Genomic DNA, 54,858 nt, shown 5'->3' with positions numbered 1-54,858 from the left:
AGCAGCCCGACCGCGCCCACCAGTTCCAGCACCCCGGTGACCGTGACCAGCAGGTCGGGCCGGGGCAGGGCGGGCGGCACCATCGCGATCATGTCCGCCCGGTAGGCGGGGGCGAAGTGCGCGATGCCGGTCACCACGAACATCAGCGCCAGCCCCACCCGCAGCGCGGGGTGCCAGCCGTCGAGCGCGGCCACGCCCAGCAGCCCGGCCAGCCGGGCGAGCGCGGTGCCGGCGACGAGTGCGATCAGCGGAGCCATCGGTACCTCCCAGGGAAACCAATCTTGTCGCCGACAAGATTGCCCCTCCGGGTGTCATCTTGTCAATGGCAAGTTAGGATTCCGGGATGACCGGCACGCGTGGCTACCATCACGGCGACCTGCGGCGCACCCTGCTCGCGGCAGCGGTGCAGGCGATCGAGGAATCCGGCGTCAGCGCGCTCAGCCTGCGTGACCTGGCCCGCCGGGCGGGCGTCTCGCACGCCGCGCCGGCACACCACTTCGGAGACAAGGCGGGGCTGCTCACCGCGTTCGCCGTCGAGGGCTTCGACCTGCTGGCCGACCGGTTGCACGGCGCCGGCGGCGACATGCTGGAGGCCGGTGTCGCGTACGTCGACTTCGCGGTCGGGCACCGCGCCCACTTCGAGGTGATGTTCCGCCCGGAGCTCTACCGGGCCGACGTCGCCGAGGTGCGGGCGGCCAACGACCGGGCCCGGGCGGCGCTCTACGCGGGGGTGGCGGCGCTGCCCGGCCGGCGGGCGCGGGGCGCCGACCCGGGGCAGGACGCGCTGGCCGCCTGGTCGATCGTGCACGGCTTCGCCACGCTGTGGCTCTCCGGCGCGCTGCCGGCCCGGATCGGCGACGACCCCCGGGAGGCGGCCCGGACGGTGATCGCCCGCCTCTTCGGCTAGGCGCGGGCAGACATTGACGAAGGTGACGGCCTTACTGTAAACAATGTGCACCGATGCCTCGCGGAGGTGCCCATGCGACGGTCCGTCCTGTTCGTGGTTGCCCTGCTCGTCCTGGTCACGGCGGCCCCACCGGCCGCCGCCGGCCCGGCCCCGGCCGGCGCCGCACCCCCGGCCGGCATGGCGACCCAGGCCGCAAGCCCGGTGCAGATCTACGGCGCGTGGCACTGCGGCAACGACTTCTGCACCTGGGGCACCGTCCGCGGCGTCGCCGAGTTCGACGCCCAGAACCACTGGCTGGTCGACCGGGGCGACGGCCGCCCCTCGGTCAACCTGGTCGTGCTCAGCTTCGTCAACCCGCTGGCGCTGCTGCGGCAGACCACCGACCAGGCCACCCTCGACGGCGTGCCGCGCGGGATGACCCCCGAGATCGTCAACTACTTCACCTCGCGGGGCATCCGGGTCATGCTCTCCATCGGCGGGATCACCTACACCGACGACTGGGACGCCGCGCTCGCCGAGAACCCGACGCTGTTCGGCCAGCGTGCCGCCGCGGTGGCCACCCGGCTCGGGGTCGGCATCGAGATCGACTACGAGCAGAACACCAACCCGAACCTGACCGCGCTCCAGGCGTTCATCGACGCCTACCGGGCCGTGCACCCGTACGACGCCAGCGGCACCCGGCCCCAGGCCCGGCTCACCATCGACGTGGCGGCCGGCGACCGCTGGCTGATCGCGCTGAACCGCAAGGCGACCGCCGACTGGCTGCGCACCGACCGGCCGGTGCTCGACTACGCCAACGCGATGGTGACCGCCCGGCCCGCCTCGGCGAGCAGCGCGCAGGCCAACTGGCAGGAGCACGTCGACGGCAAGCCGCAGTACAGCCCGCCGGTGCCGCCGCTGGCCCCGGCCAAGTTCACCGGCGGCATCTACATCGCCTACGGCGGCCGGGCGCTGCCCGAGTGCGTCGACTGGGCCGCGTCGGTCCAGCGGGCCACCGCTCCGTACGTCCAGACGGTCGCCCCGAACGGCGCGGGCGCGACCGCCGGCATGCTCGGCTTCATGTTCTGGGCCGCCGAGCGCCCCTCCACCCGGGGCATCGGCACGGTGCCGCCGTACACCTGCGAGGGCGGGGTCGGCGCCGGGGCCACCGCACTGGCCGTCCCGGTGCCGATGCCGCCGCTGCGCCAGAGCTGACCGGTACGGCGCCCGGCCGGGCGCCGTACCGATCGCGGTGGCGGCGGGCTCACCAACTGGTGGGCAGCGGCATCCCCTCGGTGTAGCCGGCGGTGCTCTGCACGCCGACCACGGCCCGCTCGTGGTACTCCGCGAGGTTCCGCGCCCCGGCGTAGGTGAAGGCGCTGCGGACCCCGGCGATGATCTCGTCGATCAGGTCCTCCACGCCCGGCCGGTTCGGGTCCAGGTACATCCGCGCCGAGGAGATGCCCTCCTCGAAGACCGCCTTGCGGGCCCGGTCGTACGCGCTGTCGTCGGCGGTGCGCGCGCTGACCGCCCGGGCCGAGGCCATCCCGAAGCTCTCCTTGTACCGCCGGCCGTCGGGCTCGGTGTAGAGGTCGCCGGGGGACTCGTAGGTGCCGGCGAACCAGGAGCCGATCATCACGTTCGACGCGCCCGCGGCCAGCGCGAGCGCCACGTCCCGCGGGTGCCGGACGCCGCCGTCGGCCCAGACGTGCCGGCCGAGGTCGCGGGCCGCCGCCGCGCAGTCGAGCACCGCGGAGAACTGCGGCCGGCCCACCCCGGTCATCATCCGGGTGGTGCACATGGCGCCCGGGCCCACGCCCACCTTGACGATGTCCGCGCCCGCCTCCACCAGGTCGCGTACGCCCTCGGCGGTGACCACGTTGCCGGCCGCCACCGGCACCGCCGGGTCCAGCTTGCGGACCGCCCGCAGCGCGGAGATCATCCGCTCCTGGTGCCCGTGCGCGGTGTCCACGACCAGCGTGTCCACCCCGGCTTCCAGCAGGGCCGCCGCCTTGCCGGTGACGTCCCCGTTGATGCCGATCGCCGCGGCGATCCGCAGCCGCCCCCGGTCGTCGACCGCCGGCTTGTAGAGCGTGGCGCGCAGCGCGCCCTGCCGGGTGAGCACCCCGACCAGCCGGCCCTCGGCGTCGACCACCGGGGCGAGCCGCCGCCGGCCCGCCGAGAGCCGGTCGAAGCCGGTCCGCGGGTCGGCGTCCGCCGGGACGGTGTGCAGTTCGGTCGACATCACGTGGCGCAGCTGGGCGAACCGGTCGACGCCCACGGTGTCCGCCTCGGTCACCACGCCCAGCGGCCGGCCCGCCGGGTCGACCACGATCACCGCCCCGTGCGCCCGCTTCGGCAGCAGGTGGATCGCGTCGCCCACGGTGTCGGTCGGGCCGAGGGTGATCGCGGTGTCGTGCACCAGGTGCCGCTGCTTGACCCAGGCGACGACGTTCGCCACCACCTCGATCGGGATGTCCTGCGGGATCACCGCGATGGCGCCGCGCCGGGCCACCGTCTCGGCCATCCGCCGGCCGCTCACCGCGGTCATGTTCGACACCACCAGCGGGATGGTGGTGCCCGTACCGTCGCCGGTGGCCAGGTCGACGTCGAGCCGCGAGCCCAGGTCGGAGCGGGCCGGCGCCATGAAGACGTCGTTGTAGGTCAGGTCGTGCGCGGGGACCGCGCCATGAAGGAACCGCACCCGGCCATCATCCGCGACCGGCGGCCCGCCCGCCCCCGGTGGTCACGGAAAACACTCGCCGGCCCGGTCAGCCGAGCAGCAGCGCGACGGCCAGCGCGGCCATCACGACGGCGATCACGCCGTCCAGCAGCCGCCAGGCGACGGTACGGGCGAGCAGCGGGGCCAGTCGCTGCGCCCCGACGCCCAGCGCGGTGAACCAGACCACGCTGGCCAGCGCGGCGCCGACGCCGAACACCCAACGGTGCGGGTGCTGTTGGGCGATCCCGCCGAGAAGCAGCACGGTGTCCAGGTAGACGTGCGGGTTCAGGTAGGTGAAGGCGGCGCAGGCGAGCAGGGTCGCCCGCAGGGTGGCCGGCGGTCGTTCGGTGGGCAGCAGCGCGCCGGGGCGCAGGGCGCGGCGGGCGGCGAGCGCCGCGTAGCAGAGCAGGAACACCGCGCCGCCCCAGCGGATCGCCGTCAGCAGCCCGGGCCGCCCGGTCACCAGCGTGCCCACCCCGGCGATGCCGGCCGCGATCAACAGCGCGTCCGAGGCGGCGCAGGTGAGGACCACGGGTACCACGTGCTCGCGGCGCAATCCCTGGCGCAGGACGAAGGCGTTCTGGGCGCCGATGGCGACGATCAGCGCGATGGACATGGAGAACCCGGCGACGGCGGAGGTGAGCACGTCACGACGCTAGAGCCGGCACGGATCATGAGTCCAACTAAACATTCTGACGCGGCTTAAGCTGAACTTATGACCGGACTCGACTCGGCCCAACTGCGTACGCTCGCCGCCGTGGTCGCCGAGGGCAGCTTCGAGGCGGCCGCCCGGCTGCTGCACATCACCCCGTCGGCGGTCAGCCAGCGGGTCAAGGCGCTGGAGGAGGCGGTCGGCCAGGTGCTGGTCCGCCGCACCCGGCCGTGCGCGGCGACCGAGGCGGGCCGGCCGCTGCTGCGGCTGGCCGGCCAGCTCGCGCTGCTGGAACGGGAGGCGCTGGCCGACGCGCGGGGCCCGCTGGCCGGCGGGGGGCGCACCCGGGTCGCCGTGGTGGTCAACGCGGACTCGCTGGCCACCTGGTTCCCGGCCGCGCTGGCCCGGCTGCCGCAGCGGGCGGGGCTCTTCTTCGACCTGCGTCAGGACGACCAGGACCACACCGCCGAACTGCTCCGGGACGGCTCGGTGACGGCGGCGGTCACCGCCCAGCGGGAGGCGGTGCAGGGCTGCCGGGTGATCCGGCTCGGGGCGATGCGCTACCGCGCCCTGGCCGCGCCGGAGTTCGCGGCCGCCCACTTCGCGGACGGGCTGACCCCGGCCGCGATGGCCACCGTGCCGCTCGTGGTCTTCGACCGCAAGGACCGGGTGCAGCACCGGTTCCTGCGCGCGGTGGCCGGGCGACCGCTGGAACCGCCGGTGCACTACGTGCCGTCGGTGCCCGCCTTCAGCGAGGCGATCCGGTTGGGGCTCGGCTGGAGCCTGGTCCCCGAGCAGATCGCCGACGCCGACCTGGCGGCCGGGCGCTGCGTCGACCTCGCGCCCGACCGGCACCTGGACATCCCGCTCTACTGGCAGCACTGGCGGCTGGAGTCGGACGTGTTGAATGCCCTCACCGCAGCGGTACGCGAGGTGGCCGCCGAGACGCTGCGCTGAGGCCTCTCCCGTCGCGACGGGAGGGGGTGCGCCGGCTCAGGCGATGGTGCAGATGGCCGCGCCCGCCGTGATCACCGCGCCGACCTCGGCGCTCAGGCCGCTGACCGTGCCGGCCTTGTGGGCGTGCAGCGGCTGCTCCATCTTCATCGCCTCCAGCACCACGACCAGGTCGCCCTCGGCCACGGTGTCGCCGTCGGCGACCGCGATCTTCACGATGGTGCCCTGCATCGGGGAGGTGAGCGCGTCGCCGCTGACCGTGGCACCGGCCTTCGCCCCGCCACCCCGGCGGGCCGGCTTGCGGGCGGCGGCGGGCGCGGCGGCGGCCGTACCCCCGCCGAGGCCGGCGGGCAACACCACCTCCAACCGCTTGCCGCCGACCTCGACCACGACGGTCTCCCGCTCGACCGGCGCCTCGGCGACGCCGGCGGCGGCGGTGAACGGCGGTACGGTGTTGTCGAACTCGGTCTCGATCCACCGGGTGTGCACGGTGAACGGCTCGGCGGTGAACGCCTCGTCCCGCACCACGAGCCGGTGGAACGGCAGCGCGGTGGCCATCCCCTCGACCGTCATCTCGTCCAGTGCCCGGCGGGCCCGCTCGATCGCCTCGGTGCGGGTCTCACCGGTGATGATGACCTTGGCCAGCAGCGAGTCGAAGTTGCCGCCGATCACGTCGCCCGCCGAGACTCCGGTGTCCACCCGCACGCCCGGGCCGGTGGGCAGGCGCAGCGCGGTGATCGTGCCGGGGGCGGGCAGGAAGTTGCGGCCCGGGTCCTCGCCGTTGATCCGGAACTCGATCGCGTGCCCGCGCGGGGTCGGGTCCGCGGTGAACCGCAGCTTCTCGCCGTCGGCGATCCGGAACTGCTCGCGGACCAGGTCGATGCCGGCGGTCTCCTCGGTGACCGGGTGCTCGACCTGGAGGCGGGTGTTCACCTCCAGGAAGGAGATGGTGCCGTCCGCGCCGACCAGGTATTCCACTGTGCCGGCGCCGTGGTAGCCGGCCTCCCGGCAGATCGCCTTGGCGCTGTCGTGGATCTGGGCGCGCTGCGCGTCGGTGAGGAACGGCGCGGGGGCCTCCTCGACCAGCTTCTGGTGCCGCCGCTGCAGCGAGCAGTCGCGGGTGCCCACCACGATCACGTTGCCGTGCTGGTCGGCCAGCACCTGCGCCTCGACATGCCGGGGCTTGTCCAGGTAGCGCTCGACGAAGCACTCCCCGCGGCCGAAGGCGGCCACCGCCTCGCGGGTGGCCGACTCGAACAGGTGCGGGATCTCCTCCATGGTGCGGGCCACCTTGAGCCCGCGCCCGCCGCCGCCGAAGGCGGCCTTGATGGCGACCGGCAGGCCGTGGTCGACCGCGAACGCGATCACCTCGTCGGCGCTGCCGACCGGGTCCGGGGTGCCGGGGACCAGGGGCGCGCCGGCACGCTGGGCGATGTGCCGGGCGGTGACCTTGTCACCGAGGTCGCGGATCGCCTGCGGCGTCGGGCCGATCCAGGTCAGCCCGGCGTCGATGACCGCCTGGGCGAAGTCGGCGTTCTCGGAGAGGAACCCGTAGCCCGGGTGCACCGCGTCGGCGTCGGCCTTGGCGGCGACCTCCAGCAGCTTGTCGATGCGCAGGTACGACTCGGCGGCGGTGTCCCCGCCGAGGGCGTACGCCTCGTCGGCGAGCGTGGCGTGCAGGGCGTCCCGGTCGGAGTCCGCGTAGACCGCGACGCTGCCCAGGCCGGCGTCCCGGCAGGCACGGATGACGCGGACGGCGATCTCGCCGCGGTTGGCGATGAGTACCTTGCGCACCTTGGTGACTCCTCCCGGAGGGTTACTGACCGGGAGTGTATCGGCCACTCTGACGGCCCTAACGATCGCTCAGTGTGGGATGCCGCACTGTCCGGAGGCGCCTTAGTCAAACTTGCTTATTACGCTTGACCGGTGTCTGCCACCCGAATGATGATCCTCGGCCTGGTCCGCTGGATGCAGCCGGTGCACGGCTACGACGTCCGCCGCGAGCTGCTCAGCTGGAACGCCGACAAGTGGGCCAACGTGCAACCGGGATCGATCTACCACGCCCTGCGCAAGCTGACCGAGGAGGGGCTGCTGCGCGAGGTGGCCACCGAGCAGGTCGGCGCCCGCCCGGCCCGCACCACCTACGAGGTCACCCCGAAGGGCGAGGAGGAGTTCGAGACGCTGCTGCGCGGGCTCTGGTGGCGGCTGGACGAGCCGCCCGACCCGTTCGCGGCCGCCTTCTCCTTCCTGCCGGCGATGCCTCGCGAGGAGGCGGCGGCGGCGCTGCGCAACCGGGCCAACCTGATGCGCGCCGGTGTCGAGTGGATGCGGACGTCGTTGAACTCTGACTGGATGCGCGAGACCAAGCCGGTGCACGTGGGCTGGATGTTCGAGCTCTGGACGGCCCGGTCGGAGGCGGAGATCGCCTGGTGCGAGCGGATCGCCGAACGGATCGAGTCGGGGGTGTCGTACCTGCCTGATGGGCTCGAACGGGCCGAGGGTTGGGACGGCTGGGAGGAGCGCCTGCCGCCACGACAGCCGGGAGTCGAATAATCAACGTTGACCATAGAAGCTATATCGCGTTAGCCTCTTCGCGGCACACGGGGGAGCGCGCCGTCCGGCGTCCGTCCCCATGGGACAGCCGGCCGGCCGCTGCCGGCCCGGACGACCAGGAGCAGAGATGATCGAGACCAGAGGGCTGCGGAAGTCGTTCCGCTCCCGTGCGGGTCGGGAGACCAAGACCGTCGACGCGGTGCGCGGGGTCAACCTGCAGGTCGCCGAGGGCGAGATCTTCGGCTTCCTCGGCCCGAACGGCGCCGGCAAGACGACCACCCTGCGGATGCTGGCCACGCTGATCGAGCCGGACGGCGGGGAGGCCAGCATCGCCGGGGCCGACCTGCGCAAGGATCCGGCCGAGGTGCGCCGCCGGATCGGCTACGTGGCCCAGGGCGGCAGCACCTGGGACGAGTCCACCGCCCGCGAGGAGCTGGTGCTGCACGCCCGGATGTACGGCATCGGCAAGGCCGAGGCGCACCGGCGGGCCGCCCGCGCCCTGGACGCCTTCCAGCTCACCGAGTTCGCCGACCGCAAGTGCAAGACCTACTCCGGCGGCCAGCGGCGGCGGGTGGAGATCGCGCTCGGCATCATCCACGAGCCGAAGATCGTCTTTCTGGACGAGCCGACCACCGGCCTCGACCCGCAGAGCCGGGCGCACATGTGGGACGAGATCCGGCGGCTGCGCACCGAGGGCATGACCGTCTTCATCACCACCCACTACCTGGACGAGGCCGACGCGCTCTGCGACCGGATCGCGATCATGGATCACGGCGAGGTGGTGGCCGAGGGCACGCCGGCCGACCTGAAGCGCGAGATCTCCGGCGACGTCGTGCTGCTCGGGCTGGACGTCGCGGCCACCCCGCAGGCCGCGCAGCTGCTCGACAGCGAGCCGTACGTCAACAAGCTGGAGACCGCCGACGAGGGCGGGCTGCGGCTCTACGTCGACGAGGGCGCCACCGCCATCCCGCAGATCCTGCGCCGGGTGGACGGCGCCGGCCTGGCGCTGAACTCCATCGAGCTGCACCGGCCCAGCCTCGACGACGTCTTCCTGACCAAGACCGGCCGCTCGCTGCGCGAGTCCTGACCCCCATCCGGAGAGACCTCATGAAACTCGCCCGTGACACCTGGCTGATCTTCCAGCGCCAGCTCCAGCTGCTGCTGCGCAACCCGGTCTGGGTCTTCGTCGGCGTCTTCCAGCCGGTGATGTACCTGCTGCTCTTCGCCCCGCTGCTGAAGCCGGCGCTGAACGCGCCCAGCCAGGCCGAGGCCTACAAGATCTTCGTACCCGGCCTGCTGGTGCTGCTGGCCATCTTCGGCGGCCTGTTCCAGGGCTTCGGCCTGATCGCCGAGCTGCGCGCCGGGGTCATCGAACGCTCCCGGGTCACCCCGGTCAGCCGGCTGGCCCTGCTGCTCGGCCGCTCGCTGCGCGACGTGGTCTCGCTGATCGTGCAGGCAGTGATCATCACCCTGCTCGCGCTCCTGTTCGACCTGCGGGTCTTCATCGGCGACCTGCTGCTGGCGTACCTCATGCTCGCCCTGATCGCGCTGATGACCTCGGCCGTCTCCTACGGCGTGGCGCTCAAGGTCAAGAGCGAGGACGCCCTCGCCCCGCTGATGAACACCGTGGCGCAGCCGGTGCTGCTGCTCTCCGGCATCCTGCTCCCGCTCACCTTCGCGCCCGGCTGGCTGCAGGGCATCGCCGACTGGAACCCGTTCTCCTGGGCGGTCGACGGCACCCGCGCGCTCTTCGCCGGCGATCTCGGCGATGACAAGGTCTGGCAGGGGCTGAGCATCATCGCGGTGCTGGCCGCGGCCGGTGTCTTCTGGGCCGCCCGCCAGTTCGCCCGGAGCGTCCGCTGACCAGAGAGTTGCCTCTCACCGAGGGTGGGGCGCCGGTCGAGCGCTTGTAGCGTAAGGCCGGTGCCCCATCTCACCCGTGACCGGATCACCTGGCTGACCTACGCCCAGCTGGGTCTGTGGGGCTTCTTCCTCTACGGGTTCGGCCCGGTCGTCCCGCTGCTCCGTGACGAGCAGGGCACCTCGGCCGCCGTCGCCGGCCTGCACAGCACCGGCATCGCGATCGGCGCGCTGACCGGCGGTGCGCTCTTCGCGCCGATCGCCCGGCGGTTCGGCCGGGGACCGGCCGTCTGGCTCGGCCTGGCCGGGGTGGCCGTCGGCGTCGTCGCCCTCGGCACCTTCCGTGCCCTGCCGGCCACGCTCACCGCGGTCGCCGTGATCGCCACCTTCGGCATGATGGTGATCAGCGGGGTCAACGTCGTGCTGACCGCCCGGCACGGCCCCGCCGCACCGGCCGCGCTCACCGAGGCCAACGCCGCCTGCGCCGGCATGGGCATCCTCGCCCCGCTGGTGATCGGCACCAGCGTCGACGCCGGGTGGGGGTGGCGACCGGTGATGGCCGTCGAGGTCGGGCTGATCGCGCTGGTCGCACTCGCCGCGCTGACCTTCCGCGTACGCCTGCCGGGCGGCGCGCCCGCCGCCCGCTCCACGGCCGCCGCCGGCCCGCACCGGCGACTGCCCCGCGCGTACTGGATCGCCTGGGTGCTGATGGCGGTCACCGGCTCGATCGAGGTGTGCCTGTCGCTCTGGACCGCCGACGTGCTCCGCTCGCACGCCGGCATGACCGCCGGTGCCGCCTCGGCCGCCGTGGCGGCGATTGTCTGCGGGATGTTCCTCGGCCGGCTGCTCGGCGGCCGGATCGCGCTGCGGTACCGGCCGGTGCCGCTGCTGCTCGCGGCGCTGGGCGTGTCGCTGGCCGGGTTCACCGTGTTCTGGGCGGCCCCGATCGGCTGGCTCGCGGTCACCGGTCTGGTCGTGCTCGGCCTCGGCAACGCCCTGCACTACCCGCTGGCCATCTCGATCGCGCTCGCCGTGGCCGGGCCGGCCGCCGACCGGGCTGCGGGCTGGGCGTCGTACTCGATGGGGATCGGCTTCGGGATCGCGCCGGTGGCACTCGGCCGGGTGGCCGACGGCGTGGGGCCGCACCTGGCGTTCCTGCTGCTGCCGGGCTTCATCGCGGCGGCCGCGCTGCTCGCCGTCCGCCTCGGTCGCGCGCTGCCCACCCCGCGTCCGGCCGAGGAGCCGACGCCCGCGGCGGCCGGCGCCTGACCCAAGCCAGCCACGGCGACCGGGGCCGCCGGTGGCCCGGCTCAGTGCACCCGGGCCAGGGTCAGGCCGTCGGCGACCGGCAGCATCACCGCGTCCACCCGGACATCGGCGAGCACCTCGTCGTTGAACGCGGCGATCGCCCGGTCGTCGGCGTTCTGCGGCGCGATCACCCGGCCGCCACGCAGCACGTTGTCCACCGCGATCACGCCGCCCGGGCGCATCCGCGGCACCAGCTCCGTCCAGTAGATCGGGTAGCCGGTCTTGTCGGCGTCGATGAAGGCGAAGTCGAGGTACCGCTCGTGGGGCAACTCGTGCAGCCCGTCCGCGGCCGGCCCGATGCGCAGCTCGATCCGGTCCGCCACGCCCGCCCGCGCCCAGTACCGCCGGGCGATGCCGGTGTACTCCTCCGAGATGTCGAAGCAGGTCAGCCGCCCGCCCTCGGGCAGCCCACGGGCGATGGCCAGCGACGAGAGCCCGGTGAACGTGCCGACCTCCACCGCCTGCCGCACCCCGAGCAGCCGGGTGAGGAAGGTCAGGAAGGCGGCCTGCTCCGGTGCCACCTGCATCGGGGCGTGCTCCGGCAGCGCCGCCCGGGTCTCCTCGGCCAGGTCACGCATGATCTCGTCCGGCGGGGAGCCGTGCGCGACCAGGTAGGCGTGCAGCTCCTCGGTGAGCGGGATCGACTTGGTGGTCATGACCGGACGCTAACCGAGCGGTTCGACGGTCTGGTTGCCGGGCGCGACCTTCGTCCACAGATCGGTGATCTGGAGATCGAGCTCGGCGAGCAGGCGGCGCAGCAGCGGCAGGCTGAGCCCGACGACGGTGCCCGGGTCGCCCTCGATCCGTTCCACGAACGGCCCGCCCAACCCGTCGATGGTGAACGCGCCGGCCACCGCCAGCGGTTCACCCGTCGCCACGTACGTCGCGATCTCGTCGTCGCTGACGTCCGCGAAGTGCACGGTGGTGGAGGCCACCGCCTCCGCCCGGCGCCCGGCGACGATGTCGACGAGGCAGTGCCCGCTGTGCAGCACTCCGCTGCGCCCGCGCATCCGCTCCCACCGCCGGGTGGCGTCCGCCGCGTCCGCCGGCTTGCCGAGGATCTCGCCGTCGAAGCCGAGCACCGAGTCGCAACCGAGCACCAGGGTCCGCTGGTCGTCGGTCGGCCGCAGCCGGGTGAGCACCGCCTGCGCCTTCATCCGGGCCAGTTCCAGGCACAGATCCTCGGCCCGGTCGGCGACGACGAGGGATTCGTCGACCCCGCTGACCAGCACATCCGGCTCGATGCCGGCGGCCTGGAGGCTCTTGCGACGGGCGGGGCTCGCCGAGGCGAGCACGAGGCGAGGTGGCGTGGAGTCTGGCACGTCGCCGACGTTACCGGCCACTCCTCCGCTGTGGGGTCTCAGAGGACCAGATGCGGTAGAGCGGCACCTCTGGTCAGATGCGGCGCGGGCGAAACCGTGGCTGCTCGCCCGCGAGGTGGCCTTCCCTGGTGCCGACGTACGTCCGCCTCCCACTCCGCCTGGTCCATGTCCAGGTCGGGTGGGAACCACTTGTGCGAGCCGTCGCTGTAGTGGAACCTCTCGTCACCGGGCCTGAGCCAGCTCATCGCACCCATCCCAGAAAGCGCTGGTGCCGGCTGCCGGCCGGCAGCCAGGTCGGATCCCCGACGGCCCAGGCCAGGTAAAAGGCCATGTGGAGGGCCAGCGATACCGGCGTGTTGGCGTACTCGGCGCTCAACTCTCACTTTCGGGTGGGGCAGGTCCAGAGCGGCGGCATCGGCCCGTGTGGGTCTGGTGAGAACCTGTCTGGTGCGCCCTGTGGAGCTGATGTCGCAGACGATTCAGGCCACGTCTCAACCCTGTATCGCGGGCCCCGGCCTGAGCTCGGGGAAGCGTTCTTCCCAGGCCCGCCGCACGCCCGGTGGCAACCAGATGAGTGGCCAGAGCCTCACCAGTGTGTCCCGATCGAGATGGCGATGCAGGTCGTCAGGGCTCGCGGCCTCGTTGAGAACGGTGCGATACAGGTCGATGATGCGTCCCGACTGCGTCAGGTCGTAGGCCGCGTTGCCCGACCATTTCATGTGTCGCGGTAGGCGCACCACGCCGGTGGTCGGGCCGCGCAGCATATCCAGGTGTTCAGCCACCACAACAGGCTTGGAGCGGGTTCGCCCCGGGCGTGCGTTGCCGCCGGTCATCACGGACTTCCTGACGTCGATACTCGAGCCAGTGTCGCCGTTCACGCCGTAACCGTCCACACCGACCACCGGCTAGGTTCGCTCGCCTCCCCTGGACCAGTACCGGCGCAGGTGCGTCGGCCACGACTGCATCGAAGTCAGCGGCTTACCCGAGGCGGCGGATCCTCGCCGCGCTGGCGGCGTCGGGCGATCACTACCCACCCCGCGCCGGCCGCCAAGATCACGCCCAGCGTCACCAGCCCGCGCGCGGTCGCCTTGCCGTTCCCGTCGTCGGGCTGAGCTGCGGCCGTCGTGCCTGGGGCGGAGCCGGCGGGTGCGCTCGCCGTCGCCGACTCAAAACCCAGCGGCGGTACGTCTGCCGTCAGCGCCGCCACCAGGTCGATCACTCCGTACCCGTACTCGTCGTCGCGCCCCGGCGGGCCCTTGTCGACAGCGGTAGCCGTAAGCCGATGCGCCACCTCGGACGCGGGCAGGTACGGGTACTTGGACCGGATCAGAGCCGCCGCCCCCGCCACGATGGCAGTCGAGTCAGAGGTGCCGGTACCCTTCCGATACTTGCCGTCGATGCTCGTGCTGTAAATATCTACCGCCGGCGCGACCACATCAAGGTCAGGGCCAGTGACGGAAATGGCGGCGTGTGAGCCATCTTGGCCGATGCCGCCGACTGCGATTACCCCGGGCTCGCTTGCTGGGTAAGCCATTGACTTGTCGGAAGGGACGTTGCCGGCTCCCGCAACTACCACTATATTCGCCGACAGTGCCGCCCGTACCGCTTCCGTAAGGCGCGGACTGGAGCCGCCGCCGCTAGATACGCTTATTACGTCGGCCCCATTTGAGATAGCGAATTCGATAGCGAGGGCTAGATCGTCTGCGTCCCCAAGGTTGTTGGGAGACGATGACATTATTGGCAAGATTTTGGCCTCGGGGGCGATGCCAAGTGCGCCGGACTGTCCGGATCGGCCGTGTGCGGCGATCAGACCTGCCATGCCGGTGCCGTGCCCGTTGCCGTCGGCTCGCCCGTCACCGCTACCTCCTGGAACAATATCCTTTCCGGGTAAGAGATTATTGCGCAAGTCGGGATGTGCGTCTACACCTGTGTCTGGCACCGCGACCGTAACGCCTTCCCCCCGTGAAATCCGATGAACTTCACTTATCTTTAGGTATCGCAGATGCCACTGATCGCTCCGAACCCGATCAGAGCCGGCAGGCGCTGGCGTCACATGAACACGATTGGCTAGAGCCGCTGTTGGCACAAGTGCGGCAATCGAAGACAGCAGTGCAAGCATTACGTGAATCGGGCGGAAGTTCACCGGGTAAAGCCGATTGCTGGGCCTGGGTCAATCGGACCTTCCTCGTCAGGTGGCCGGACGATCGGAGTCACCCCCCGATCCGTCTCCCATGGGTGATCGGGGTCCCAGCGGCGTAGCTCCTCGCTGCTCCGGCCGGCCTGCCCAAGTCGACCGGGCAATCCGTTTGCACCGCCGATATTGGGGCTGGGAGCTGGCGGACTGCCGCCGATCGGTGGGAGGCCATGCATCGCCTGGAAAGCTCGACCGCCGCCAGGACGAGACCCTGCGCCGCCGGCCGGTGCCGTGCCAGCCCCGCCTCCTCCGATGACGCCACCAATCGGGTTGACCCGCCGTGGCTGAGAGGCACCTACGCCTGGCTGACCAAGTCCCAGGCCAGGCGTCCCGCCAATCAATCCACCTGGAGGCATCGGCCGAGGCGCAGCGGGCGGTGTCACGTGAGGTTGGATGCGGGCGGTCCCAGGTGGCGTCTGGCCCGGCCCTATTTGACCCGGCTGGCTGCCCAGTGGCCGTGACGTGCTCGGCCGGCTACCTCCTGTGGGCAGCGACGGGGGGACGATGTTTGGCGCTGGACTGGGAGATGTAACTGGGGCTATGCCTTGTAGCCCGGTATTGGTTGGCGTGGCCGCCAAGCCGGTTCCTGCTCCTCCCAATACCGGCCCAACGTTTGGCGGCTTGGGCGTCGGGACTGGCCCTGCAGCGGCAGCGGGTCGTCTGCTGCTCGAAGCCGCGGGGATCGATGCAGCGATGGGGACAGGGGCGATTGGTGGGATCAGTGGCGGGGTCCCGCTGCCGTAGACGTCTGAGGTCGCAGGATCGATGCCCGGTCGGGGAGGGCGTACCGCAGGAGGCTTCTGGAGCATTACCTGGGCGTGTTGGAGTTCGCCGCTGAGGCCGTACATGATGCCGCGCGCCTGGACGTTGAGCCGTTCCAGGTCGGCGTCCGTCACCGGCTGGTCCGGCACCCGGCTGCCCATGGCCGCCTTCGGGTCGGCGGCCGTCGCCTCGTATGCCTGCTTCTGCTGGAGCTTGACCGCGTACTCCTGGTGGAGCTTTTCGAGCTTGGCCCGGCTGCTGCCGATGGCCTGGGTGGCGGCGGAGAGCGCGGTGTAGTTGGTGGCGGCGGCGTCGTGCGTGCGCCGCACCTTGTCGATCAGCTCGTCAAGCTCGCGCAGGTAGGCGCGGGCGGCCTCGTTGGTCTCCGGCGGCCACGCCTCGGCCAGGCCGCGCCGGTATTCCTGGAGCCGGCTCAGGTGGGTCTGCGCCAGGTCGCAGACCTTGCGCCAGCCGGCGACCTGCTTCCAGTGGTTGGTGGTGTCGTGGTCCTGCAGGCAGGCCCACATGCTCGACACGTCCATCAGGCGCCAGTCGGTGAGGCCGGACGTCCGGCCGTTGCCCCGTTCGATCACGGCAGCACCACCGGCCCGCCCTCGGGCCCGCTCGGATCTCGCAGCGCCGGCGCCGGAGCGGTTGACCCGGTCGGGCCCGGGGCGGCGAGCGCCCGCTCGACGTCGACCACCCGGGCGGAGGAGAAGGCGTCGGAGCCGGCGTACTGCCCCGCCACGGTGCCGGCGGCGGCGGCGAGGTGCCCGGTGGCGGCCCCCACGCCCCACACCATGTCGGCGGTGGCCTGCTGGGTCTCGTGGTGCGCGCGCAGGAAGTCGACCAGCTCGATGAAGGCGTCCGCCGGGTTGGGCAGCTTCGCCGTCATGTCCTCGGCGATGTACGACAGGTGCGGTGCGTAGTTGCGCTCCACCTCGGCCTGGAGCTTGTCGGCGAACTCGCGCATCTTGCGGATGTCGGCCTCGATGCCGCCGTAGCCGCGGAGCCAGGACGCTGGACGGTCCTCCTCGGGGATCATCGGCCCCTCCCTACCTGTTACGGCGCGGTTTCCCTGAGTGAGGTTAATGGCTGCGCGACGGCGGCGGCAGCCCCAACGCCGTCGACATCGGTCACCTGGCGGCCGGGGCACCGCGATCCAGCTGCGGTGATCCGTACCCGGAAAAGTCAGCGGGGCAGGCCGGAGGCGCGCCACCCGCCGGGGCCGGCGACCGGGGCCGCGCCGGCCGGGCGCGCGCTGCGCGCCCAGGCCGAGACGGCGGCCGGCGCGGGGGCGGCGGCCGGCCGGGACCGCACGGCGATCGCGCCCACCAGGGCGGCCAGCTCCTCGGCGGTCGGCACGCCGCGGACGACCCGGAACAGCGGCTCTTCGGCAGACATGCCGTCAGCGTACGCGTCCAGAAGTTGACCTACGCCGCACAGTGGCGTGCCGCCGGTGTGACTGTCGTGGCAGCCGGGTACCGTCTCTGCGATGTCGAACGCGCTTCCCCAACTCGTCGCTGACCGATACCGGCTGATATCGCCGCTCGGTCAGGGCGGCATGGGTCGGGTGTGGAAGGCGCGCGACGAGGTGCTGCACCGGGACGTGGCGATCAAGGAACTGGTCCCGCCGCCCAGCCTCACCGACGACGAACGCCGCGAGATGCGGGAGCGCTCGCTGCGCGAGGCGCGGGCCATCGCCCGGCTCAACCACATCAACGTCGTCCGCATCTTCGACGTGCTGCGCACCGACGGCGACCCGTGGATCGTCATGGAGTACGTGCCGTCGAAGTCCCTGCAGGACACTCTCGCCGAGGACGGTCCGGTGCCGCCCGCCCGCGCGGTGGAGATCGGGCTCGGCGTGCTCGGCGCGCTGAAGGCGGCGCACAAGGCCGGCGTGATGCACCGGGACGTGAAGCCGGGCAACGTGCTGCTCGGCAACGACGGCCGGGTGGTGTTGACCGATTTCGGCCTCGCCACCATCCCCGGCGACCCGAACGTCACCCGCACCGGCATGGTGCTCGGGTCGCCCGCCTACATCGCGCCGGAACGGGCCCGCGACGGCACCGCCGGGCCGGAGGCCGACCTCTGGTCGCTGGGCGCCACCCTCTACGCCGCGGTGGAGGGCAAGTCGCCGTACGCCCGGCCGTCGGCGATCGCCACGCTGGCCGCGCTCGCCACCGAGCCGATGCCGCCGCCGAAGAACGCCGGGCCGCTCAAGCCGGTGCTCAACGGCCTGCTGCGCAAGGACCCGAACGACCGGATCACCGCGGAGGTCGCCGAGCGGCTGCTGCGCCGGGCCGGCGGCAGGCGGTCGCGGACGATCCCGCTGCTCGACGGCGTACGCCGGCCGGGGCCGAACGGCCCGCGTGAGCCGCGCCCGCCCCTGGTCCCCGCGCCGCGGCCGGCGGAGCGCCGCGACCAGCCGGTCAGCCCGCCAGCGCCCCGGGCGCCGCAGGCGGCCGCCGCGACCGCGGCCGGTGCTGCCGCCGAGGACGCCACCGCGAAGGTCCCGCCCGCCTCGGACGTCGCCCCCACGGCGAAGGTCGAACCGCCGACCAGCGTGGACGCCGGCCCCACCACGAAGGTGGACCCGCCGGCCGCCGGTGGCGCGCCGGCCGACACACGCAAGCCGGTGAACCCGACCTCCGTCATGCCCGCCCCGGTGAGCCCGCCGTCCGGGCGCGCGCCGGTGCTGCCGGCCGACGGTACGAAGCCGGACCACACCCGGCGCAACGTGCTGATCGGCGTCGTGGTGGCGCTGCTCCTGCTCGGGCTCGTGGTGATCGTCCCGCTGGTGAGCAACGGCGACGGGAAGAACGGCAGCGACCCCCCGCAGGCTGGCCCGACCAGCGCGCCCGCCACCTCGCAGGCGCCGCAGACGTCGGCGCCCGCCGCGCCCCCGCCGACCAGCGCCGCCCCCAGTGCGACCCCGTCCGCGTCGGCGTCGGCCGGCCTGGTCCTGCCCGCGGGTTGGAGGCTGCACAGGGATCCGGCCGGTTTCACGTTGCCGCTGCCCGAGGGCTGGACCCGCAGCAAGCCCGATGGCAACACGGTGGTGTTCCAGGAGCCGGGCGGGGTCCGGGAGCTGCTCGTCCAGTGGACCAGCACGCCGAAGTCGGACGCGTACGCCGACTGGAAGCGGATCGAGCCGGCCCGCAAGAACGTCGTCAACGACTACGAGTACATCGACATCGTGCGGTGTGACTTCTGGAAGACCTGCGCGGACTGGGATTGGCGGGAAACCCGGGACAACACCCGGATCCGGGTGCGTAACCGTGGCTTCGTCACGGCCAGCAACCGCGGCTACGCCCTCCGTTGGGAGGTCGCCGACAAGGACTGGCAGGCCAACCTGCCCAACTTCGAGCTGATCGCGAAGGGCTTCGTGCCCGACCGCCGGGACTGATCCGCGTAACTTCCGTCCGGCGCCGCATCGAGCAGGTCATCGTAGGTGGATGGACGACGGGGAACGCGAGCAGGCGCTGCTCACCGCCCTGACCACCGAGCATTTCGTGCTCCAGACCTCGCGTAGCGCGACGGTCACCGAGTCGGTGGGCCGGGCGACCGTCTTCCTGTCCATGCTCTCCGCCGCGCTGATCGGGTTCGGTTTCGTCGCCAGCAACACCGCGCTCGTCCGGCCGTACCTCGGGGCGGTGCTGCCGGCGCTGGTGGTCACCGGACTGCTGACGTTCCTGCGGCTGGTGCAGAACATGGTGGAGAACGAGCTGGACCTGGCCCGGATCCAGCGCATCCGGGCGTACTACCACCGCCGGTTGGCCGGCGAGCACGACTTCTTCGCCGACGCGGTGCAGGGCGAGGGCATCATGCGGGCGACCTGGGCGGCGGTCGGTAACGCGCCGCGGCGGGCGCAGCTGTTGTTGACCACGGCGGCGATGGTCGGCGCGGTGAACGCGCTGCTGGTGGGGCTCGCGGTGACGCTGCTGGTCGGGCTCGCGGGGCCGTCGCCCGGGTTGGCGATCGGCGTCGGTGCCGCGCTGGCTCTGCTGGCCTTCGCCGCCCAGGTCGCCTACATCAACCGCGCGTCGATCTCCCAGCCTCGGTAGGGGTCACCAATTGATCGGCATGACCTGCCGATCTCCCGGGTACCTCAACCGGCACGACGGAAGGAGGTACGACATGGGTTACCGACGGAAGAACGCCCGGCCCCGGGTGGCGCTGTGGATGCTCGTCGCGCTCGGCGACATCGTCCTGGTCCTGTTCAGCGCCGGGCTGCCGGTGCTGGTCGCGCTGCTCAGCGTCGTGACCGTCGCCGTCGCCGGAGTGGCTGTCTGGCGGCTGTCGCGGCGCGGCGCCCTCGCCCGTGAGGACGCCCCGGTGCCGGTGCCGGTGCTGGGCCGGCGACGGGTCTGACTCCGGACGGGTGGCGTGGCGGCAGCCGGACCGGTTGTCGACCGTACGGTCACAGCCGATCCCGCTGCCGCCAACTGCCTTCCCGGGCGGATCAGGTGTTGTTGGCCAGCGCGATCAGCCGGGTCCGGTCACCGTTCCAGTAGTTGCGGTCGACGTTGCCGGCGATGCCGGCGACGCTGCCGGTGCTGGTGTACTGCCAGAAGCTCCAGAACGGCGCGCCGGGCGGCAGGGTGCCGGGCGAGCTGGCCCACCGGGCGATCCACAGCGGGTGGTTGCCCCACGGCCCGCTCCAGCTGCCGGTGCAGGTGTTCCAGAAGCTGGTGGTGGTGTAGATGACCGCGTAGCGGCCGGTGCGGGATCGGTAGGTGTTGAGGAAGTCCTGCACCCAGTTCCGCATGCCCGTGGTGCTCAGGCCGTAGCAGTAGCCGCCGGAGTACGGGTTGGCCTCGAGGTCCAGGGCGGCGGGGAGGGTACGGCTGTCGGCCGACCAGGCGCCGCCGTTGGAGGCCAGGTAGTTCGCCTGGACCGCGCCGGAGGAGATGTTCGGCCGGGCGAAGTGGTACGCCCCGCGGATGACACCGGCGTTGTAGGCGGCCACGTAGTTCGTGTTGAACCTCGGGTCCTTGTAGCTGGTGCCCTCGGTGGCCTTGATGAAGGCGAACTGGATGCCCGCGTTGCGGACGCTGGTCCAGTTGATCGCTCCCTGGTAGTGGGACACGTCGATGCCGGGGACGGTGGCGGCCTGCGCGGGGGCCGCGGTGGCCACGAGCCCGGCCGCCGCGGTGGCGAGCACGGTGAGGCCGGCGGCGAGCAGTCGGCGCAGCGGTGATCTGGTACGGGTCATGGATGCCTCCAAGGACGCCGATGGGATTGACGCCTATCTTTGGAGGTAAGTGCCCTCGATCGCAAGAGGCATTAAAGAAATCTACATAGATGTTAGACGTTGGATGGCTGTGGGCCGCATCCGGTGGGCCCAACGTGTTCGGATCGACACGATCGGTATCGGTGGATCGGTGGGCGGCCACCGTCCGAGCGGTGCCGGTAGGCTCGCGCCCCATGGTGTCGATCGACGGGTTGACCGGGCTCTGGGACCGCCTCTTCGGGGCGCAGCCGGATCCACCGCCGCTGCTGGTGCTGATCACCGCCGCCGTCGCCCTGGTGGTGGTCGCCACCCGGTTGCCCTGGCGGATCGCCCGCAACGCGGTCACCATCGCGCACGAGGGCGGCCACGCGCTGGCCGCCCTGCTCACCGGCCGCAAGCTGCGCGGCATCCGGCTGCACTCGGACACCTCGGGGCTGACCCTCTCGGCCGGCCGGCCCACCGGCCCCGGGATGATCCTCACCCTGCTCGCCGGCTACGTCGCCCCGCCGCTGGTGGGCCTGGCCGGGGCGTGGCTGCTCGGCGGCAACCGGATCACCCTGCTGCTCTGGGTCGCCGTGGCGCTGCTGCTCGCCATGCTGGTCATGATCCGCAACGTGTTCGGGGTGCTGTCGCTGCTGGTCACCGGCGGGATCGTGCTCGCCGTCTCGTGGTACGCAGAGCCGCAGGTGCAGGCCGCCTTCGCGTACACCGGGGTGTGGTTCCTGCTGCTCGGCGGCGTCCGCCCGGTGCTGGAACTGCAACGGCTGCGCGGCCGGGGCCGGATGCCGGAGTCCGACGCCGACCAACTGGCCGGGATCACCCCGCTGCCGGCGTTCTTCTGGGTGACCGTCTTCGCGCTGGTCAACCTGGCCACCCTGGCCGCCGGCGCGCTCCTGCTGGCCGGCCCGATCCTCACCGACGCCGGGCTCACATGGTGAGCATCGACAGCGACGGCGAGAACGCAGGATGACGGAGCTGACCGAGCGGCACCGGGCCGCGTACGACCGGATCGCGGCGGAGTTCGAGGCGCGGAACCGGGAGGTGCCGGCGACCTACCGGGCGCTGGTCGACGACTTCCGGGCCCGGGTCGACGGGCCGGTGCTCGACCTGGGCTGCGGGCCGGGGCGGGACCTCGCCTTCCTGGCGGAGCGGGGGCTCACCGGCATCGGGTTGGACCTGTCGGCCGGGATGCTGGCGCGGGCGCGCGCCCGGGCCGGCGCCCCGCTGGTGCAGGGCGACCTGCTCCGGCTGCCGTTCCGGCCGGCCACCCTGGGTGCCGTCTGGTGCTCGGCGGCGCTGCTGCACCTGCCCAAGGCCGACGCGCCGGCCGCGCTGGCCGGCGTCCGGCGGGTGCTGCGACCGGGCGGCCCGCTGCTGCTCAGCCTCAAGGAGGGCGACGGGGAACGCTGGGAACGCTGGCCCGGCGAGGAAGCCGACCGCTTCTTCGCCCGCTATCGCCGTCCGGAGGTCGAGGCGTTGCTCACCGGCGCGGGCCTGACCCCGCTGCGCTGGGCGGGAGACAGCTCACCGGCCGGCCAGCCGTGGCTGGCCTGCCTGGCCATCACCGCCGGCTAACCCGGGCCGGCGCACCAGGCAGAATGGGGCCGTGCGGTATGTGATCATCGGAGCGGGCGCGGTCGGCGGCACCATCGGCGTACGGCTGGCGGCGGCCGGCCACGAGGTCACCCTGGTGGCCCGCGGCGCGCATCTGGACGCGATCCGGCAGCGGGGTCTCACCCTGCGCCAACCGGAGCGCGAGCAGACCGCCCGGCTGCCCGCCGTGGCCGGTCCCGACGACCGGCCGCTGCCCGCCGACACCGTGCTGGTGCTGACGGTCAAGTCGCAGGACACCGCGGGCGCGCTGGCCGCCTGGGCGGACGCGCCGGTGGTCGGCGGCGGTACGGCGGGGGAGCGGCTGCCGCTGTTCACCGCGCAGAACGGGGTGGCCAACGAGCCGGCGGCGCTGCGGCTCTTCGCCGACGTGCACCCGGTCTGCGTCTGGCTGCCCTCCACCCACCTGGAGCCGGGCGTGGTGGTGGCCAACGGTCACCCCCACCCGGGGATGCTGCACCTGGGTCGTTACCCCGCCGGCTCCGACGCGGTCGACCGGGCCGTCGCCGCCGACCTGACCGGTGCCGGCTTCGTCGCCCCGGTCCGCGACGACGTGATGCGCTGGAAGTACGGCAAGCTGCTGGTCAACCTCGGCAACGGCCTCCAGGCGCTGCTCGGCCGGGACATCCCCGACGACCTGGCCGCCCGGGCCCGCGCCGAGGGCGAGGCGGCGCTCGCCGCGGCCGGCATCGCGCACACCGCCCGGGCGGAGGAGGCGGCCGAGCGGGGCGACCTGGTCCAGCACCGGCCGGTCGGCGGGGAGGCGCGGGCCGGCGGCTCCACCTGGCAGAGCCTGGCCCGGGGCGCCGGCTCGGCCGAGGCCGACCACATCAACGGCGAGATCGTCCTGCTCGGCCGGCTGCACGGCGTACCGACGCCGGTGAACGCGGCGGTGCAGGTCGCGGTGCGCCGCGCGGTGCGGGAGCGGATCCCGGCCGGCGGGTTCCCCCTCGCCGAGCTGACCAAGTTGGTCGGCTGAGCCGGCAACCGGTGGCACCGGTTCGTGCGTGTCCCCTGCGACCGCCACGGGGGAGGTAACCAGGTGCCGGACGTCGACGGGTTCGACGAGTTCTACCGCGGCAGCCGGCAACGGCTGCTCGGCTTCGTCTACGTGCTCACCGGCGATCTCGCCGAGGCGCAGGACGCGGTTCAGGAGGCGTACATCCGGGCCTGGCAGCGCTGGTCGACGGTGAGCCGGTACGACGAACCGGAGGCGTGGGTGCGGGTGGTGGCGAGCCGGATCGCGGTCAGCCGGTGGCGCAGCCTGCGCAGCCGGGCCCGGGCCTACCTGCGGCACGGCGCCACCGAGAGCGTCCCCGGGCCGGACACCGACACCGTCGAGGTGGTCGCCGCGCTGCGCCGGCTGCCCGAGGAGCAGCGCACCGCGATCGCGCTCTACTACCTGCTCGGCATGCCGGTCGCCGAGGTGGCCCGGGAGACGGCCGCCCCGGTCGGCACGGTCAAGGCCCGACTCTCCCGGGGGCGGGCCGCGCTCGCCGGGCTGCTTGCCGTCTCTGATCTGGAGGAGGCCGCCGATGCGTGACGATCTGCTGGTCGTCGAAGAGCTGCGCCGTCAGCTGCGGGACGTCCGCTGGCCGGAGCCGGAGGAGATCCGGGCCCGGGCGCGCCGGCGCAGCCGGCGCACCGCGGTGCTGGCGGCGACCGCCGTGCTCGCCGTGATGTCGGGCTCCGCGTACGTGACGGCCGGGCGGCCGGCACCGCCGCCGCCCGTGGTCGCCGCCACCCCCAGCCCGCCGGCGGCCGTCGCGCTGGCCGAGGTCCCGCAGGAGGCGCTGCTCACCCCCGGGGACGTGCCGCTGAAGACCGGCACCCGACTCGGTGAGGCCGGCCTGCGGGAGCCGGTGCGGGTCGACCCGGTGCTGGAGTCCTGCGGCCGTGAGCGGGGGATGCCGTCGACCGCGCCCACGTCCCGCTATTCGCGCTCGCAGACCCTGCTGCGGCCGGCGGCCGACCCGACGAGGCGGTACCCGGTGCTCACCCAGGACGTCTACCGGGTCGAACCGAGCCAGAGCCCGCTGGTCTTCGGCCTCGTCAAGCTGCTGCTGCACGCCTGTGCCGAGTGGCAGTCCAGCGGATCCGCCGTGCTGGACGGCCGGCTGGTGCCGACCGTGAACACGCACCGGTGGGAGATGTCGGTCAGCGACTTCGCCGGCGACGAGTCCGTGATGGTGCGCCACGTGTCGCTGGCGCCCCGTGACCGTGCGGGCGGGAAGCCGGTGCCCGCGAACCCGCCGGTCGAGGTCACCATGGTGGTGCGCGTCGGTGACCTGGTCAGCGTGGTCGCGACCGGCCCGGACACCCTAGAGGACACGGTTGCCGGCGCCCGTCCCGGCCGCCTCAGTCACGCCGACCTCGAGGCGCTGGGCAAGACCGCGGCCCGCCGGATGTGCGCGGCCGCCAACCCGGCCTGCTGACCGCTCAACGCCCGGTCATGATCCGCGCAACTTCAGGGAAAGTGTGGTCTCCCGGGACCGGGAGGGGACAACTTCCCCGAAGTTGCGCGGATCTTGCGGCGCGGCGGCGCGGCGGCGCGGCGGCGCGGGCGTCAGAGCGGGATGTTGCCGTGCTTCTTGGGGGGCAGGGTCTCCCGCTTGGTGCGCAGCACGCGCAGGGCACGGACGATCTGGGCGCGGGTCTCGTGCGGCGGGATCACCGAGTCGACGTAGCCACGCTCGGCCGCGATGTACGGGTTGGCCAGGGTGTCCTCGTACTCGGCGATCTTCTCCGCGCGCACCGCGGCCGGATCCTCGGCGGCGGCCAGTTCCGAGCGGTAGAGGATGTTCACCGCGCCCTGCGCGCCCATCACCGCGATCTGCGCGGTCGGCCAGGCGAAGTTCAGGTCCGCGCCCAGGTGCTTGGAACCCATCACGTCGTACGCCCCGCCGTAGGCCTTGCGGGTGATGACGGTGACCTTCGGGACGGTGGCCTCGGCGTACGCGTAGATGAGCTTGGCGCCCCGGCGGATGATGCCGTCCCACTCCTGGCCGGTGCCGGGCAGGAAGCCGGGAACGTCCACGAAGGTCAGCACCGGGATGTTGAACGCGTCGCAGGTGCGCACGAACCGGGCGGCCTTCTCCGAGGCGGCGATGTCCAGCGTGCCGGCGAAGTGCATCGGCTGGTTGGCCACCACGCCCACCGGCCGCCCCTCGACCCGGCCGTAGCCGATGATGAGGTTCTGCGCGTAGAGCGGCTGGACCTCCAGGAACTCGCCGTCGTCGAGGACGTGCTCGATCACCCGGTGCATGTCGTACGGCTGGTTCGCCGAGTCCGGGATCAGCGTGTCCAGCTCCCGGTCGGAGTCCGTGACGTCGAGGTCGACATCCACGGAGTAGACCACCGGCTCGTCCAGGTTGTTCGACGGCAGGTACGACAGCAGCGCCTTGACGTACTCGACCGCGTCCTCCTCGTCGCTGGCGAGGTAGTGCGCGTTGCCGCTGCGGGTGTTGTGCGTCCGGGCGCCGCCCAGGTCCTCCATCGCCACGTCCTCGCCGGTGACCGTCTTGATGACGTCCGGGCCGGTGATGAACATGTGCGAGGTCTGGTCGACCATCACGGTGAAGTCGGTGACCGCCGGGGAGTAGACCGCGCCGCCCGCGCACGGGCCCATGATCAGGGAGATCTGCGGGATGACGCCGCTGGCCCGGACGTTGCGGAAGAAGATCTCGCCGTAGAGGCCGAGCGAGGCCACGCCCTCCTGGATCCGGGCGCCGCCGGAGTCGTTGATGCCGATGACCGGGCAACCGATCTTCATGGCCAGGTCCATCACCTTGACGATCTTCTCGCCGAAGACCTCGCCGAGGGAGCCGCCGAAGACGGTGAAGTCCTGGGCGAAGACGCAGACCTGCCGGCCGTCGATGGTGCCGTAGCCGGTGATGACGCCGTCACCGTACGGCCGGGTCTTCTCCAGCCCGAAGTTGGTGGACCGGTGCCGGGCCAGCTCGTCCAGCTCGACGAAGGAGCCCTCGTCGAGCAGCAGCTCGATCCGTTCCCGCGCGGTCTTCTTGCCCCGCGCGTGCTGCTTCTCGACCGCGCGCGCCGATCCGGCGTGCACCGCCTCGTCGACCCGGCGCTCCAGGTCCGCCAGCTTGCCCGCGGTGCTGTGGATGTTGATCCCGGTCTCGGTAGTCACCCAGGGAATATAACGATGGTTCAGGCCGGTGCCGCTGTGCAGTACACCTCAGTACCCTCCGTCGACCCGGCCCGTAGGCTGACGGGATGCCGGGCTCGCCGTACACCGATCTGGACCGCCCGCCGCTCTCGGCGGCGCGGCTGCGGCGGGCGCTGGTCGCGCCCTACGGCCCGTGGTCCCGCCTGGAGCTGCGCGCCGAGACCGGCTCGACCAACGCGGACGTGGCCGAGGCGGCCCGGGCCGGCGAGCCCGAGGGGTTGGTGGTGGTCGCCGAGCGGCAGACCGCCGGCCGCGGCCGGCGCGGCCGGGACTGGCAGTCGCCGCCCCGGGCCGGCATCGCGACCAGTGTGCTGCTGCGGCCGGGCGAGGCCGTCGCGGAGCGCCGCTGGCCGCCGGCGCCGCCCACCGGGTACGGCTGGCTGCCGCTGCTGGCCGGCGTCGCGCTGGTCGAGGCGGTGACCCGGCTGGCCGAGCTGGACGCCGGCCTGAAGTGGCCGAACGACCTGCTGGTCGGTGACGCGAAGTGCGCCGGGATCCTCGCCGAGGCGGTGCCGGCGGCCGGGCCCGGCGACCCGCCCGCGATCGTGCTCGGCATCGGGCTGAACGTCACGCTGCGCGCCGACGAGCTGCCGGCGAACCCGACCGGGCTGCCCGCCACCTCGCTGCAGCTGGCGGGCGCGGCGGCCACCGACCGGGACCCGTTGCTGCGGGCCCTGCTGCGTGCGGTCGCCGACTGGTACGACCGCTGGCGCACCGCCGGCGGCGACCCGGTGGCCAGCGGGCTGCGCGACGCCTACCTGGCCGCCTGCGTCACGGTGGGCCGGGAGGTACGCGTGCTGCTGCCGGACGGGACGGACGTGGCCGGCCTGGCCACCGGCGTGGACCCGGACGGCCACCTCCTCGTCCGCACCGCCACCGGTGAGCATTCCCTGGCCGCCGGAGACGTCCTCCACCTCCGCTGACCCCCCGAACTTGCTTCTGGCGCCCCGGCGAAAGGGGTGCGAGCCGCGAACGAGGGGCGGAAAGTGCAAGATCGCGCGAGTGGGTGCGTGCGGCTGATGTCCGGGTGCGCGCTGACCGGTTACGGTCAGCGCGTCCGTTCCTGCGAGGAGGTTCCCGTGGCGTTCCCCGAAGACGTGCTCACCGAGGACGAGCACGTCGTGCTGCACCTGCACCCGCACTGGAAGGCGCTGATCCGGCCGGTGGCCGTGCTGGTGCTCGCCGTCGCCGCGGTGGTGGCCGGTGTGGCCCTGCTGCCGTCCGGCGGGGGTGGCTCGATCGCGCTCGCCGTGATCGGGGTGCTGGCCCTGGTGGCGGTGCTCTGGCTGGCGCTCTGGCCGTTTCTGGTCTGGCGCACCACGCACTATCTGTTCACCAACGAGCGGGTGCTGCTCCAGCAGGGGGTGCTCTCCCGGGACCGGCGGGACATCCCACTCACCCGGATCAACGACCACGCGATGAGCCAGCGCTTCGTCGAGCGCCTGCTCGGCTGCGGCACGCTGACCATCGAGTCGGCCGGCGAGCGGGGCCAGTCCGTGCTTTCCGACGTGCCCGGGGTCGGCCAGGTGCAGACGAAGCTCTACGAGCTGGTCGAGGCGCACCACGACAAGCACTCGCTCGGCGACTCCGAGATGCGGGAGATCCTCGCCGACCTCAACGAGGGCAAGCCCCTGCGCGACCCCACCGCCTGACCCACCCGGGTCCGGTGCCGATCGAATCGGGGCCGGGCCCGGTCAGCGGCGCGGGGTGCGGGGGGTGGCTTGGAGTTCGGCGGCCAGTTCGGCCTCGAGCTCGCGGTCCAGAGAGGCGCCGAGGCCGGCGTCGAGCGGGACCGGTCGGCCCTGCACCGGAGCGCCCAGCCCGTGCGCCGGCGCCGCGGCCGGGTCGCGTCGATCGCCGGACGGTGGTGGCTGGGCCTCCTCCAGCTCGGAGATCGACTCGGCCAGGTCGGCCACCGGGTCCAGCTCGGCCATGGCGTCCCACTCGTCGCGCGGGATGCTGTGCCAGGTCTCCTCGGCGTCGGCCGGCGCGGGTTGGAAGACGAACGTGCGGTACGACCAGAACCGGAAGAGCGTGGCCAGCAGCACGCCGCCGGTCTTCGCCACGTTCAACGCCAGCAGGCTGGTCACGCCCAGGCCGTACTTGGCCGCGGCGAGCACGCCCAACTCGATGAGCAGGCCGGTCGCATTGAACAGGAAGAACAGGACGTATTCGCGCCGTAGGGCCGATTTCGGACGGTCGCGGTACGTCCAGTGACGATTCATCAGATACGACGTGATCGTCGCCACCACCGTCGCGATGACCGTCGCCTTCAGTTGCCCGTCGACAAAAACGGTGAGTGCCAGGGCATTGAACACCGCGTAATTGATGATGGTGTTGATGCCGCCGACGATGCCGAATTTGAGCGCCTCGTGGATGAACTTCTGCCAGCGCTCGGGCAGCAGACGGACAAGACGCATGCGGAACACCTTAGGCCAGTTGACGGGGCCGGCAGGGGCCGGCCGGACGAGGTGGGCGGCAGGTCACGCCCCGGGTCGGTCGTGCGTCACTTCCGGAACGGTCGGAGTTCCCGCTGCCACGAAGACGAACCGTCGATACGACCAGAACCGGAACAGGGTGCCGAGGCCGGTGCCGACGATGAAGCTGGCGATGTTGTCCGCCAGCGGGGTCTTGAACACCTCCGGCCAGATGCTGCCGAGCCCGTACCGGCTCACCGCGAGGCAGGCGACCGCGATGCCCAGGCCCACCCCGTTGAAGAAGAAGAACAGCGCGTACTCGCGCGCCGGGTTGGCCCCCCGGCGGTGCCGCCACGTCCAGAACCGGTTGCCGAGGAAGGCGACGCTGGCCGCGATGACGGTGGAGATGGTCTTCCCGATGACCGGCTCGACGTCGCGTAGGCCCGTCAGGTAGTTGAACAGGGCGAAGTCGATGAGGAAGGCGATCCCGCCCACGGTGGCGAACTTGCTCAGCTCCCGAACCAGATGACCGAACCGGTCGAGCAGCGAGCGCGCGAGACCCGGGCGGGTCTGCCGGGAGCTCGGCTCCCCGGTCATCGTCGCGGCCACGGAGCGAGCGTACCGGCTGCCGTCACCTGGCACGGGTAGCAACGGCGAGCCGCCTCGGCGGGTGCGATGTCGATGAGCGGAGCGTAACCGTCCGGAGGGGAATCCTGAGCCGGTTCGCGGGTATCAACGGGGTGTGGTCCGGGTCGTACCGCGACGCCCGGCGGGTCCGGCGATCCGCCGCCGGCCGAGGGTGCGCGACAGGATTTGCGTGAAACTGCGCGCGAAAGCGGGTATTAGCTCGTGATGCCGCAGCGTGGCCGTACCTTGTGCAGTTCTTCACAACCAGTACCACTGACTGGCGAGGTCCACCGGTTTACGCTGAGCCCAATCCCAGGTTTCCACGAAGGTGACGCATCGCGCCGCCGAGACTCGTGCATCCCATAGACCGGTCAGCGTCGACCACAAGGAGATGTGTCATGGTTGCTCCGGCTACCGTTCGGGGTATCGATCAGGCCCCGACGTCCCACCCCAAACTTCTCGCCTGGGTCCGTGAGGTCGCCGAACTGACCACCCCCGACCGGGTGGTCTGGGTGGACGGGTCCGACGAGGAATGGCGTCGGCTCACCGACGAGCTGGTCGACGCCGGCACCCTGGTCCGGCTCAACCCCGAGAAGAAGCCCAACTCGTTCTACGCGCGCACCGACCCGTCGGACGTCGCCCGGGTCGAGGAGCGCACCTTCATCTGCTCCGTCGACGAGGCGGACGCCGGCCCCACCAACAACTGGATGGCGCCGGCCGAGATGAAGCAGACGATGACGGAGCTCTACCGCGGGTCGATGCGCGGCCGGACGATGTACGTCATCCCCTTCTGCATGGGCCCGGTCGAGGCCGAGAACCCCATGTTCGGCGTGGAGATCACCGACAGCCCGTACGTGGTCGCCTCGATGCGCATCATGACCCGGATGGGCTCGAAGATCCTCGAGGCGATGGGGAACGACGCCGACTTCGTGCACGCGCTGCACTCGATCGGCGCCCCGCTCGCCCCCGGCCAGCAGGACGTGGCGTGGCCGTGCAACGAGACGAAGTACATCTCGCACTTCCCGGAGACCCGGGAGATCTGGTCGTTCGGCTCCGGCTACGGCGGCAACTCGCTGCTCGGCAAGAAGTGCTACTCGCTGCGGATCGCCAGCGTGATGGGGCGGGACGAGGGCTGGCTCGCCGAGCACATGCTGATCCTGAAGATCACCTCCCCGGAGGGCCGGGTCTACCACATCGCCGGCGCCTTCCCGTCGGCCTGCGGCAAGACCAACCTGGCCATGCTGGAGCCGACCATCCCGGGCTGGAAGGTCGAGACGATCGGTGACGACATCGCCTGGATGCGGTTCGGCCCGGACGGCCGCCTCTACGCGATCAATCCCGAGTACGGCCTCTTCGGCGTCGCGCCGGGCACCGACTGGAAGACCAACGCCAACGCGATGCGCACGCTCGACCGCGGCAACTCCATCTTCACCAACGTGGCCCTGACCGACGACGGGGACATCTGGTGGGAGGGCATGGGCGAGCCGCCGGCGCACCTGATCGACTGGAAGGGCAACGACTGGACGCCGGAGAGCGACAGCCTCTCCTCGCACGCGAACAGCCGGTTCTGCACCCCGATCACCCAGTGCCCGATCCTCGCCGAGGACTACTACGACCCGAACGGCGTGCCGATCGACGCGATCCTCTTCGGTGGGCGCCGCCGGGACACCGTACCGCTGGTCACCGAGGCACGCGACTGGGTGCACGGCGTCTACATGGGCGCGACGCTCTCCTCGGAGACCACCGCCGCCGCCTCCGGCGCGGTCGGCGTGGTCCGCCGCGACCCGATGGCGATGCTGCCGTTCATCGGCTACCACGCCGGTGACTACTTCCGGCACTGGATCGAGATGGGCAAGGGCGTCGACGGCGACGAGGCCAAGCTGCCCAAGATCTACTACGTCAACTGGTTCCGCAAGGACCCGGAGGGCAACTTCCTCTGGCCCGGTTTCGGCGAGAACTCCCGGGTGCTCAAGTGGGTCATCGAGCGGATCGAGGGCCGCGCCGACGCGGTGGAGACGCCGATCGGCATGGTGCCGGCGCCGGACGCGCTGGACGTCGAGGGTCTGGACATGACTCCGGAGGACGTCCGGATCGCGCTCAAGGTCGACCCGGAGGAGTGGCGCAACGAGCTCCCGCTGGTCACCGAGTGGTTCGAGAAGTTCGGCGACAAGCTGCCCGGCGTGCTCTGGGCCGAGCTGGACGCGCTGCGCGCCCGGCTGGACGCGGAGCAGCCGCGGAAGTAGGTGTGACGGTTGCCCGTACCGGGCACCATCGGATCCCATGAGGACGGCCGCCGAGACCGAGGTCCGGCGGCCGTCCGCCGTCCGGGCGCTGACCGCGCTGCTGGCGCTGACCGCGGCGGCCACCGTCGTGGTCGAGCTGCTGAACTGGTGGTACGCCCCGGAGCAGGGCTTCGGTCTGGCCGTCCGGACCGGCTGGGCGATGCTGCGGTCGCTGGGCTTCCTGCTGCTGATCGGGCACGTCCGTCGCGGCCGGACGGTGGCCCGCCCGTTCGGGCTGATCCTCGCGGTGACCACGGTCTTCGCGGTCGGCCGGCTGGTCGTCCCCCGACAGGGGGTGCCGCCGCTGCCCGGGCTGGTCGGCTTCGCCGTGCTCACCGTGCTCTGCGCGAGCGTGGTCTGGCTGCTCCACCGCTCACCGGCGCTGGCCGGGCACCTGGTGCGGCACCGGCCCCGACTGGTCATCGACCGGGCCGGGATCTCCTGGCGGGAGACCCCGCCCCGCCACCCGCAGGTCAGCGGCTGGCTGTTGACCAGCCGGGTCGCCGCCTTCACCTACAGCCCGCTGATGCTGGTCCCGGCGCTGGTGGCCGCCGCCGCCATCCTGGACGGCCGGCTGATCGCCGCGCCCGCGGTGCTGTTCTGGTTCGGCGCCGGCATCGCGACCAGTTACGCGGTGCTCTTCTGCACCGCCTTCCTGATGCGGGGCAAGCGGTGGGCCCGCACCCTGCTGGTCGTGGTGACCCTGGTCGTGCTCGCCGTCGACCTGCCGCTGTGCGGCTGGCTGCTCGGCGCCGACGGCCTGGTCCGCGACGGCGGGCCGCTGGTCGCGGCGGCCGGCCTGACCCTGTACGGGCTGTGGCGCGCCACCCGCGCCGAGGGCGCCGCCCCGGCCTGAAAGGCGGCGGGACGGCCTCGCCGTGGCGTGCCGCCGGGTGCGGGCGGACAGCCCCGGTTCGTCCCGGCCGACCCCGCCGACCCGGCGGGGCTCATGCGGTCGGTGCGCTGTCGAGCTGCCCCGTTTGTGGGACCACCGGTTGACGACCGGTCCCCGCGTTCGCGATCCGCGCTGCACGCCCCTACAGATGGGGCAGCTCGACAGCCTCCGCACGGGGCGTGCCGATCGGAGGAAGAAGGGACACGGCCCCGGTGCGCTATCAGCGATCGCGAGTATGCGCGAGGCAGGATGGCCGGTGGGAGCCGGCGACGCGGGCGACGTGATCCCAGCGCAGCGGGCCCGGGTGTCGAGGAGTCGCGGGCCGGAGGGAGGCGGGCGCGGTGAGCGACGAGTTCGACGTGGTGGTGGTCGGGGCGGGCCCGGCCGGGGCGGCCGCGGCCCTGGCAGCCCGCCGGTCCGGTGCCCGGGTGCTGCTGCTGGACCGGGCCGACTTCCCCCGGGACAAGGCGTGCGGGGACGGCATCGCCGCGCACGCGCTGGACGTGCTCGCCGATCTCGGGGTGCGCGACGCGGTCGCCGGGTACCCGCCGCTGCCCGCGTTGCGGCTGGTCGGTCCCGGTGGCGGCGCGGTGGCCCGGGCGCTGCCGCGGCCGGCGTACACGGTGCCCCGGACGGTCTTCGACGCCCGGCTGGTGGCGGCGGCGGTGGCGGCCGGCGCGCGGCTGCGCCGGCACGCGGTGCGTCGGGTCGAGGTCCGCGCCGACCGGGTGGTGCTCGACGGGGAACTGGCCGCCCGGGCGGTGGTCGGCGCGGACGGCGCCGGGTCGGTGGTCCGGCGGGCCCTCGGGCACCCGGTGAACCCCGACCGGCACCTCGCGCTGGCCATCCGGGGGTACGCCCCGGCGCTGCCCGGCCCGCCCGAGCAGCTCATCGTCACCTCTTCGCCGCGCTGGCCGGCGTACGCCTGGTCGTTCCCGATCGGCGACGGACGGGCGAACGTCGGGTACGGGGAGGTGTTGCGCGGCGAGCCGCTGACCCGGGCCCACCTGCTCGACCGGCTCGGCACGCTGCTGCCCGGGACGGACCCGGGCGCGGTGACCGACCTGCGCGCCCACCACCTGCCGCTGTCGACGCACCGCCCGCCGCCCGGCCGGGGCCGGGTGGTGCTCGCCGGCGACGCGCTCTCGCTGATCAATCCGTTCACCGGCGAGGGGATCTTCTACGCCCTGCTCTCCGGAGCGCTGGCCGGCGCGGCGGCGGCCGGGGCCCCCGAGCAGGCCGCCCGCCGGTACGCCGCCGCGCTGCGCCGCCGCCTCGGCACCCACCTGCGGCACAGCTCGGTCGCGGCCTGGCTGGCCCGGCGCCGCCGGGTGGTCGACGCGGCGGTCCGCGCGGCCCGCCGCGACGACCGGGTCTACCGCAGCATCGTCGAGTTGGGGCTGGGTGACGGCCGGCTGGACACCCGCACGCTGGGCATGATCGGCATCGGTCTGCCGGCGTGGGAACGGGCTCCGGGGCCGTGATCGGCCCGGTGGGTCGCTACGCTGCAAGTGATGACGCTGCGGAACCTTATCTACTCGGTGTATGAGCGCCGGCTCACGGCGAAGCTCGCGGGCAAGCCGGTGCCCCGGCACGTCGGCGTGATGTGCGACGGCAACCGTCGCTGGGCCAAGGAGATGGGCTTCGTCGACCCGAACGACGGGCACCGGGTCGGCGCCGCCAAGATCAAGCACGTGCTGGGCTGGTGCGACCAGGCCGGCATCGCGCACGTCACGCTCTACCTGCTCGCCACCGACAACCTGCGCCGGCCGGCCAGCGAGCTCGACCCGCTGCTGGAGATCATCGAGCGCCTGGTGGTCGAGTTGGCCGAGGAGGGCAATCCCTGGCGGCTGCGCATGGTCGGCGCGCTCGACGTGCTTCCGGCGCAGACCGCCGCCTCGCTCAAGGCGGCCGAGGAACGCACCCGGGAGCGCAGCGGCGGGGCCGAGGTCAACATCGCGGTGGGCTACGGCGGCCGGCGCGAGATCACCGACGCGGTGCGCTCGCTGCTGCTGGAGCACGCCGCCGCCGGCGGCACCATCGAGGAACTGGCCGAGGTGCTGGACGTCGAGCACATCGCCGAGCACCTCTACACCCGCGGCCAGCCCGACCCCGACCTGGTCATTCGCACCAGCGGCGAGCAGCGGCTCTCCGACTTCATGCTCTGGCAGTCGGCGCACTCCGAGTTCTACTTCTGCGAACTCAACTGGCCCGACTTCCGGCACATCGACTTCCTCCGCGCCCTGCGCTCGTACGCCAACCGCCAGCGCCGCTACGGCGCCTGACCCTCCGCGCGCCCGGCCCCGCCGGTGGACGGCGGGGTGCGGTCAGGCCAGGTGGTGGGCGGCCTGGGTGAGGAAGTCGCCGAGGGCGGCGGGGGAGTCGATGGTGAGGTCGGCGGCGGAGGCGACCTCGTCCCCGGTCTCCGGGTTGGCGACGGCGACGCAGACGGCGAAGAACGCCGGATCGGCGGCGCTGCGGGCGCGCAGCGCCGCGAAGGCCTTGATGTCGGAGACGTCGTCGCCGAAGTACCAGGCCGCCCCGGCATCCCGGACCACCTCGCCGATCACCATGCCCTTGTCCCGGTCGACCGGGGGCTTGAGCTCGAGCACCATCCGCCCGGCCTGCATCCGCAGCCCGAGCCGCTCGGCCTGGGCCCGGCCCCACTCCTCCACGACGGCGGCGAGCTGGGGCGCGGTGCGGTAGTGCAGCGCCACGGAGAGGCGCTTGTACTCGACCAGGGCGCCCGGCGGCAGCTCGGCCCGGGCCTGGTCGGCCAGCTCCGCCATGGTCGGCACCCAGGGCAGCGCGGCGGGCTCGGTCACCGTCCCACCGCCGGAGTGGCTGTGCTCCAGCCCGTAGAGGCCGTACAGGTCTACGCCGGTGAGCCCGCCGAAGTGGTCGCGGAGGAACTCCACCGGGCGGGCGGAGACGATCGCGATCCGCCGGACCGCCGGCGCGATCGCCTCGATCGCCTCGATCACCTTCGGCGCCGGCCGCACCGCGGTCGGGTCGTCGCCCACCGGGGCGAGGGTTCCGTCGAAGTCGAAGAAGAGCACGGTCTCGGCCGCCCGGGGGGCGGTCGTCCGCCACGCCTGGTCGACGTCCAACGGGGTCCTCGGCTGCTGGTTGCCCAGATTCAACGGCGGCACGCGCGACAGCGTACCCCGGCTCCGAGGGGTCATTCCTCGGCCGGAACGGCGGCCTGGCGCGATTCAGCTCAGCCTTCGGCGGCTCCCCGTCCCCGGCGCCCGAACGGCACCACGGCCGCCTCCTGGCCGTGGCTGAGCAGGTAGCCCTCCACGAAGCCGGTGTTGCGGTCGCCGGTGTGTGCCTCGATCTCGTTGAGTCGCGCCACCATGAACTCGGTGAGCGCGCTGACCCGGTCGTTCAGCCGGTCGTGCAGCTCGGCGACGACGGCCAGGATGACCGCGGTGCCGGCGGTGGTGAGCGCGAAGAGATTGACGAGCAGGGGAAGCTGCCCGCCGTCGACCGCGAGGGTCACCGCGTTCCCGGTCGCGCACAGTGTCAACGACACGGTGGCCACTACGACTGCCAACCATTTCAGGGTCATGGACAGACCCCTCCTTCTGTCCCGCAGGGCTGGGTTCGGCCTTGTCCCGTCCCCCCGCCGACGACGAGCCCAAGCAGTACGAATAGGGACGCTAGCGCGCCCGTTCCGGCCCCGGAGCGAAACGAATGAGTCTGACCTGCTGTTCTTTCGCCATCTGAGGAACTAGCCGACTTGTTTACCTCGTTTTCGGACATCGACCGGAAGGGTCGGCCGGTATGCGAGGTAACGAATGGTTTCCCGAATGTGGAACTTCTCCGCGTCGGAGACGTTGGGGTCGACCAGCCGGCGCAGCAACGCCTCGACGTCCGGGTCCATCGGCGGCGGGGTCGGGGTGCTGCGCGGGCGGGCGGCGCGGTCCCAGCCGAGCGCGGCGAAGGCGGTGGCCGGATCGAGGCCCAGCCCCTCGCAGAACGCCACCACGCGTTCCGCCTCCGGGTCGCTGGCCCAGTCGCCGCGCACCCACCGGTTGATGGTCTGCCGGGAGACTCCGGTGCGTCGGGAGACCTCGGTGCCGCTCCAGGCCCGGGTGGCCCGCGCCTCGTCGAGTGCGCGGCGGACGAAGGTGGCGAAGGCGATCTTCCGTGCGTTGGCCGTCTCGGTCACCTCGTGACGGTACGGCGAGTTCGCCGCCGGCGGGCGACCCGGCGCGCTCCTGTCACGCGGACGTGACGGGATCTTCAGGTTTCCGGTTAACGATCCAGCGCCGTTCTTGAGGGGTGTCACGCGGGCAGAATAGATGACCGTAGGTGCGGGGGTAACCGGACGAAAAGCTGATACTGTCACGCTCATGAGACAACCTACGGTGTGTCACGTGCTTGAGACGATCAGTGCTCACATGCGTCACGCCCCCGGCGCGAGGGGGGTGTGGTGACCGAGCTCGCTACCCGCGCCCAGGCCTTCGCCCTGATCGCCGACGGGGTGGCCGCGGGCCTGAGCGCGCCGTGGCGCCTCTACCTCGCCCGGGGCTGCCGGTTTCTCTCCCTCAGCGTCGCCGACCGGGCCGAGTGGAACGCCTGGCGTACCCACCTCGGCTGCCCGGAACTCAGCGTGCGGGTGTACGACGCCGGGGGCGAGATCCGCCGCTCGTCGGTGGCCGAGGTGGTCCTCGACGGCTGCCGGATCAGCGTCGAACTGGTCGAGGAGGTCAGCACGGACGACCTCGACCGGCTCCTGGTCGCCGATCCCGCCTCGGTAGAGCCGGAGGAGCGATGACCCGGTACGCGCGGCCGGCCGGAGCCGCCCGATGAGCCCCTTCCTCGCGGTCTTCCTCGTCCTCCTGCTCGGCTCGACGAGCTACGCGGCCGGGCGGCTGCACGGTCAGCTCAGCTACCGGATCGGCTACCGGTTCGGCTACCGGCAGGGCTACTTCGACGGCGACCGGGGCGCCTGGAACCGGCGTCGCCGCGACGCCCAGGCGGCCATCGCCTCCGCGCTGTCGACCCCGCCGCCGACACCGCCGCCGACCACCCGGGTCAGCGCCACGGTGGTCCGTCCCGGCACCACGTACACCGGCTCGTCGTTCACGGCGCCGGCCGCTCCGGTCACCGGGCGGCACCCGACCGGCACCCTCGTCCGACGGACCGGCTGAGCCCGGTCGACGGGGCACCCGAGAGCCCCGCCGGCCGGACCCAGGGCACGGTGCGTCGTCCGCGGCGGACACGCACCGTCGGGGCCACGTCAGACCGGTGACGGTGGTCCCGCCGGCCGGGATGCGCGCAGGGGGCATGCATCCCGGCCGGTTCCGCCGTGCTCCGGCGCCCGCGCCGCGCTGCCGTCGGCGCCCGCTCGCCCGGGTCGGCCCGCCGTGCCGCTGTGCGCCCGGGGTCACACGTCGTTGACGGGAGCGTTACCAGAGATCCACGATCGCCCCCTAGCCGGGACGGTCGCACGCCGCTAGCGTCTAGGCATGGCACGGGGTTGTCCCGGGCCAGCCGGCCCGCCCGGACCTGCGACCTCGCACACGGGGCCCGCATCCGACCCCGTGTCCCCGGGCACCGGACGAGGCGGAACGCGGGTGGCCGGGTGCCCATCCGCCGGAGCAGGCCTGTGACGACTCGCCGTACCACCGCCGGTGCCGACCAGACCCCGGCCGCGACTGCCACGACCCGCCGCGCCACCCGGAGCCGCCGCACGGCGGCCGCCGCGCCGGCCGACCCCGAGGAGCCCCGACCAGCAGGCCAGGCCTTCGTCCTGGACACCTCGGTGCTGCTCTCCGACCCGGCGGCCTTCCACCGGTTCGCCGAGCACGAGGTGGTGCTGCCGCTCGTGGTCATCTCCGAGCTGGAGGGCAAGCGGCACCATCCCGAGCTGGGCTGGTTCGCCCGGCAGTCGCTGCGCATGCTGGACGAGCTGCGGGTGCGGCACGGCCGGCTGGACCGGCCGGTGCCCGCCAACGACGCCGGCGGCACGCTGCGGGTCGAGCTGAACCACACCGACGACGGCGTGCTGCCGCCCGGTTTCCGCACCGAGAGCAACGACGCCCGGATCCTCTCCGTGGCGCTGAACCTGGCCGCGGAGGGGCGCGAGGTCACCCTGGTCAGCAAGGACATGCCGCTGCGGGTCAAGGCCGCCTCGGTCGGCCTGCACGCCGACGAGTACCGGCACGGCCAGGCCAGCGACCCCACCTGGACCGGGATGTCCGAACTGGAGCTGGCCGAGGAGGAGATCGGCCGGCTCTACGCCGGTGAGGTGCTCGACCTGGACGCCGCCGCCGGCCTGCCCTGCCACACCGGCCTGGTGCTGCACTCCGCGCGGGGCTCGGCGCTCGGCCGGGTGCTGCCCGACAAGACCGTACGGCTGGTCCGCGGCGACCGGGAGGCGTTCGGCGTGCACGGCCGTTCGGCCGAGCAGCGGATCGCCCTCGACCTGCTGCTCGACGAGTCGATCGGGATCGTCTCATTGGGCGGCCGGGCCGGCACCGGCAAGTCGGCGCTCGCCCTCTGCGCCGGGTTGGAGGCGGTGATGGAGCGCCGCCGGCACAAGAAGGTGATCGTCTTCCGGCCGCTCTACGCCGTCGGCGGCCAGGAGCTGGGCTACCTGCCCGGCTCGGAGTCGGAGAAGATGTCGCCCTGGGCGCAGGCGGTCTTCGACACCCTCGGCGCGGTGGTGCACGAGAACGTGCTGGAGGAGGTCACCTCGCGCGGCCTGCTGGAGGTGCTGCCGCTGACCCACATCCGGGGCCGCAGCCTGCACGACGCCTTCGTGATCGTGGACGAGGCGCAGTCGCTCGAGCGCGGGGTGCTGCTGACCGTGCTGTCCCGGATCGGCCAGGGGTCGCGGGTGGTGCTCACCCACGACGTCGCCCAGCGGGACAACCTCCGGGTCGGCCGGCACGACGGGGTGACCGCGGTCATCGAGGCGTTGAAGGGGCATCCGCTCTTCGCCCACGTCACGCTCAGCCGTTCGGAGCGTTCTCCGATTGCCGCGATGGTGACGGATCTGCTGGAAGACATCCCCACCTGATGACCGTTTCGTAGTACCTTGTCCGCATTATTTTAGTGGCGCAAGTCACAATCGGGGCTCTTGGTTTCCCATCAGCCTCACTGTGCGCGATCGTGTCCCACGAGCGCCCACGCACCGGAAAGATCGTTGGTGATCGTTCGTCACACGGCGGACGGCCCCGGCGGTGCGGCCCGGCGAGCCGGTTGCCACCGGCGCAGGGCCGCCGGCGCTCACGGCGTGGACCGCCCGAGCAGGGCGACTTCGTGCCGTGTCCTTGCACCCGACGAAGGGACCACTTCGTGAGTCGGCTGTGGAGCCGGTTCGGCGCCCGCACGGCCGCTGTCGCGCTGCTTTCCGTGGGCGTTGCCGGCGGTTTCTACCTGGGCGAAGACCGGGAGATCCAGCAGCAGGGCCTGACCGCGCAGGCCGGAGCCGCGGTCGAGCAGGCCGAGTTCGACTACCAGCGCGAGCGGCAGGCCGCCCACCAGATGCAGTCCGCCAAGCAGCGGGCCGCCGAGTACCAGGCCAAGCTGCGGGCCGCCGCGGCCGCCAAGGAGGCCGCCGAGCGGGCCCGCGAGGCCGAGGCCGCCGCGGCGTCCCGGAAGAAGGCCCGGGAGGAGGCCGCCCGCGAGGCGGCGGAGTCCAAGCCGTACGACGGGCCGATCCCGGCGTCCTGCGCGGAGTTCAGCGGCAACCGCGAGGTCGGGTGCGCGCTGATGCTCCAGGCGGGCTTCGAGATCGACCAGTTCCCCTGCCTGAACAAGCTCTGGGACAAGGAGAGCGGCTGGAACCACAAGGCCCGCAACTCCTCCTCCGGGGCGTACGGCATCCCCCAGGCACTGCCGGGGAGCAAGATGGGCTCGGTCGCCGACGACTGGCAGACCAACCCGGCCACCCAGATCAAGTGGGGTCTCGGCTACATCGAGGGCCGTTACGGCACCCCGTGCAAGGCGTGGGCGCACTCACAGGACGTGGGCTGGTACTGATCGACCGCGGTCGGCGGGGCGGGTGGCCTACCACCCGCCCCGCCGCCGTTTCCCGCCCGCGGGGTGGGCCGCGAGTGGCGGCGGCCGGCGATTGCTGATAGCCATTGGAGGGTGACCCTGCTCCCCGGAAGCGGCGACCCGCACCGGTTCGGCACCGAGGCGTTCTACGCCGCGCTCGGCCGGGCCTTCGTCGCCATGTGCGCGGTGGTGCCGTTCCTCTTCCTCGTCGAGGCCGCCGATCAGGGGCTGGCCTTCGGGCTCGACGCCGCCGCCGGCATCATCCCGCACCGCATCGACGGGCTGGACGGGGTCTTCTTCTCGCCGTTCCTGCACCACGGCTTCGACCACCTCTACAGCAACAGCATCCCGCTGATCCTGCTCGGCACGTTCGTGCTCGCCGCGGGGGCCCGCCGGTTCCTCTGGTCCACTCTGGTGATCGTGCTGGTCAGCGGGCTCGGGGTGTGGTTCACCGGCTCGTCCGACTCGGTGGTGGTGGGCGCCAGCGGGGTGATCTTCGGCTACCTGGGCATCCTGCTCACCCGGGGCATCGTCGAACGCAGCTGGTGGAACTTCGCGGTCTTCCTGCTGGTCGGCCTCCTCTACGGCTGGCAGCTGGTCGGCATCCTCCCGACCGACGAGCGGATCTCCTGGCAGGGCCACCTGTTCGGGCTGCTCGGCGGGGTGGTGGCCGCGATCGTCTTCCGGCGCCGCCGCCCCGACCTGGGCGGCCCGTACCACTCCGAGTCCTCGCTCACCCTGCCCTGAGCCGTCCGCCAAGCGCGATCCGCGCGGCGGGTGGGACGTGCTTGCCCGGATCCGCCGGCGGCCCTACGGTCGGGATCAGCACGCGTAGATCCGTGAGCGGAAAGCGACGGTACGCCCATGCGCGAGGTCGATGTCGCGGTGATCGGGGCCGGTCCGGCCGGTCTCTTCGCGGCCTACTACGCCGGCTTCCGCGGGCTCTCCGTGGCGGTGGTCGACGCGCTGCCCGAGCCCGGCGGCCAGATCACCGCCATGTACCCGGAGAAGTTGATCTACGACGTCGCCGGCTTTCCGGTGGTCAAGGGGCGTGACCTGGTGGCCAACCTGGTCGCCCAGGCCGCCCCGTTCGACCCGCTCTACCTGCTCGGCACCCGGGCCGAGAAGCTCAGCTACGCCGGTGAGCGCCCGGTGCTCGGCCTGGCCGGCGGCGAGCAGCTGAGCTGCGGCGCGGTCCTCATCACCGGCGGGCTGGGCAGCTTCACGCCTCGCCCGCTGCCGGTCGCCGAGCACTTCGTCGGCGCCGGGATCGTCTACTTCGTACCGCAGCCGGCCGAGCTGACCGGTCGCGACGTGCTGATCGTCGGCGGCGGTGATTCGGCCTTCGACTGGGCGTCGACCCTCCAGCCGCTGGCCCGGTCGGTGACCCTGGTGCACCGCCGGGAGAAGTTCCGGGCGCACGCCGGCACGGTCGCCCGGGTGCTGGCGCTGCCGGTCCGGGTGGTGGTCAACGCCGAGGTGACCCGGCTGCACGGCGACGGCGTGGTGACCGGCGCCGAGATCACCGTACGTGGCGGCGCCGCGGAGACCCTGCCGGTCGACGTCGTGATCGCCGCGCTGGGCTTCACCGCCGACCTCGGGCCGCTCGCCGAGTGGGGGCTGCGGCTGGACCGCCGGCACATCGTGGTCGACAGCGCGATGGCGACGAACCTGCCCCGGGTCTTCGCGGCCGGCGACATCACCGAGTACCCGGGCAAGGTGCGGCTGATCGCGACCGGTTTCGGGGAGGCCGCCACCGCGGTGAACAACGCCGCGGTGGTCATCGACCCGAGCGCGCACCTCTTCCCCGGGCACTCCTCCGACGGCACCTGAGGCCGACGGCCGGGTTCAGCGTGGCAGCCCGATCAGGTCGGCCATCAGGGCGATCTGGTGGTGGAAGTAGTCGTCCCGGTGCGGCAGCGTGCGGTTGATCCGGCCGAACAGCTCGAAGCTGATCAGCCCGAAGAGCTGGGTCCAGCCGGCCATGCCCCGGGCCAGCAGCGCCTCGGGCAGGTCGCCGCCCAGCAGCGCGGCCATCTCCGCCAGGTCGGCGCGGAGCGGGCCGGCCGGCTCGGTGGCCGGCGGCGGATCGATCCGGCCGGCGGCGCACCCGTCCCGGAGGATGCCGACCAGGGTCAGCGGTGGCCGCTGGGCCGGCCCGACGGTGTCGTCCGGGGCGGCGTAGCCGGGCACCGGGCTGCCGTAGAGCAGCGCGTACTCGGCGGGGTGGGCGAGCGCCCAGCCGCGGGCCGCCCGGCAGGCCGCATGCCAGCGCCCGCGCAGGTCGAGGCGGTCGCAGCCGGCGTCCGCCGCCTCCACCGCGGCGCCGAGCGCGTCGTACGCCTCGATGATCAGCGCGGTGAGCAGCTCGTCGCGGCTGGGGAAGTAGCGGTAGATCGCCGACGACACCATGCCCATGTCGCGGGCCACCGCCCGCAGCGAGAGGTTGGCGCCGTCGGTGGCCAGGTGCCGCCGGGCCACCGCCTTGATCTCGTCGATCATCTCGGCGCGGACCCGGGCACGGATCGAGGAAGCGGGCATGGGACCACTCTGCCACGAATCGGAGCGGCAATCAAAATAGAGAGCACTGCTCTTGACCAAGCATGGGGTGAGCGGTCATGCTGGTGGCGGCAAGCGAGAGCGGTGCTCTCGGTTCGTATCCCCGCTTTGAAAGGCATCCCCATGTCGCTGCACGTGATCGTCGGCTCCGGTCCGGTCGGTACGGCCACCGCCCGTCTCCTCGCCGAGCGGGGTGAGCGCGTCCGGGTGGTCACCCGCCGGGGCGCCGGGCCGGAACACCCCGCGGTCGAGCGGGTCGCCGCCGACGCCGCCGACGCCGACCGGCTCACCGCGCTCGTCGAGGGCGCGGACGCGCTGTACAACTGCGCAAACCCGGCATACCACCGGTGGGCCACCGACTGGCCGCCGCTGGCCGGCGCGCTGCTCACCGCCGCCGAGCGGACCGGCGCGGTGCTCGCCACCGTCGGCAACCTCTACGGCTACGGGCCGGTCGACGCCCCGATGACCGAGCGCACCCCGCTCGCGGCCACCGGCACCAAAGGCCGCGTGCGCAACCGGATGTGGGCCGACGCGCTGGCCGCCCACCGGGCCGGCCGGGCCCGGGTCACCGAGGTGCGCGGCTCCGACTATCTCGGCGCCGACGGCATGTCCCTGGCGATGCTGGTGCTGCCCCGGGTGATCGCCGGGCAGCGGGTCTTCCTCCCGGTCGACTGGGACGCCCCGCACACCTGGACGTACATCCCGGACGTCGCCCGGACCCTCGTCGCCGCCGCCGCCGACGCCCGCGCCTGGGGTCGGGCCTGGCACGTGCCCAGCGCGCCCGCCGCCGCCATGCGGGAGCTGGCCACCCGCGCGGCGGCGCTGGTCGGCGCACCCGCGCCGAAGCTGACCCGGATGCCCTACCCGGTGCTCTGGCTCGGCGGCCTGGCCAACCCGTTCGCCCGGGAGCTGCGCGAGACCGCCTACCAGTTCGACCGGCCGTTCCTGATGGACTCGACCGCCGCCACCGCGACCCTCGGCGTCGAGCCGACCGCGCTGGACCGGGCGATCGAGGAGACGGTCGGAGCACTGCGCCGCTGATCCGCGCCGGGCTCACCCGCCGCGAGCCCGCCCGGGCTCAGCGGCGGGGCGCCGGGCCGAGCGCGGCCACCAGCACCGCCACCAGGGTCAGCGCGGCGCCGGTCAGGGTGGCCGGCCCCGGGTGCGACGCCTCGGTGGGCAGCAGCACGTCGAGCAGGACGGCCCCGACGACCTGCCCGGCGATGGTGGCCAGGCCGAGCAGCAGCACGCCGGTGAAGCGGACGATCGCGGCGGCGACCGCGATGAACACGATGCCGATCGGGCCACCCAGGTAGAGCCAGGGCTCGGCCGGGAACCCGCCGGCCGGTCGGCCGCGTACCGCCACGTCGACGGCGAGCGTGACGAGCAGGGCCAGCGTGCCGGCGGTGAAGTTGACCAGGGTGGCGGTCAGCGCGCTGCCGGTCGCCACCCGCACCCGGCCGTTGACCGCCTGCTGCCAGGCGATGCCCACCCCGGCCAGCAGCGGCAGCACGGCCAGCGCCAGTGCGGCCGGGTCGCCGAACCGGTCGCCGACGGCGAGCAGGACGGCGACCACGGTCAGCCCGGCACCGGCCAGCCGCCGGCCGGTGATCGGCTGCCGGCCGGTCGGGCCGACCCCGGCCCGGTCCACGGCCAGGCTGCTGCCGGACTGGCCGGCGACCACCGCCACGGTGAAGACGGCCACGCCGAGGGCGCCGATGGTCAGGCCCTGGGTGGCCACCAGGAACGCGCCGCAGACCCCGCCCAGGCACTGCACCGGCCGCAGCTCGCCGGTGGCCAGCGCACGCCGCAGGGCGGCCAGCCCCCGCCGCGCACCCGGGGTGGCGGGGACCAGCACCAGCAGCACCAGCAGGCCCAGTCCGAAGGAGACCACCGCGGCGGCGATCCCGTCGGCCAGGCGTACGCCCAACTCGCCGTTGATCCGGGACTGCACGGCCACGGCGACCCCGGAGGCGGTCGCCAGTCCCACCCCGAGGATCCGGCGGCTCGCCGGCAGGACGGGTCGGACCGTCGTCCCGGCGGCGCTCACTCCTGCTCGGCCAGCGGGCGGCCGTCGAAGTCGACGGCCGAGTAGAGCGCCAGCTTCTCCAGCCGGTGGTACGAGTCGATCACCCGGATGGTGCCGCTCTTCGAGCGCATCACGATCGACTGGGTGTACGCCCCGCCCGCCCGGTAGCGCACCCCGCGCAGCAGGTCGCCGGAGGTGACCCCGGTGGCCACGAAGAAGCAGTTGTCCCCGGTGACCAGGTCGTCGGTGGTGAGCACCCGGTCCAGGTCGTGCCCGGCCGCGAGCGCCTTCTCCCGCTCCTCGTCGTCGCGCGGCCAGAGCTTGGCCTGCATCATCCCGCCCATGCACTTGAGCGCGCAGGCGGCGGTGATCCCCTCGGGCGTACCGCCGATGCCCATCAGCACGTCGACGTCGGACTCGCCGCGGGCGGCGGCGATGGCGCCCGCGATGTCGCCGTCGGAGATGAACCGGATGCCGGCGCCGGCCCGGCGGATCTGCGCGACCAGGTCGTCGTGCCGGGACCGGTCGAGGACGCAGACGGTGACCTCGGAGATGTCGGTCCCCTTGACCTTGGCGATCCGGCGCAGGTTCTCGGCCACCCCGGCGTTGATGTCCACCACGTCGGCGTAGACCGGGCCGACGGCGAGCTTCTCCATGTAGAAGACCGCGCTGGGGTCGAACATCGCGCCCCGCTCGGCGACCGCGAGCACGGCCAGGGCGTTGGGCATGCCCTTGCTCATCAGGGTGGTGCCGTCGATCGGGTCGACCGCGACGTCCACCTCCGGGCCGCTGCCGTCGCCGACCTCCTCGCCGTTGAACAGCATCGGCGCGTTGTCCTTCTCGCCCTCGCCGATCACCACGACCCCCCGCATCGGGATCGAGTTGATCAGCTTGCGCATCGCGTCGACGGCGGCCCCGTCGCCGCCCTCCTTGTCGCCCCGACCGACCCACCGGCCGGCGGCCATCGCCGCGGCCTCGGTGACCCGGACCAGGTCGAGGGCAAGGTTGCGGTCGAGATCCTGTGGGATCCGTGTCCTGGTGTTCGTCATGACGGCTCCTCCTCGCGACGGTGCGGGGTGGGTCGGCAGCGTTCGGTGTCGCCGCTGTCGGTTTGTCGCTGATCCTCACACGATGGCCGACCCGGCGCCGGGGCGGGGCGGTGATGGCCCGGATACCGCCGGTCGGGCGGTGCGGGAAGATGGCGGGGTGGAACCCGCACAGCCTGCCGACCGCGTACCCGCCGACTCGACCCCGCCGGACGGCCAGCCGCCGGTACCGGAGGGCGGCCGACCCCCCGCCGCCGCCCCGGCCGGCGAGCCGGCTCTGGTCGAGCCGGGCCCGGCCGCCCCCGTACCGCAGGGAGAGCCGGCAGCCGGCCCCGGCGCGCCGACCGTCGGCGCCGCGGAGACCGGGGAGGTTCCCGCCCCGCCGCCCCGGGTGGACGCGGGCAAGTCGGAACGCTCGCCCAAGGACATGGCGATCTCGCTGCTGGTGCTGCTGATCCCGATCGCCCTGCTGCTCGCCTTCTACCGGGGTTTCCTCGGCGGCGACGAGCCGGTCACGGTCGACCCGGCGCCGGCCATCGAGTCGGCCCGGGCGGCCAACGCGTTCCCGGTGGCCGTCCCGGCCGACCTCGGCGACGGCTGGCGTACGGTCAGCGCCAACTTCCAGACCGTCGAGGGCGGCGGGTCGACCCTGCGCCTGGGCTACCTCACCCCGGAGGGGCGGGGCGCCCAGCTGGTGCAGAGCAGCGTGCCCGCGGAGCGGCTGCTGCCGACCGAGCTGACCGAGCAGGGGCAGCCGCAGGGGCAGACCGACCTGGGCGGGCGCACCTGGCAGCGGTACACCGCCCGGGGCAACGAGCAGGCGCTGGTGCTGCTGGAGCCGACCCGGACGGTGATCGTGGTCGGCGACGCGCGGGACAACGAGCTGCGGCACCTCGCCACCTCGCTGCGCTGACCCGCCGTCACCACGGCCGGGGATGTCGGTCGGGTCGGATAGGCTGCCCCGGCTCACCGCCCCCGACTCCTGTCGGCCGGGCGAATCCGTTGTGTGAAAAGGAAATTCTGTGAACATTCGACGCTGGAGCGTCGGCGTGCTCGCCGCCACCCTGTTGGTCCCCGGCCTGGCCGCCTGCAAGTCGGAGGCCGCCGAGCCGGCCGCGGCCGGCGCTTCCGGGTCGGCCACCACCCCGGCCGACCCGAAGGAGGCACTGCTCGCCTCCACCCAGGAGATCAGCAAGGGCAACTTCACCTTCGCCATCGTCGGCCACCAGACGACCGGCAGGGGCCTGGTGCACAAGCCGAGCAACAGCGCCCAGCTCACGATGAAGTTCGACGACGGCACCGGCGACGTCTCGATGGACGTCGACTTCATCTACATCGAGAAGGAAAGCTGGGTCAAGCTGGACCTCGGCGGCAAGGTGTTCGAGGCCATGGGCGCCGACAAGAACAAGGGCAAGTACCAGCACCTCGACCAGTCCAAGATCGAGGGCGCCAAGGGGCTCCAGCTCAACGCCGAGACGCTCGACCCGTCCGACAGCGCGGCGCTGGTCAAGGGCGTCACCGAGGTGCAGCGCACCGGTGAGGGCAGCTACTCCGGCAAGATCGACATCACCGGTGCCACCGAGTCGGCCGCGCTGGACGAGGAGATCGTCAAGGCCCTCGCCGCGCAGGCCAAGGCCCTGCCCTTCACGGCCAAGGTCGACCCGCAGGGCCGGCTCACCGAGATCGCCGTCGCCGTCCCGGCCGCCGGTGACGCCGAGGCCCACGAGGTGAAGATCACGTACGCCGACTACGGCAAGGCCGCCGCCGCGCAGAAGCCGCCGGCGAGCAAGGTGGTCGAGGCCTCCGAGCAGACGTACGAGATGTTCAAGTAGGTCCTACGACGGGGAACGGGGCGGCCGCGGCCGCCCCGTTCTCGCGTTCCGGAGGCCGTTTCCGCAGGTTGGGAGCGGACGGGTGGCGCGCCCGGCACGGCGGCGCGGCTTCCGCCCCGGGTCACCCGGCCGGGACAACCGGACAGACCGGTGATTGTGCGACGCGACGGCAGGGAACAGGAGAGGAGCGGACCCGGCCGACACGGGCGGCTCGGGGCCCGCGCGACGCAGCCGGCCGTGGTGCTGCGCCGCCCGGTTTCCGGCCGCCGCCAGGTGCGTCGGGTGACCCCCTTGGGAGACACAGATGACTGTTCGACGACTGAGCGCCGGTCTGGTGACCGCCGCGTTGTTCACTCCCGGTCTCGCCGCCTGCAACGCCACCGGGACCCCTTCGGCGGGCTCGTCCGCCACCCCGACCGTGTCGGCGTCCGGCACCGCCTCCGGCGCCGCGTCCCCGGTGCCCGGTGACGCCAAGCAGGCGCTGCTCGACTCCACCCGCGAGATCAGCAACGGCAACTTCCGGTTCAGCATGTCCGGCGCCGGGTCCACCGCCGAGGGGCAGGTGCACGAGCCGAGCCAGAGCGCCGAGATGCGGGTGACCGTCGGCGCGCCGACCGACGACCTGTTCATGAAGCTGGATCTCATCCACGCCCGGCCGGACAGCTGGGTCAAGCTGGAGCTGGGTGGCAAGACCGCCGGCAGCCTGCCGGCCGTGCAGAAGCTCAACCTCGGCAAGTACCAGCACCTCGACCAGACCCGGATCAGGGGCAACCGGAACCTCGGCTTCGATTTCGACAAGCTCGACCCGGCCGGCAGCGAGGTGCTCACCCAGGGCATCACCGAGGTACGGCAGACCGGCGAGGGCAGCTACGCCGGCACCATCGACGTGTCGAAGGCCGCCGAGGCCGGGTCCATCGACCCCGCGGTGATCACCGCGCTCGGCGCGCAGGCGCAGTCGGTGCCGTTCACCGCGAAGCTCGACCCGCAGGGGCGGCTCAGCGAGCTGGTGATCCAGCTCCCGGCCGCCGGCCAGAGCACGGCGCAGGACATCCGGATCACGTACTCCGACTACGGCAACGCCGCCGCCGCCCAGAAGCCCCCGGCGGACCAGGTGGTCGAGGCCCCGCCGGAGCTCTACAACCTCTTCAACTGAGCCACTCCGCTCTGACGGTCATGCGGTTGTGGTGGGCGACGGCCGGCGCGAAGCGTCCCGTACCGTCCACCACAACCGCATGACCTGCGGGTCAGGAGGTGGCGTCCTGGCGGGCGGCGTCGATGCGGGCCCGGGCGCCGTCGAGCCAGCGCTGGCAGATCACCGCGAGCGCCTCGCCGCGCTCCCAGAGCGCCAGCGACTCCTCCAGCGACGTGCCGCCGGCCTCCAGCCGCTCGACCACCGACGCCAGCTCGGCGCGGGCCTGCTCGTAGCTGAGCCGCTCGTCGTTCTTCTCGTCAGTCATCGCTGCCATCCCACCACATCGCGCCTCCGACCCCGGTTCACCCGTCGACCGTGGCGGCCAGCTCGCCCTCGGCCAGTCGCACCCGCAGCGGGTCACCCTTGCCCACCTCGGACGCGGCCCGCACCACGTGGCCGTCGGCGCGCTGCACGATCGCGTACCCCCGGTCGAGCGTGGCGGCCGGGGAGAGCGCGCGCAGCCGGGCCAGGGTGTGCCGCAGGTCCTCGCCGGCCGCGCCGAGGCGGTGGTCCAGGCAGCGCCCGGCCCGCTGGCGCAGCGCGGTCAGGTCGGTGGCCCGCTGGTCGACCATCACCTGGGGCCGGGCCAGCACCGGGCGGGAGCGGAGCAGGTCCAGCCGGTGCTGCTCCCGGTCGACCAGGTTGCGGACGGCCCGCTCCAGCCTCGACCGGGCCTGGCCGATGAGGCGTACCTCCTCGGCCAGGTCGGGCACGATCCGCTTGGCCGCGTCGGTGGGCGTCGAGGCGCGCAGGTCGGCGACGTAGTCGACCAGCGGCGCGTCCGTCTCGTGCCCGATCGCGCTGACCACCGGCGTACGGCAGGCGAAGACCGCCCGGCAGAGCGCCTCGTCGGAGAAGGGGAGCAGGTCCTCGATGCTGCCGCCGCCCCGGGCGATGATGATCACGTCGATGCTCGGATCGGCGTCCAGCACCTTGAGCGCGTCGACGATCTGCGGCACGGCGCTCGGCCCCTGCACCGCCACGTTGACGGTGCGGAACTCCACCGCCGGCCAGCGCCGGCGGGCGTTGGTCAGCACGTCGCGCTCGGCCGCCGACGCCCGGCCGGTGATCAGGCCGATCCGGTTGGGCAGGAACGGCGGGCGGCGCTTGCGGGCCCGGTCGAAGAGCCCCTCGGCGGCGAGCAGCTTCTTGAGCTTCTCCAGCCGGGCCAGCAGCTCACCCAGGCCGACCTGGCGGATCTCGTCGGCGCGCAGGCTCAGCGTGCCCCGGGCGGCGTAGAACTCGGGCTTGGCGTGCAGCACCACCCGGGCGCCCTCGCGCAGCTCGGGCGCGCCGGCGTCCAGCACGTCGCGGTTGGTGGTGACGGTCAGGCTCAGGTCGGCCGACGGGTCGCGCAGGGTGAGGAAGACCGTGGTGGCACCCGGGCGGCGGCTGATCTGGGCCACCTGCCCGTCCACCCACACCCAGCCGAGCCGGGAGATCCACGCGCTGACCTTCTGGCTCACCACCCGGACCGGCCACGGCTCCTCGGACGTGCTCCGCCCCACCTCGCCCGTACTCACCCGCCCACCCTACGGCCCACCCCCGACGGGGCCTTCGTCGATCATGGGGTTGACGGCGATGTCGATCTCGAAGAGTGCCGCCAACCCATGATCGACCCGGCGCACCTCGTGCACCTCGGCCAGGATGGCGCCGGCCCGGGCCATCAGCTCGAACGCGTCCGGCGGCGGCTGTGGTGACGGTCGCAGCCGCTGTGGGTCTCCGGGCCGGCACGTACGATGGGCGGGTGACTCAGGCTGAAGCGACTTCCCGGACCGGCAAGCGCGTGCTCCTGGCCAAGCCCCGCGGCTACTGCGCGGGGGTCGACCGCGCGGTGCAGACCGTCGAGGAGGCGCTCAAGCTCTACGGCGCCCCGATCTACGTGCGCAAGCAGATCGTGCACAACAAGCACGTGGTGCGCACCCTGGAGGCCAAGGGCGCGATCTTCGTGGAGGAGAACGAGGAGGTGCCGGAGGGCGCCACCGTCATCTTCTCCGCGCACGGCGTGGCCCCCGAGGTCTACGAGCAGGCGAAGGCGCGCTCCCTGAAGGCGATCGACGCGACCTGCCCGCTGGTGACGAAGGTGCACCAGGAGGCCAAGCGGTTCGCCGCCGAGGACTACGACATCCTGCTGATCGGCCACGAGGGGCACGAGGAGGTCATCGGCACCTCCGGCGAGGCCCCGGAGCACATCCAGCTGGTGGACGGCCCGGCCGGTGCCGACAAGATCACCGTCCGCGACCCGAGCAAGGTCGTCTGGCTCTCCCAGACCACGCTCTCGGTCGACGAGACCCTGGAGACGGTGGCCCGGCTCAAGCAGCGGCTGCCGTTGCTCCAGTCGCCGCCGAGCGACGACATCTGCTACGCCACCTCCAACCGCCAGCACGTGGTCAAGGAGATCGCCCCGGACTGCGACGTGGTGATCGTGGTCGGCTCGCGCAACTCCTCCAACTCGGTACGCCTCGTCGAGGTCGCCCTGGACGCCGGCGCGCGCGCCGGCCACCTGGTCGACTTCGCCGACGAGATCGACGACGCGTGGCTGGCCGGGGCCCGGACGGTCGGGCTGACCTCCGGCGCGAGCGTCCCCGACGAACTGGTCCAGGACGTGCTGGCCCACCTCGCGGCGCGCGGCTTCACCGACGTGGAGGAGGTGGTCACCGCCAACGAGCGGCTGACCTTCTCCCTGCCGCAGGAGCTCAAGCGCGACATGAAGGCCGCGGCGGCCCGCGGCTGACGCCGGTGGCCGAGGCGCCACCGGTGCCCGGTACGGGACGGGTCGGCCGGCTACCGGCCCGGCCCGGGAACGGTGGCCGGCGCCGGTGCGTCCGATACGGGTATGAGGACCTTTCGGCTCGCCCTCTCCGCGCTGGTCGTCTGCGTGGCGCTGAGCGCCTGCGGCGGCCAGGACGGCGGCGACGGCACCCCCACCCCCACTCCGACGGGAGCGCAGCCGGTGACCACCCCACCCCAGCCGGATCCGGCGAGCCCGAGCGGGTCGTCGAGCACTCGGGTCCCGGACGACCCGGTCGACCCGACGGTGCCCGACCCGCCGCCGCTGGGCACCACGCGCCCGGGCGGGCCGACCAAGCCGCCGCCGGCCGGTGACACCACGCTGACCGGCACGGTCACCGCCGGGGTGGAGCCCAACTGCCTGCTGCTCGACGGCTACCTGCTGATCGGCGGTCCGCGCGACGTGCTCACCGCCGGCGCGAAGGTGACCGTGACCGGCCGCGCCCAGCCCGGCATGATGACCACCTGCCAGCAGGGCACCCCCTTCGTGGTCGAATCCGCCCGTCGCGGCTGACCGGGCCGGTCAGTCCAGCGGCGCGCGGCGCGGGGGGACCTCGGCGTCGGGGCCGTCGAGCAGCTCCGGCGCCTGGGGCTGCCGGGGCGCCAGCTCGATCTGCGCCGGCGCGGTCAGCTCCTGGTCGGAGACCCCCAGCTCGGCGAGCTTGCGCGCGCTGACCAGCACCCGCGCCTCCAGCGACCCCACCGCCCGGTTGTACGCGGTGACCGCGCCGCTCAGCGAGGCGCCGAGCTTGCCGACGTGGTCGCCCAGTGTGGACAGCCGGCCGTAGAGCTCGCGGGCCAGCGAGTGCACCGCCACCGCGTTGCGGGCCAGCGCCTCCTGCCGCCACGAGTAGGCGACCGTACGCAGCAGCGCGACCAGGGTGGCCGGGGTGGCCAGCACCACGTTGCGGGCGAACGCGTGCTCCAGCAGCGTCGGGTCGCGCTGCAGCGCCACGTCGAGGAACGGGTCGGCCGGCACGAAGAGCACCACGAACTCCGGGGTGCTGTCGAACGCCGCCCAGTAGGACTTGGCGGCCAGCGCGTCGACGTGCCCCCGCAGGTGCTTAGCGTGCGCGTCGAGGTGGGTGTCGCGGCCGCGCTCGTCGCGCGCCTCCATCGCGGTCAGGTAGGCGTCGAAGGGCGCCTTGGCGTCCACCACCACGGACCGGCCGCCATGCAGCCGGACCACCAGGTCGGGACGGACCCCCTGGTGGTCGGTGGCGGCGGTGACCTGCTCGGCGAAGTCGCAGTGCTCCAGCATGCCGGCCGCCTCGACGATCCGGCGCAACTGGTGCTCGCCCCAGCGACCGCGCACCTGGGGCGCCCGCAGCGCCGCCACCAGCTGCTTGGTCTCGGTGCGCAGCTCGCCGGAGACGGTGCTCATCGCGCGGACCTGCTCGCGCAGCTCGGCGTAGGCGTCGACGCGGTCGCGCTCCAGCTCGGCGACCCGCTGCTCGTAGCGGCGCAGCGTGTCGTGCAGGGGTGCGACCGCCCGGGCGACCGCCTCCTGGGACTGGGCGGTGGCCTCGTAGCTCAACGCCCGCATGGACTGCTCCAGCCGGCCCTCGCCCTCGCGGGTGGCGCGCAGCGTGGCGTCCAGCCGGGCGATCTCTGCGGCGGCGCGGGACCGGGCGGCGAGCCAACCCAGGGCGCCGCCGGTGGCGAGGCAGACGACCACCACGGCCAGCGTCGAGAAGTCCACCACCGGAGCTTGCCAGACGAGTACGACTCAACCGGCGCGGGTACCTTCGTGCCATGGAACTTCTGCTGGTGGTGATCCTGGTGGCGTTGCTGCTGGGAGCGTTCCTGTGGTGGCGGCGGGAGACCGCGGCCCGCCAGGCGCGGGACCTGGCCGACGTGCGCGCCGACGCCCAGCGGTGGTACGAGCGGCTCGGCGGCCAGGTGATGAACCTGCACGGCGACGACCCGGCGGTCCGCCAGGCGCTGGTCGACGCCGGCGAGCGCTACAACGCCGCCGGCGGCCAGCTGGAGCAGGCCAGCACCGTCCAGCAGTACCGGCTGGCCCGGGAGACCGCGCTGGAAGGGCTCGCGTACGCGCGGGCGGCGCGGGTGGCGCTAGGCATCGACCCCGGCCCGGAGCTGCCCCCGCTGGCCGCCATGCAGGGCGCCGGGCAGCTCACCAAGGAACGCCAGGTCGACGTGCAGGGGCAGACGTTCAAGGCGGGCCCGCAGCCGGGCCGGGACACGCCCTACTACTACCCCGGCGGGCGGTTCCAGGGTCGCCCGGTGCCGGCGGGTTGGTACTCCACCCCGTGGTGGAAGACGGCGCTGGGCGCCGGCGCCGGCGTGCTCGGTGGCCTGCTGATCGCCGACGCGCTCTTCTCGCCGGCCTTCGCCGATCCGGGCTACGGCCACGAGGCGGGCTATGCCGATGGCGCCGACCACGGCGACCAGGGCGGTGACGCGGGCGGTGACGCCGGTGGCGACGTCGGCGCCGACCAGGCCGGTGACTTCGGCGGCGGTGACTTCGGCGGTGGAGATTTCGGCGGCGGTGACTTCGGGGGCGGCGACTTCTGAGCCTGCTGTCGCCTACCGGCTGATCCGCTGCCCGAGCCTACCGCTGGCCCTGCCGGCACCCCGTGCCTGAGCTGCCGGACCATGCTTGCGCCGGACCCTGCTTGCCCCGCGGTGCTTGCCCCGGACCGTGCCTGCCTCGGACCGTGCTTGCCTCGGACCGTGCTTGCGCCCGCGGTGCTTGCGCCCGGGGGGTGCGTGCGCCGGGCGGTGCATGTGCCCGGCGGCGGCTTGGCGGTTGCGCCGGCGGCGGTCTCGTGCGGTCGGCGGACCACATTCCCGACGAGCTTGATACCTGGGAGGCATAAATATGGATCTTGTGACGTGTCTGTGGGTGGTCGGGCGCGTCGTTTATGGGGCACGCCGTTGTCCTGCCTAGGTTCTGG

At 72.8% G+C, this 54,858-nt stretch carries 58 protein-coding genes (1 of these 58 only partly in view); 35 read left to right on the top strand and 23 right to left on the bottom strand.

What is annotated here, in order from left to right; genetic code table 11:
- Positions 1-257 carry the 5' portion of a DoxX family protein gene (locus tag AC1WTP_RS13395; RefSeq protein WP_481649557.1) on the bottom strand. The gene continues 190 nt to the left of window position 1, outside the view, so the window shows 257 of its 447 coding nt (coding positions 1-257); it begins with the start codon at positions 255-257; its stop codon lies beyond the left edge, outside the window.
- Between the two features lie 86 nt (positions 258-343).
- On the opposite strand from AC1WTP_RS13395, the gene AC1WTP_RS13390 reads away from it, so the two are divergent.
- Together AC1WTP_RS13390 and AC1WTP_RS13385 are read left to right on the top strand one after the other, a co-directional pair.
- On the top strand, positions 344-907 hold the full coding sequence (locus tag AC1WTP_RS13390) for a TetR/AcrR family transcriptional regulator (RefSeq protein ID WP_481649556.1): 564 nt from the start codon (positions 344-346) through the stop codon (positions 905-907).
- 72 nt (positions 908-979) lie between these two features.
- A complete protein-coding gene (locus AC1WTP_RS13385; RefSeq protein WP_481649555.1) occupies positions 980-2,101 on the top strand; it encodes a glycoside hydrolase family 18 protein in 1,122 nt (373 codons plus the stop codon).
- A gap of 49 nt (positions 2,102-2,150) precedes the next feature.
- Here the strand turns inward: AC1WTP_RS13385 and AC1WTP_RS13380 are convergent, their stop codons facing one another.
- Complete coding sequence (locus tag AC1WTP_RS13380) at positions 2,151-3,590, bottom strand: GuaB1 family IMP dehydrogenase-related protein (protein ID WP_447135178.1); 1,440 nt, start codon at positions 3,588-3,590, stop codon at positions 2,151-2,153.
- Between the two features lie 67 nt (positions 3,591-3,657).
- Positions 3,658-4,254, bottom strand: a complete 597-nt coding sequence (locus AC1WTP_RS13375) for a LysE/ArgO family amino acid transporter (RefSeq protein WP_481649554.1) — start codon at positions 4,252-4,254, stop codon at positions 3,658-3,660.
- 69 nt (positions 4,255-4,323) lie between these two features.
- Between AC1WTP_RS13375 and AC1WTP_RS13370 the strand changes: the two genes are divergently transcribed.
- Complete coding sequence (locus AC1WTP_RS13370) at positions 4,324-5,217, top strand: LysR family transcriptional regulator ArgP (RefSeq protein ID WP_481649553.1); 894 nt, start codon at positions 4,324-4,326, stop codon at positions 5,215-5,217.
- Positions 5,218-5,253: 36 nt separating this feature from the next.
- Here the strand turns inward: AC1WTP_RS13370 and AC1WTP_RS13365 are convergent, their stop codons facing one another.
- Positions 5,254-7,008: an acetyl/propionyl/methylcrotonyl-CoA carboxylase subunit alpha gene (locus tag AC1WTP_RS13365; RefSeq protein WP_481649552.1), complete on the bottom strand. Its 1,755-nt coding sequence runs from the start codon at positions 7,006-7,008 to the stop codon at positions 5,254-5,256.
- 147 nt (positions 7,009-7,155) lie between these two features.
- Between AC1WTP_RS13365 and AC1WTP_RS13360 the strand changes: the two genes are divergently transcribed.
- The 4 genes from AC1WTP_RS13360 (at position 7,156) to AC1WTP_RS13345 (ending at position 10,896) form a co-directional block, all read left to right on the top strand.
- Positions 7,156-7,767, top strand: a complete 612-nt coding sequence (locus AC1WTP_RS13360; RefSeq protein WP_481649655.1) for a PadR family transcriptional regulator — start codon at positions 7,156-7,158, stop codon at positions 7,765-7,767.
- Positions 7,768-7,894: 127 nt separating this feature from the next.
- A complete protein-coding gene (locus AC1WTP_RS13355) occupies positions 7,895-8,854 on the top strand; it encodes an ATP-binding cassette domain-containing protein (protein ID WP_447135182.1) in 960 nt (319 codons plus the stop codon).
- A 20-nt stretch (positions 8,855-8,874) separates the two neighbouring features.
- Positions 8,875-9,630, top strand: coding sequence for an ABC transporter permease (locus AC1WTP_RS13350; RefSeq protein WP_481649551.1), 756 nt, complete (start codon positions 8,875-8,877; stop codon positions 9,628-9,630).
- A 60-nt stretch (positions 9,631-9,690) separates the two neighbouring features.
- Positions 9,691-10,896 carry an MFS transporter gene (locus tag AC1WTP_RS13345; RefSeq protein WP_481649550.1) on the top strand — a complete coding sequence of 402 codons (1,206 nt, stop codon included), beginning with the start codon at positions 9,691-9,693 and terminating at the stop codon, positions 10,894-10,896.
- A 41-nt stretch (positions 10,897-10,937) separates the two neighbouring features.
- Here AC1WTP_RS13345 and AC1WTP_RS13340 read toward each other — a convergent pair whose 3' ends face one another.
- The 4 genes from AC1WTP_RS13340 to mycP form a co-directional block, all read right to left on the bottom strand.
- A complete protein-coding gene (locus tag AC1WTP_RS13340) occupies positions 10,938-11,591 on the bottom strand; it encodes an O-methyltransferase (RefSeq protein WP_481649549.1) in 654 nt (217 codons plus the stop codon).
- A gap of 9 nt (positions 11,592-11,600) precedes the next feature.
- Positions 11,601-12,257, bottom strand: coding sequence for a Maf family protein (locus tag AC1WTP_RS13335; protein WP_481649548.1), 657 nt, complete (start codon positions 12,255-12,257; stop codon positions 11,601-11,603).
- Positions 12,258-12,748: 491 nt separating this feature from the next.
- Complete coding sequence (locus tag AC1WTP_RS13330) at positions 12,749-13,135, bottom strand: hypothetical protein (RefSeq protein ID WP_481649547.1); 387 nt, start codon at positions 13,133-13,135, stop codon at positions 12,749-12,751.
- A gap of 92 nt (positions 13,136-13,227) precedes the next feature.
- The gene (mycP, locus tag AC1WTP_RS13325; protein WP_481649654.1) at positions 13,228-14,376 is read right to left on the bottom strand and encodes a type VII secretion-associated serine protease mycosin; all 1,149 of its coding nucleotides are present in this window, start codon (positions 14,374-14,376) and stop codon (positions 13,228-13,230) included.
- Between the two features lie 996 nt (positions 14,377-15,372).
- Between mycP and AC1WTP_RS13320 the strand changes: the two genes are divergently transcribed.
- Positions 15,373-15,510: a hypothetical protein gene (locus AC1WTP_RS13320; RefSeq protein WP_481649546.1), complete on the top strand. Its 138-nt coding sequence runs from the start codon at positions 15,373-15,375 to the stop codon at positions 15,508-15,510.
- 292 nt (positions 15,511-15,802) lie between these two features.
- Here the strand turns inward: AC1WTP_RS13320 and AC1WTP_RS13315 are convergent, their stop codons facing one another.
- Both AC1WTP_RS13315 and AC1WTP_RS13310 read right to left on the bottom strand, forming a co-directional pair.
- Positions 15,803-16,258 (bottom strand): hypothetical protein, encoded by a 456-nt coding sequence (locus AC1WTP_RS13315; RefSeq protein ID WP_481649545.1) that lies wholly within the window; start codon positions 16,256-16,258, stop codon positions 15,803-15,805.
- A gap of 146 nt (positions 16,259-16,404) precedes the next feature.
- Positions 16,405-16,617, bottom strand: a complete 213-nt coding sequence (locus AC1WTP_RS13310; RefSeq protein WP_481649544.1) for an acyl-CoA carboxylase subunit epsilon — start codon at positions 16,615-16,617, stop codon at positions 16,405-16,407.
- Between the two features lie 91 nt (positions 16,618-16,708).
- On the opposite strand from AC1WTP_RS13310, the gene AC1WTP_RS13305 reads away from it, so the two are divergent.
- From AC1WTP_RS13305 to AC1WTP_RS13295, 3 genes are all read left to right on the top strand, one after another.
- Positions 16,709-18,622, top strand: a complete 1,914-nt coding sequence (locus AC1WTP_RS13305) for a serine/threonine-protein kinase (protein ID WP_481649543.1) — start codon at positions 16,709-16,711, stop codon at positions 18,620-18,622.
- Positions 18,623-18,671: 49 nt separating this feature from the next.
- The gene (locus AC1WTP_RS13300; protein ID WP_481649542.1) at positions 18,672-19,280 is read left to right on the top strand and encodes a hypothetical protein; all 609 of its coding nucleotides are present in this window, start codon (positions 18,672-18,674) and stop codon (positions 19,278-19,280) included.
- Positions 19,281-19,353: 73 nt separating this feature from the next.
- Positions 19,354-19,587 carry a hypothetical protein gene (locus AC1WTP_RS13295; protein WP_481649541.1) on the top strand — a complete coding sequence of 78 codons (234 nt, stop codon included), beginning with the start codon at positions 19,354-19,356 and terminating at the stop codon, positions 19,585-19,587.
- 91 nt (positions 19,588-19,678) lie between these two features.
- Here AC1WTP_RS13295 and AC1WTP_RS13290 read toward each other — a convergent pair whose 3' ends face one another.
- Positions 19,679-20,431 (bottom strand): GH25 family lysozyme, encoded by a 753-nt coding sequence (locus AC1WTP_RS13290; RefSeq protein WP_481649540.1) that lies wholly within the window; start codon positions 20,429-20,431, stop codon positions 19,679-19,681.
- A 212-nt stretch (positions 20,432-20,643) separates the two neighbouring features.
- Between AC1WTP_RS13290 and AC1WTP_RS13285 the strand changes: the two genes are divergently transcribed.
- From AC1WTP_RS13285 to AC1WTP_RS13265, 5 genes are all read left to right on the top strand, one after another.
- Positions 20,644-21,387 (top strand): M50 family metallopeptidase, encoded by a 744-nt coding sequence (locus tag AC1WTP_RS13285; protein WP_481649539.1) that lies wholly within the window; start codon positions 20,644-20,646, stop codon positions 21,385-21,387.
- Between the two features lie 28 nt (positions 21,388-21,415).
- Positions 21,416-22,024, top strand: coding sequence for a class I SAM-dependent methyltransferase (locus AC1WTP_RS13280; protein ID WP_481649538.1), 609 nt, complete (start codon positions 21,416-21,418; stop codon positions 22,022-22,024).
- Positions 22,025-22,055: 31 nt separating this feature from the next.
- Positions 22,056-23,039: a ketopantoate reductase family protein gene (locus AC1WTP_RS13275; RefSeq protein WP_481649537.1), complete on the top strand. Its 984-nt coding sequence runs from the start codon at positions 22,056-22,058 to the stop codon at positions 23,037-23,039.
- A gap of 63 nt (positions 23,040-23,102) precedes the next feature.
- Positions 23,103-23,603 carry a SigE family RNA polymerase sigma factor gene (locus tag AC1WTP_RS13270; protein ID WP_481649536.1) on the top strand — a complete coding sequence of 167 codons (501 nt, stop codon included), beginning with the start codon at positions 23,103-23,105 and terminating at the stop codon, positions 23,601-23,603.
- A complete protein-coding gene (locus AC1WTP_RS13265) occupies positions 23,596-24,495 on the top strand; it encodes a hypothetical protein (protein WP_481649535.1) in 900 nt (299 codons plus the stop codon). Before AC1WTP_RS13270 ends, AC1WTP_RS13265 begins: the two co-directional genes overlap by 8 nt.
- 131 nt (positions 24,496-24,626) lie before the next feature.
- On the opposite strand, the gene AC1WTP_RS13260 is transcribed toward AC1WTP_RS13265, so the two are convergent.
- Positions 24,627-26,210 (bottom strand): acyl-CoA carboxylase subunit beta, encoded by a 1,584-nt coding sequence (locus tag AC1WTP_RS13260; protein ID WP_481649534.1) that lies wholly within the window; start codon positions 26,208-26,210, stop codon positions 24,627-24,629.
- 86 nt (positions 26,211-26,296) lie between these two features.
- Here AC1WTP_RS13260 and AC1WTP_RS13255 point away from each other — a divergent pair, with 86 nt between their 5' ends.
- Positions 26,297-27,172 (top strand): biotin--[acetyl-CoA-carboxylase] ligase, encoded by an 876-nt coding sequence (locus AC1WTP_RS13255; RefSeq protein WP_481649533.1) that lies wholly within the window; start codon positions 26,297-26,299, stop codon positions 27,170-27,172.
- A gap of 156 nt (positions 27,173-27,328) precedes the next feature.
- A complete protein-coding gene (locus tag AC1WTP_RS13250) occupies positions 27,329-27,901 on the top strand; it encodes a PH domain-containing protein (protein ID WP_481649532.1) in 573 nt (190 codons plus the stop codon).
- Between the two features lie 42 nt (positions 27,902-27,943).
- Here the strand turns inward: AC1WTP_RS13250 and AC1WTP_RS13245 are convergent, their stop codons facing one another.
- Positions 27,944-28,669 carry a GtrA family protein gene (locus AC1WTP_RS13245; RefSeq protein ID WP_481649653.1) on the bottom strand — a complete coding sequence of 242 codons (726 nt, stop codon included), beginning with the start codon at positions 28,667-28,669 and terminating at the stop codon, positions 27,944-27,946.
- A gap of 63 nt (positions 28,670-28,732) precedes the next feature.
- The gene (locus tag AC1WTP_RS13240; protein WP_481649652.1) at positions 28,733-29,308 is read right to left on the bottom strand and encodes a GtrA family protein; all 576 of its coding nucleotides are present in this window, start codon (positions 29,306-29,308) and stop codon (positions 28,733-28,735) included.
- 383 nt (positions 29,309-29,691) lie between these two features.
- On the opposite strand from AC1WTP_RS13240, the gene AC1WTP_RS13235 reads away from it, so the two are divergent.
- The 4 genes from AC1WTP_RS13235 (at position 29,692) to AC1WTP_RS13220 (ending at position 34,755) form a co-directional block, all read left to right on the top strand.
- Entirely contained in the window at positions 29,692-31,536 is a 1,845-nt protein-coding gene (locus AC1WTP_RS13235) for a phosphoenolpyruvate carboxykinase (GTP) (RefSeq protein WP_481649531.1), read from the top strand.
- A gap of 37 nt (positions 31,537-31,573) precedes the next feature.
- Complete coding sequence (locus tag AC1WTP_RS13230; protein WP_481649530.1) at positions 31,574-32,431, top strand: hypothetical protein; 858 nt, start codon at positions 31,574-31,576, stop codon at positions 32,429-32,431.
- A 380-nt stretch (positions 32,432-32,811) separates the two neighbouring features.
- Positions 32,812-33,954 (top strand): geranylgeranyl reductase family protein, encoded by a 1,143-nt coding sequence (locus tag AC1WTP_RS13225; RefSeq protein WP_481649529.1) that lies wholly within the window; start codon positions 32,812-32,814, stop codon positions 33,952-33,954.
- A 30-nt stretch (positions 33,955-33,984) separates the two neighbouring features.
- Entirely contained in the window at positions 33,985-34,755 is a 771-nt protein-coding gene (locus AC1WTP_RS13220) for an isoprenyl transferase (RefSeq protein ID WP_447135206.1), read from the top strand.
- 42 nt (positions 34,756-34,797) lie between these two features.
- Here AC1WTP_RS13220 and otsB read toward each other — a convergent pair whose 3' ends face one another.
- From otsB to AC1WTP_RS13205, 3 genes are all read right to left on the bottom strand, one after another.
- A complete protein-coding gene (otsB, locus tag AC1WTP_RS13215) occupies positions 34,798-35,622 on the bottom strand; it encodes a trehalose-phosphatase (RefSeq protein WP_481649528.1) in 825 nt (274 codons plus the stop codon).
- 68 nt (positions 35,623-35,690) lie between these two features.
- Entirely contained in the window at positions 35,691-36,044 is a 354-nt protein-coding gene (locus AC1WTP_RS13210) for a hypothetical protein (RefSeq protein ID WP_481649527.1), read from the bottom strand.
- A gap of 162 nt (positions 36,045-36,206) precedes the next feature.
- The gene (locus tag AC1WTP_RS13205) at positions 36,207-36,647 is read right to left on the bottom strand and encodes a helix-turn-helix domain-containing protein (protein WP_481649526.1); all 441 of its coding nucleotides are present in this window, start codon (positions 36,645-36,647) and stop codon (positions 36,207-36,209) included.
- Between the two features lie 264 nt (positions 36,648-36,911).
- Here AC1WTP_RS13205 and AC1WTP_RS13200 point away from each other — a divergent pair, with 264 nt between their 5' ends.
- The 6 genes from AC1WTP_RS13200 to AC1WTP_RS13175 all read left to right on the top strand — a co-directional run bounded on the left by AC1WTP_RS13200 (position 36,912) and on the right by AC1WTP_RS13175 (position 42,322).
- Positions 36,912-37,256 carry a hypothetical protein gene (locus AC1WTP_RS13200; RefSeq protein WP_481649525.1) on the top strand — a complete coding sequence of 115 codons (345 nt, stop codon included), beginning with the start codon at positions 36,912-36,914 and terminating at the stop codon, positions 37,254-37,256.
- 31 nt (positions 37,257-37,287) lie between these two features.
- The gene (locus AC1WTP_RS13195; protein ID WP_481649524.1) at positions 37,288-37,632 is read left to right on the top strand and encodes a hypothetical protein; all 345 of its coding nucleotides are present in this window, start codon (positions 37,288-37,290) and stop codon (positions 37,630-37,632) included.
- Between the two features lie 458 nt (positions 37,633-38,090).
- Entirely contained in the window at positions 38,091-39,506 is a 1,416-nt protein-coding gene (locus AC1WTP_RS13190; RefSeq protein ID WP_481649523.1) for a PhoH family protein, read from the top strand.
- Positions 39,507-39,784: 278 nt separating this feature from the next.
- Positions 39,785-40,471 (top strand): aggregation-promoting factor C-terminal-like domain-containing protein, encoded by a 687-nt coding sequence (locus AC1WTP_RS13185; RefSeq protein WP_481649522.1) that lies wholly within the window; start codon positions 39,785-39,787, stop codon positions 40,469-40,471.
- A 111-nt stretch (positions 40,472-40,582) separates the two neighbouring features.
- Complete coding sequence (locus AC1WTP_RS13180) at positions 40,583-41,236, top strand: rhomboid family intramembrane serine protease (protein WP_481649521.1); 654 nt, start codon at positions 40,583-40,585, stop codon at positions 41,234-41,236.
- Positions 41,237-41,353: 117 nt separating this feature from the next.
- A complete protein-coding gene (locus AC1WTP_RS13175; RefSeq protein WP_481649520.1) occupies positions 41,354-42,322 on the top strand; it encodes an NAD(P)/FAD-dependent oxidoreductase in 969 nt (322 codons plus the stop codon).
- Positions 42,323-42,337: 15 nt separating this feature from the next.
- Here AC1WTP_RS13175 and AC1WTP_RS13170 read toward each other — a convergent pair whose 3' ends face one another.
- The gene (locus tag AC1WTP_RS13170) at positions 42,338-43,030 is read right to left on the bottom strand and encodes a TetR/AcrR family transcriptional regulator (protein ID WP_481649519.1); all 693 of its coding nucleotides are present in this window, start codon (positions 43,028-43,030) and stop codon (positions 42,338-42,340) included.
- Positions 43,031-43,171: 141 nt separating this feature from the next.
- Here AC1WTP_RS13170 and AC1WTP_RS13165 point away from each other — a divergent pair, with 141 nt between their 5' ends.
- A complete protein-coding gene (locus tag AC1WTP_RS13165) occupies positions 43,172-44,089 on the top strand; it encodes an NAD-dependent epimerase/dehydratase family protein (protein WP_481649518.1) in 918 nt (305 codons plus the stop codon).
- A 37-nt stretch (positions 44,090-44,126) separates the two neighbouring features.
- On the opposite strand, the gene AC1WTP_RS13160 is transcribed toward AC1WTP_RS13165, so the two are convergent.
- Both AC1WTP_RS13160 and glpX read right to left on the bottom strand, forming a co-directional pair.
- Positions 44,127-45,098, bottom strand: coding sequence for a DMT family transporter (locus tag AC1WTP_RS13160; RefSeq protein ID WP_481649517.1), 972 nt, complete (start codon positions 45,096-45,098; stop codon positions 44,127-44,129).
- Complete coding sequence (glpX, locus tag AC1WTP_RS13155; protein WP_481649516.1) at positions 45,095-46,126, bottom strand: class II fructose-bisphosphatase; 1,032 nt, start codon at positions 46,124-46,126, stop codon at positions 45,095-45,097. Before glpX ends, AC1WTP_RS13160 begins: the two co-directional genes overlap by 4 nt.
- A 157-nt stretch (positions 46,127-46,283) precedes the next feature.
- Here glpX and AC1WTP_RS13150 point away from each other — a divergent pair, with 157 nt between their 5' ends.
- The 3 genes from AC1WTP_RS13150 to AC1WTP_RS13140 all read left to right on the top strand — a co-directional run bounded on the left by AC1WTP_RS13150 (position 46,284) and on the right by AC1WTP_RS13140 (position 49,108).
- Entirely contained in the window at positions 46,284-47,036 is a 753-nt protein-coding gene (locus AC1WTP_RS13150) for a DUF4245 domain-containing protein (protein WP_481649515.1), read from the top strand.
- Between the two features lie 109 nt (positions 47,037-47,145).
- Positions 47,146-47,955, top strand: a complete 810-nt coding sequence (locus AC1WTP_RS13145; protein WP_481649514.1) for a hypothetical protein — start codon at positions 47,146-47,148, stop codon at positions 47,953-47,955.
- A 304-nt stretch (positions 47,956-48,259) separates the two neighbouring features.
- On the top strand, positions 48,260-49,108 hold the full coding sequence (locus tag AC1WTP_RS13140) for a hypothetical protein (RefSeq protein WP_481649513.1): 849 nt from the start codon (positions 48,260-48,262) through the stop codon (positions 49,106-49,108).
- Between the two features lie 91 nt (positions 49,109-49,199).
- On the opposite strand, the gene AC1WTP_RS13135 is transcribed toward AC1WTP_RS13140, so the two are convergent.
- Together AC1WTP_RS13135 and xseA are read right to left on the bottom strand one after the other, a co-directional pair.
- Positions 49,200-49,412 (bottom strand): exodeoxyribonuclease VII small subunit, encoded by a 213-nt coding sequence (locus AC1WTP_RS13135; RefSeq protein WP_447135222.1) that lies wholly within the window; start codon positions 49,410-49,412, stop codon positions 49,200-49,202.
- A gap of 37 nt (positions 49,413-49,449) precedes the next feature.
- A complete protein-coding gene (gene xseA / locus AC1WTP_RS13130) occupies positions 49,450-50,670 on the bottom strand; it encodes an exodeoxyribonuclease VII large subunit (protein WP_481649512.1) in 1,221 nt (406 codons plus the stop codon).
- 224 nt (positions 50,671-50,894) lie between these two features.
- Between xseA and AC1WTP_RS13125 the strand changes: the two genes are divergently transcribed.
- A complete protein-coding gene (locus AC1WTP_RS13125; protein WP_481649511.1) occupies positions 50,895-51,881 on the top strand; it encodes a 4-hydroxy-3-methylbut-2-enyl diphosphate reductase in 987 nt (328 codons plus the stop codon).
- Positions 51,882-51,983: 102 nt separating this feature from the next.
- On the top strand, positions 51,984-52,451 hold the full coding sequence (locus AC1WTP_RS13120) for a hypothetical protein (protein ID WP_481649510.1): 468 nt from the start codon (positions 51,984-51,986) through the stop codon (positions 52,449-52,451).
- A gap of 9 nt (positions 52,452-52,460) precedes the next feature.
- Here AC1WTP_RS13120 and AC1WTP_RS13115 read toward each other — a convergent pair whose 3' ends face one another.
- Positions 52,461-53,639, bottom strand: coding sequence for a DNA recombination protein RmuC (locus AC1WTP_RS13115; protein ID WP_481649509.1), 1,179 nt, complete (start codon positions 53,637-53,639; stop codon positions 52,461-52,463).
- 53 nt (positions 53,640-53,692) lie between these two features.
- On the opposite strand from AC1WTP_RS13115, the gene AC1WTP_RS13110 reads away from it, so the two are divergent.
- Positions 53,693-54,475, top strand: coding sequence for a hypothetical protein (locus AC1WTP_RS13110; RefSeq protein WP_481649508.1), 783 nt, complete (start codon positions 53,693-53,695; stop codon positions 54,473-54,475).
- The last annotated feature ends 383 nt before the right edge of the window (positions 54,476-54,858 follow it).

The organism is Micromonospora sp. R311 (genome assembly GCF_056780015.1).
The sequence above is the reverse complement of the archived record's forward strand: the minus strand, read 5'-3'. Positions and strand labels throughout refer to the sequence as shown.

Excerpts from the sequence above, each read along its gene's own strand:
- AC1WTP_RS13280 (WP_481649538.1), top strand. The coding sequence starts at position 21,416 with ATGACGGAGCTGACCGAGCGGCACCGGGCCGCGTACGACCGGATCGCG.
- AC1WTP_RS13220 (WP_447135206.1), top strand. The coding sequence starts at position 33,985 with ATGACGCTGCGGAACCTTATCTACTCGGTGTATGAGCGCCGGCTCACG.
- AC1WTP_RS13110 (WP_481649508.1), top strand. The coding sequence starts at position 53,693 with ATGGAACTTCTGCTGGTGGTGATCCTGGTGGCGTTGCTGCTGGGAGCG.
- AC1WTP_RS13290 (WP_481649540.1), bottom strand. The coding sequence starts at position 20,431 with ATGACCCGTACCAGATCACCGCTGCGCCGACTGCTCGCCGCCGGCCTC.
- AC1WTP_RS13165 (WP_481649518.1), top strand. The coding sequence starts at position 43,172 with ATGTCGCTGCACGTGATCGTCGGCTCCGGTCCGGTCGGTACGGCCACC.
- AC1WTP_RS13355 (WP_447135182.1), top strand. The coding sequence starts at position 7,895 with ATGATCGAGACCAGAGGGCTGCGGAAGTCGTTCCGCTCCCGTGCGGGT.
- AC1WTP_RS13170 (WP_481649519.1), bottom strand. The coding sequence starts at position 43,030 with ATGCCCGCTTCCTCGATCCGTGCCCGGGTCCGCGCCGAGATGATCGAC.
- AC1WTP_RS13285 (WP_481649539.1), top strand. The coding sequence starts at position 20,644 with ATGGTGTCGATCGACGGGTTGACCGGGCTCTGGGACCGCCTCTTCGGG.
- AC1WTP_RS13370 (WP_481649553.1), top strand. The coding sequence starts at position 4,324 with ATGACCGGACTCGACTCGGCCCAACTGCGTACGCTCGCCGCCGTGGTC.
- AC1WTP_RS13235 (WP_481649531.1), top strand. The coding sequence starts at position 29,692 with ATGGTTGCTCCGGCTACCGTTCGGGGTATCGATCAGGCCCCGACGTCC.
- AC1WTP_RS13255 (WP_481649533.1), top strand. The coding sequence starts at position 26,297 with ATGCCGGGCTCGCCGTACACCGATCTGGACCGCCCGCCGCTCTCGGCG.
- AC1WTP_RS13265 (WP_481649535.1), top strand. The coding sequence starts at position 23,596 with ATGCGTGACGATCTGCTGGTCGTCGAAGAGCTGCGCCGTCAGCTGCGG.
- AC1WTP_RS13390 (WP_481649556.1), top strand. The coding sequence starts at position 344 with ATGACCGGCACGCGTGGCTACCATCACGGCGACCTGCGGCGCACCCTG.
- AC1WTP_RS13310 (WP_481649544.1), bottom strand. The coding sequence starts at position 16,617 with ATGTCTGCCGAAGAGCCGCTGTTCCGGGTCGTCCGCGGCGTGCCGACC.
- AC1WTP_RS13315 (WP_481649545.1), bottom strand. The coding sequence starts at position 16,258 with ATGATCCCCGAGGAGGACCGTCCAGCGTCCTGGCTCCGCGGCTACGGC.
- AC1WTP_RS13300 (WP_481649542.1), top strand. The coding sequence starts at position 18,672 with ATGGACGACGGGGAACGCGAGCAGGCGCTGCTCACCGCCCTGACCACC.
- AC1WTP_RS13210 (WP_481649527.1), bottom strand. The coding sequence starts at position 36,044 with ATGACCCTGAAATGGTTGGCAGTCGTAGTGGCCACCGTGTCGTTGACA.
- AC1WTP_RS13135 (WP_447135222.1), bottom strand. The coding sequence starts at position 49,412 with ATGACTGACGAGAAGAACGACGAGCGGCTCAGCTACGAGCAGGCCCGC.
- AC1WTP_RS13305 (WP_481649543.1), top strand. The coding sequence starts at position 16,709 with ATGTCGAACGCGCTTCCCCAACTCGTCGCTGACCGATACCGGCTGATA.
- glpX (WP_481649516.1), bottom strand. The coding sequence starts at position 46,126 with ATGACGAACACCAGGACACGGATCCCACAGGATCTCGACCGCAACCTT.
- AC1WTP_RS13360 (WP_481649655.1), top strand. The coding sequence starts at position 7,156 with ATGATGATCCTCGGCCTGGTCCGCTGGATGCAGCCGGTGCACGGCTAC.
- AC1WTP_RS13320 (WP_481649546.1), top strand. The coding sequence starts at position 15,373 with ATGGCCGCCTTCGGGTCGGCGGCCGTCGCCTCGTATGCCTGCTTCTGC.
- AC1WTP_RS13140 (WP_481649513.1), top strand. The coding sequence starts at position 48,260 with ATGACTGTTCGACGACTGAGCGCCGGTCTGGTGACCGCCGCGTTGTTC.
- AC1WTP_RS13340 (WP_481649549.1), bottom strand. The coding sequence starts at position 11,591 with ATGACCACCAAGTCGATCCCGCTCACCGAGGAGCTGCACGCCTACCTG.
- AC1WTP_RS13295 (WP_481649541.1), top strand. The coding sequence starts at position 19,354 with ATGGGTTACCGACGGAAGAACGCCCGGCCCCGGGTGGCGCTGTGGATG.
- AC1WTP_RS13120 (WP_481649510.1), top strand. The coding sequence starts at position 51,984 with ATGAGGACCTTTCGGCTCGCCCTCTCCGCGCTGGTCGTCTGCGTGGCG.
- AC1WTP_RS13245 (WP_481649653.1), bottom strand. The coding sequence starts at position 28,669 with ATGCGTCTTGTCCGTCTGCTGCCCGAGCGCTGGCAGAAGTTCATCCAC.
- mycP (WP_481649654.1), bottom strand. The coding sequence starts at position 14,376 with ATGCTTGCACTGCTGTCTTCGATTGCCGCACTTGTGCCAACAGCGGCT.
- AC1WTP_RS13230 (WP_481649530.1), top strand. The coding sequence starts at position 31,574 with ATGAGGACGGCCGCCGAGACCGAGGTCCGGCGGCCGTCCGCCGTCCGG.
- AC1WTP_RS13195 (WP_481649524.1), top strand. The coding sequence starts at position 37,288 with ATGAGCCCCTTCCTCGCGGTCTTCCTCGTCCTCCTGCTCGGCTCGACG.
- AC1WTP_RS13350 (WP_481649551.1), top strand. The coding sequence starts at position 8,875 with ATGAAACTCGCCCGTGACACCTGGCTGATCTTCCAGCGCCAGCTCCAG.
- AC1WTP_RS13175 (WP_481649520.1), top strand. The coding sequence starts at position 41,354 with ATGCGCGAGGTCGATGTCGCGGTGATCGGGGCCGGTCCGGCCGGTCTC.
- AC1WTP_RS13385 (WP_481649555.1), top strand. The coding sequence starts at position 980 with ATGCGACGGTCCGTCCTGTTCGTGGTTGCCCTGCTCGTCCTGGTCACG.